Below are 56,161 nucleotides of genomic sequence, written 5' to 3'. Positions count from 1 at the left end.
GGAGATCGTGAAGACCTGGAGGTTGTGCTTGGCCAGGGTCTCCCGCTTGCGCTCGATGTACGAGTCGTCCGCGAGGGCCTTGTCGACCTCGAAGTGGTCGCCCCAGCAGGCCAGCTCCAGACCGTCGTAGCCCCACTCGGCGGCGAGCCGGCACACCTCGTCGAATGGAAGGTCGGCCCACTGGCCGGTGAACAGCGTGATCGGTCGCGCCATCAGTCCTTTTCCCCTGTCGTGGTGAGGGGGATTCCGTACCTGCGTGACCGGGGCGAGGGATGCCGGAGACGGCGGCCTGGAGGGGGTGCCGGTGGGCGTGGTCAGCCTGGGGCCGACGGGTTGCGCCTCCCGTCGACTCACCGGCCACCTCGCGGTCGCCGTCCTTCACTCTAGGCCCGTCACCCGCGCCACAAAAGGCCCTGTCGTTCGCCCGTGTTAAGAGGGGGCCCCTGTACCACGCCAGGCGTTAACAAGGGGCCCTTCCTTACATCGCTACGGGAGGGCACTTACCCCAACCCGGCGAGCTCCAGCAGCAGCCCCTTCACCTCGGTGGCGGCGATGCGCTCCCGGGCCAGGGCAGGGTCGGAGCAGAGCAGCACCGGGCCGTCGGCCGGGTCGGCCGGCAACCGCCCGTGCGAGCCGCGTACCGCCCGGGCCCCGGCGTCCAGCCCGACCACACTCATCAGGTACCGCAGGCCCAGCTTCTTGCGGGCCAACGCGGCGGCCGCCCGCCGCTTGGCCGCTGCGGGAGCGGCCGGGTCGAAGAACAGTTCCGCCGGGTCGTACCCGGGTTTGCGGTGGATCTCGACCAGCCGGGCGAAGTCCGGGGCAAGCTTGTCCTCCAGCCAGTAGTAGTAGGTGAACCAGGCGTCCGGCTCGGCCACCAGCACCAGCTCACCGGCGCGGGGATGGTCCAGCCCGTGCGCCGCCTTGCCCTCGGCGTCGAGCACCTCGGCCACCCCGGGCAGCCCGGCGCAGAGCTTCGCCACCGCCGCCAGGTCCGCCGGGTCGCGTACGTAGACGTGGGCCACCTGATGGTCGGCTACCGCGAAGGCCCGGGAGGTCCAGGGGTCCAGGTACTCCATGCCGGCCTGGGTGTGCACCCGCAGCAGCCCTTCGGCGCGCAGCAGCCGGTTGACGTCCACCGGGCGGGAGACCTCGGTGATGCCGTACTCGGAGAGCACCACCACGGTGGTGTCCCGGGCCTGGGCGGCGTCCAGCAGGGGGGCCAGCACCCCGTCCAGTTCGGTCGCCGCGGCGGCGGCCTGGGGCGCCGACGGGCCGAAGCGTTGCAGGTCGTAGTCCAGGTGCGGCACGTAGACCAGGGTCAGGTCGGGCGACTTTTCGGTGAGGATCTGCTCGGCGGCCCGGCAGATCCAACTGGACGAGGGCAGACCCGCCCCGGGCCCCCAGTAGGTGAACAGCGGGAAGGTGCCCAGCCGGGCGGTCAGCTCGTCGTGCAGCTGCGGCGGGTCGGTGTAGCAGTCCGGCTCCTTGCGACCGTCCGCGTAGTAGATCGGTCGCGGGGTGACCGTCCAGTCGACGTCCGCGCCCATCGCGTACCACCAGCAGACGTTGGCCACGGTGTAGTCGCCGCGTACCCGCCGGGCGGCCTGCCAGATCTTGTCCCCGCCGACCAGGGCGTTGTGCTGCCGCCAGAGCAGCACCTCACCGAGGTCGCGGAAGTACCAGCCGTTGCCGACGATGCCGTGTTCGGTGGGCAGGGCACCGGTGAGGAAGGTCGACTGCACCGAGCAGGTCACCGCCGGCAGCACCGTACCCAGCTCGGCGCGGAACCCGGTGTCGGCCACCGCGCGCAGCCGGGGCATGTGGGCCAGCAGACGCGGGGTCAGCCCCACCACGTCCAGCACCAGAAGTTTGCGACTCATGCCGATACCGTTTCGGTCGGGGTCAGCCCGAGGGCGACCAGTTCGTCGCGGGCGAAGGCCAGCTCGGCGGCGATCCCGGCGGCCAACTCCGCGTCGGTGTCCGGGCGCCGCGCGGCCGGCAGCACCCCCCAGGTGTACGTCTCGACGTCCAGGTGGTCGCAGCCGGCCTCGGCTGCGGTGAAGAGTGCGGCCAGCGCGGCGCGCAGCACCGGCAGGGTCGCGTTCAGCGGTGGTTCGGGTGGGGCGTGCAACGGTACGTGGTAGTGCACCCGCCACGGGCCGGGCAGCCCGGCGTCGAGGGCCAGGTCCAGGTCGTCGGCGGCCCACCGGGGGTCCGCCGGGTCGAGGGCTGCTGCGCAGCCGGCGGTACGGGTCTGGTGCAGGAACCGCGGCTCTACCCAGCGGCGCAGCGCCTCCGGGTCGGCGGCCGGGTCGATCGCCTCCAGGGCGGCCGACACCTGCACCTTCACCACCGGCACCCCGGCGGTGGCCAGCCGGTCCAGGGCGGCGGTCGGCTCCTCCCAGGCACAGGCTAGATGGGCCAGGTCCAGGCAGACCCCCAGTCGCTCGGGGTCCGTCCCGGACAACGCCGTCACCGCCTGGGCGCTGCTCTCGATCACGCAGCCGGGCTCCGGCTCGAACCCCACCCGGATGGTCCGGCCGGTGTCCCGTTCGACGGCGGCCAGCCCGGCGGCGAGCTGGTCCAGGCGCCGCCGGGCCTGCTCGGCCCGGTCACCGTCCCAGGGGGTACGCCAGGCCAACGGCAGGGTGGAGATCGAGCCTCGGTCGGCGTCCTCGGGCAGCAGGTCGGCCAGCACCCGGGCCAGGTTAAGGGTGTACTCCAGCCGCTGCCGGGTGGTCCAGTCCGGCTGGTAGACCGCCCCCTTGACCACGGGCGCCTGGAAGGCCGCGTACGGGAAACCGTTGAGGGTGACCACTTCCAGCCCGCGTACGGCCAACTCGGTGCGCAACCGCCGACGGGCCTGCGGGTCGGCGGCCAGTTCGGCGGCGACCGGGGCGGCCAGCCACAGGCCCAGGCCGAGCAGGTCGGTGCCGAGTGCCGTGCGGACCGGCACCGCGTAGCGGTCCAGTTGGGCGAGGATGCCGGCGAACTCCTCGGCGGGATGCACATTGGTGCAGTAGCCCAGGTGGACGGTGCGCCCGCCGGCATGTCGTAGTCGCATCAGCTGCCGCCGCGCATGATCGAGTTGCCGGCGAAGGTCTGCTCCGCGTCATCCTCGTCGCGCAGGTCCAGCCGACCCGACTGCCCGTAGAACTCGACCGGGTTACGCCAGAGCACCCGGTCCACGTCGTCGTCGGTGAACCCGGCGGCCAGCATCGCGTCCCCGGTGGCCCGGGTCAGCAGGGGATCCGAGCGGCCCCAGTCGGCAGCGGAGTTGACCAGCATCCGCTCGGTGCCGTACGCCTTGAGCAGTTCCACCATCCGGGGCGGGGACATCTTGGTGTCCGGATAGATGGAGAAACCCAGCCAGCAGCCGGTGTCCCGGACCTGCTTCACGGTCACCTCGTTGAGGTGGTCGACCACCACCCGACCCGGGTCGATGCCGGACTCGGCGACCACGGCCAGGGTGCGATCCACCCCCCGGGCCTTGTCCCGGTGCGGGGTGTGCACCAGGGCCGGCAGGTCATGCGCCACGGCCAGGGCCAGTTGGGCGGCGAAGGCCGCGTCCTCCTCCGGGGTCATCGAGTCGTACCCGATCTCACCGACCGCTACCACCCCGTCCTTCTCCAGGTAGCGGGGCAGCACGTCCAGCACCGGCCGGCAGCGCGGGTCGTTGGCCTCCTTGGGGTTGAGCGCGACCGTGGCGTGGTGACGTATCCCGAACTGTCCGGCCCGGAAGGGTTCCCAGCCGACCAGGGAGTCGAAGTAGTCCGTGAAGGACCCGACATTGGTGCGGGGCTGGCCCAGCCAGAAGGCCGGCTCCACCAGTGCCCGTACCCCGGCGGCAGCCATCCGCTCGTAGTCGTCCGTGGTGCGGGACGTCATGTGGATGTGCGGGTCGAAGATGCGCATCACGCCTCCCTGTGGTGCGGTCGACTGGCGGCGGTCAGCCGGTCCAGCAGCGCCGTGGCGTCCTCGGGCATGCTGCGCCCGGCGGCCTGCCGTTCGGCGGCGAGCCCGGCCAGCATCACCGCCAGTTCCCCGTCGGCGCGGGTGTCGAGGTCGGCCACCACGGCCAGGGGTACCCCGGTGAAGACGCACTTGAGCACCGCCTGCCGCCAGGTCGGCGGGTCCAGATGGGTCGCGTACGGGCCCAGGGCGGCGGCGATCAGCCGGGTGTCGTTGGTACGCAGGGCGTCGTGCAGCAGGGGGATCCCGGCCGTGCCGATCGGCAACAGTGGCAGTGCCTTGAGCACGGCCCGCTTCTCGGCGGCGTCCCCGGTGCGGTAGAGCGCCTCGGCGTGGGTGGCGTGCTCGGCCGGCAGGTGGGCCAGCAGCAGGGCCCGGGCGGCCTCGTCGGCGGTCCAGCCGGGCAGGTCGGGCAGCTCGGCCCGGCCGCACCGCCGACCGACCGCCGGGAAGAACCTCGTGATCGCCGAGGGCTGCGCCGCGACGCCGTGCAGGGCCGCCGTCAGCCAGTCCGGATCAGGTAGGCCCCGCAGGGCCGCCCGCAGGTCGTCCGATCTCATCGCCGTCCTCACCCCTTTCTCCGTGCCATCCGTCGTCAGGCCTGGCTCGTGTTCCGGCTGTGGTTGTCGCCTGTCGCTGCACCCTCGTCACCGCAGGTCCGTGTCATCCCCGCGCGCCGCGTAGGAAGGTCCTCCGGCGGGTCGGCCCGCTCCGCTGCGCCAGCCGTCGATGCGGCCGTGGCACGGCGGAGGTGGTCCAGGGATCGGGCGGCTACCGCCGGTGCGGCGTGGGAGTGGCGGGGCAGCTCGACCGCGACCAGGCCCCGGTAGTCGACCTCGCGCAGGGCGGCCAGCACCGGCGGGAAGTCGATCTCACCCTGGCCGAACTCCAGGTGCTCGTGCACCCCCCGGCGCATGTCGTCGATCTGCACGTTGACCAGGTGCGCGCCGACCTCGCGGACGCAGTCGGGCACGGGCAGCGACTCCAGGCAGCGACAGTGTCCGATGTCCAGGGTGATGCCCAGGCAGGCCGGTGCGCCCAGATCCGCGTACAGCCGACGCCAGTCGGCGATGTCCTCGACCAGCATGCCCGGCTCGGGCTCGAACCCCAGCGTCACCCCGGCCCGGTCGGCCGCCTCGACCACCCTGGTGCAGCCGGCCAGCAGCCGGTCCCAGGCCAGGGTCGGCGGGACTGCTTCGGGGCGTACCCCGGCCCAGAAGGAGACCGCCTCGGCTCCCAGGTCGGCGCCGATGGTCACCGCGCGGCGCAGGAACTCCACCCGCAGCGCGGCGTCGTCGTGCAGCAGGGTCGGGGCGTGCTTGTGCCACCGGTCCAGCAGGTAGCGCGCCCCGGTCTCGATCACCACGGCGAGGCCGAGTTCGGACAGTCGACGTCGGACGGCATCCACCCGCCGGGCCAGTTCCGGGGCGAAGGGGTCGAGGTGGTCGTGGTCCAGGGTCAGCGCCACCCCTACGTAACCCAGGTCGGCGATGACCGCCAGGGCGTCGTCGAGCCGGTGGTTGGCGAAGCCGTTCGTGCCGTACCCGAAGCGCAGGCCGTCGGAAGCGCCGGAGGCGGGTGCGGTCATGTCGGGGAGACCTTCCGGGCCAGCCGTCGGCCCAGCGGCGCCGCCGCCGCCACGGCCACCCCGAGCAGACCGGCTCCGGCCCGGGCGGTCAGGGCGCCCTGCAGGGCGGGCAGGCTGGTGATGCCGGCACCGACGGCCCGGCGCACCCGACCGGCGGTGGGTTCGGCGACCACCCGGGCCTGCGCGGCGCCGTAGCGGGCGGCGTACCACCCGGCGAGGACGGCCGGCAGCGCCGCAGCGACGGCCCCGACCGCACGGCGGCCGGCACCGAAGCGCTCGCCGCAGTGGCCGTGCGCCCGCGCAGCGGGGTCTGCGGAACGCGGGCCGGGCGGTACCGCAGCGCTCGCCGCGACCAGGGCGGTGCCGGCCAGGGTACGCAGCGGCAGCGCCCGGTCAGCACCGTCGACCTCGCGGCGGGACAGGGCGGTGACCGTCCAGGTGTGTGCGGCCACGGTCACCGCCGCCGGCAGGGCCCGGACCGGACGGCCACCGGCGGCACCCAGCAACACGTCCAGCCCTCGGCAGGCGGCCATCACGGCGGGACCGGCGGCGGTGTTCTTGGCGAGCAGGTCGTACCCCCAGATGGTGGCGGCCAGGGGTACGGCGACCGCGGCGGCGCGACGTCCCCCGGCGGCGGCGGCGAGCCCGACGCCCGCGGCGGTCAGACCGGCGGCCAGGCCGACCGCCAGGCCGGGACTGACCCGTCCGCTGGGGATGGGGCGCTCCGGGCGTTCGGTCGCGTCCAACCCCCGGTCGGCCCAGTCGTTGGCGGCCATGCCGGCCCAGTAGAGCAGCACCGAGGCGGTCGCCAGAGCGGGCGTACGCGGCCCCAGTGCACCGGCCGCGGCGGCACCGGCGACCACGTCCCCGGGCACCGAGAGGGCGGCCGGGGCCCGGACCAGTTCCAGCAGGTCAGCCACGCGGGTCATCGGGTGCCTCCGGAGTGCAGTCCTCGGGCGAACTCACACAGCCGGGTCCACTGGTCGGCCAGGGAGTGGGTGCCCTCGCCGAGGGGGTCCTTGAAGAAGAAGGCCAACTCGGTCAGGGGCCCGGTACGCCCGGCGGCGTGCGCGGCGGCGGTGAGCCGGGCCAGGTCGAGCACGAGGGGGGCGGCCAACGCCGAGTCACAGCCGTGCCAGGTGAACTCCAGCCGCATACCGGTGCCCAGGAACCCGGCGAAGGTGATCAGATCCCAGGCGGTCTTGAAGTCGCCCAACTCCTCGACGTAGTCGATGCGGGTCTCCCCCTGCGGCAGGTAGCCCAGGGTCTCGCCGAGCACCCGCTGCTTGCTGCGTACCTTGGCGGCGTTGGCGGCCGGGTCGGCCAGGGTGGCCCCGTCTCCCCCGCCCAGCAGGTTGACCCCGGACCAGGAGCGCACCTGCAGGTTGCGCATCGCGAACATCGGGGCCAGTACGGACTTGAGCAGGGTCTCCCCGGTCTTGCCGTCATGCCCGGCGTACGGCACCCGGTGCTGTTCGGCCAACGCGCCCAGCCCGGGCAGCCGCAACCCGGTCGACGGGGTGAAGTCGACATACGGGCAGCCGGCCCTCACGGCCGCGTACCCGTACAGCGAGCTGGGCGGCAGCACCTCCTCGGGGCCGGTCAGGGCGACCCCGAGGGCGGCCGGGTCGGCGTGGGCGGGGTGCGACTCGGGGGCCGGTTCGGTGGCGGCCACGTTGATCACCACTACCCGGGCCAGCCGGTGCCGGTCGCGGAACTCGGTGAGGTCGCGGACCATCGCGGCGGCCCGGTCGGCCTGGCTGCCCTCGGTGGGGGCGGGCCGCAACTCCTGCTCGACCGCGGCTAGTTCCTCCGGCAGGGCGGCGACCAGGCGGGCGGGCAGCACCCCGGCCGCGGCCAGGGTCTCGGCCCGCTTGGCCAGCGGGGTGGCGACCACGTCGTGTCCGCCGAAGACCAGGTCGGAGAAGGCCGGCAGGGCGGGGCCGCCCACCGCGGGCAGTTCGGTGACGCACCCGGTCGGGGCGGTCAGCCCGGCCCGCAGCGCGAGCGCCCCCACGATGCTGGTGGTCGCGACCGAGCCGCGCGCACCCACCAGCCAGACACCCGTACGCATGGTGCTCCTTCCCGGTCGTTGCACCGTGTGTTGCGCCCCGTCCGCCGTCCGCTCCGGTGCGTATCACCGGCCGGCGCCGACGTCGGCGGCGTCACCACCGGTCCGGCGACGCGGAGCGGTACGGACGGACGGGGCTGGCAGGCGGCGGCGGTCGGCGTCTCGCCGCTGCCTACCTGCATCCGGCCGGTACCCATGGCAAAGGCGACCAGCCGGACGACGAGGTGAGAAATCCTGGGTGGGAGCCCCGGGGGTTCCTGGGGCTCGTCGGGGATGGATGGTCGGGCGGCGGCCCTCCGGTGCGGCCGGGGAATCCCGGTCCGGCCGCTCCGGAGGAACCGCATTGCTCGTGCCACCGAGCCGGGTGGCCCGTCGGCACGATCTCCGGTACCCGACCCGTTCCGGCCGCGGGGCGCAACCGCGGACGGCCCTCGCCGGTCGGGTACCGAAGGTGGCTCTAGACGGTGGCCGTCGCCAACGTCGGCTCCACGGTGGTCCACGCCGAGCCTGCCTCGGCCGACCGGACCACCGCGTCCAGCACCAGTTGCACCTGCAACGCCTCGACGAAGGACGGACTGGGGTCGGCCCCGGTCGCCACCGCCTCGATGAAGTCGCGCATCTGGTGGGTGAAGGAGTGCTCGTACCCGATGATGTGCCCCGGCGGCCACCAGGCCGACAGGTACGGGTGCTCGCCCTCGGTCACCAGGATCCGGCTGAAGCCCTGCTCGGCGGCGGGTCGCGTCGCGTCGTAGTACTCCAGCTCGTTGAGTCGTTCCAGGTCGAAGGCGACCGTGCCGAGCGACCCGTTGATCTCCACCCGGAGCGCGTTCTTGCGTCCGGTGGCGAACCGGGTCGCCTCGTAGGTGGCCAGCGCCCCGCCGTCCAGGCGGGCTACGAAGATCGCCGCGTCGTCGACGGTGACCGGTCCGGTGGCGGCGCTGCCGCCGTCGGTCTGGGCCGCCAACCCGCTGGACTCGCTCGGCAGCGGCCGTTCCTTGACGAAGGTCTCCGTCACCGCGCTGACCCCGGCGATCTGCTGGCCGGTGACGTACTGGGTGAGGTCGATGATGTGTGCCCCGATGTCACCCAGCGCGCCGGAGCCGGACACCTCCTTACGCAGCCGCCAGACCAGCGGGAACTGCGGGTCCACGATCCAGTCCTGCAGGTAGCTGGCCCGCACGTGCCGGATCTCGCCGAGCCGCCCCTCGGCGACCAGCTGACGCATCAGCGCCACCGCGGGCACCCGCCGGTAGTTGAACCCGCACATCGAGCGTGCCCCGCCGGCCCGGGCGGTGGCCGCCGCAGCGGCCATCTCCTGGGCCTCGGCGACCGTGTTGGCCAGCGGCTTCTCGCACAGTACGTGCTTGCCGGCGGCCAGCGCGGCCAGGGCGATCTCGGCGTGGCTGTCACCCGGTGTGCAGATGTCCACCACGTCGATGTCCGGTCGGGCCACCAGCTCCCGCCAGTCCGTGGTGTGCTCCTCCCAGCCGAGCCGGTCGGCGGCCTCGGCCACCTTCCCGGCGTCCCGGCCGCAGATGAGCGCCATCCGGGCCCGCGCCGGCAGGTCGAACACCCGGTTCACGGTGCGCCACGCCTGTGAGTGGGCGGCGCCCATGAACGCGTAGCCGACCATGCCGACCCGCAGTTCTTTGTCGTTCGTGGACAAGGTTGGGTCTCCCCCCGGTCGTGTCAGAACCCGAGCTTGAGGTAGTTGCTCGCGTTCTCCTTGGTGATCGTTTCGGAGGCGAGGATGATCTCCTTGGGCACCTGGAGCTCCACCAGGTCGGACATGCCCCGGTCCTGGCCGATCAGGCGAGCCAGCGAGATGGCCGAGGAGGCCATCGACGGGCTGTAGGTCACCGTGGCCTTGAGCACGGTGTTGTCGGCCTGGATGTCCTCCATCGCCTTCTTCGAGCCGGCGCCGCCGACCATGAAGAACTCGGTGCGGTTGGCCTGGCTGATCGCCGCCAGGACACCGATGCCCTGGTCGTCGTCGTGGTTCCAGATCGCGTCGATCTTCGGCAGGGCCTGGAGCAGCTGGCTCGCCTCACGCTGCCCGGAGTCCACCGTGAACTCGGCCGCCCGGCGGTTGGCCACCTTGAAACCGTGCTGGGCCAGGGTGTCGTTGAAGCCCTGGGTGCGCTCCTGGGTCAGCTCCAGCGAGTCGATGCCGGCGATCTCGGCGATCACCGGGTTGCTGATGCCCTTGGCCTTGAGCTGCTCGACGATGAAGTTGGCGGCGGAGACGCCCATGCCGTAGTTGTCGCCCTTGATCTGCAACCGGTACGCCTTGGCGTCCGGGAAGGCCCGGTCCAGGTTGACCACCGGGATACCGGCCTGCATGGCGGCCAGGCCGAAGGAGTTCAGCTCCTTGCCGTCGTGCGGCAGCAACACGATCACGTCCGGCTTCTGCGAGATCAACGTGTCCAGCGCCGCCCGCTGGGCCGCTGCGTCCGCGCCCGCCTCGACCGTCTTGAACTCCACATCGGAGTACGCCGCCGCCTGCGACTTGGCGTTGTTGGTGATCGCCGCGATCCAGCCGTGGTCGGCGGCCGGGGCGGAGAAGCCGATGGTCACCTTCTTGCCGGGCTCGGCGTTGCCGCCGCCCTCGGCCGCCTTGGTCTGGGCCTCGGTCGGGGTGGCCTGCTCGTTGCTGGTGCAGCCGGCCAGCAGTACGCCGGCTCCGACGGCCGCCCCGCCGAATAGCAGCCGGCGGCGACTGTGCTGGGTCATCACGACCTCCTGGTTATCTGTGGTGGAGAGGGATTTGGGGTGTGCGGGGCCCGGCCACCGTCGATGCGCCGGCGGCCTGGGGGGTATGTGGTGATCAGCCGGTGGTCAGCCGGTTGTTGCGACGGAAGAACTGGGACAGGCTGCCGAACTGGATCTGCTGGATCAGGACGGCGGCCACGATGATGCCGCCCTTGACCATGTTCTGGGCCTCGGTGGAAAGCCCGTTGATGGCGAACAGGTTGGTGATGGTGGCGAAGATGATCACACCGAGCAGGGAACCGACGATGGTGCCCCGCCCGCCGCTGAGCAGCGTGCCACCGATGATCACGGCGGCGATCGCGTCCAGCTCGTAGAGGTTGGCCATCGCCGCCTGGGCCGAGGTGGCCTGGGCGGTGAGCATGATGGCGGCGATGCCGCAGCACAGTCCGGACAGCACGTACAGCAGCAGGGTGTGCCGCTTGACGTCGATGCCGGCCAGTCGGGCGGCCTCCGGGTTGCCGCCCACGGCGACCGTACGCCGACCGAAGGTGGTGCGGTTGAGCAGCACCCAGCCCGCGATGACCACCCCGGCCAGGATGTAGACCAGCAGCGGAATGCCGAGCAGGCTGTTGCTGGCGATGCCGTTGATGGTGCTGTTCTGCGAGATCTGGGTCTGCTTGTCGGAGATCTCGGCGGCCAGTCCCCGGGCCGCCACCAGCATGGCCAGGGTGGCGATGAAGGGCACCAGTCGCCCGTACGCGATGAGGACCCCGTTGACCAGGCCGACCCCCATCCCCACGACGACCGCAGTGAAGATCATGCCGCCGGCGCCGAAGTTCTGGGTGGCGACCGTGGTGCACCAGACCCCGGCCAGCGCGACGATCGCGCCGACGGAGAGGTCGATGCCGCCGCCGATGATGACGAAGGTCATCCCGACGGTGACCACCCCGACCACCGAGGCCAGCTTGAGGATGCTGAGCATGTTCGCCCAGACCCAGTCCGGGTTGGAGTACAGGTCGGAGCGGGTAGCCGCACCGATCACGAACAGGATCAGCAGCACCCCGATCAGGGCCAGGTTGCGCCGTGCCCCGTCCCCGCCGTCGCCGTGCCACCAGGAGATCCGGCCGGTCGATGCCCGATGGCCGGCCGCCTCCGTCTCGGCCCGGTCCACCGGCGGCGACTGCGCCGGCAACTTGGTCGTGGGCGGACTGTCACTCATGCCAGCGCTCCGCTTCGCTCCGCGCCGCCATGAGGCATGTGCACGCTGTATCGATGATTCGCTCGCTGACGCTCGCTCATGCCGCTGCGCCTTCCATCAGGGACCCCGACATCACGAGGTCGAGGACGGTGGATTCGTCGAGTTCGGCGGCGGGAGCGGTACGCACGACCCGCCCCTCCCGCATCACCAGCACCCGGTCGGCCAGGCCGAGCACCTCGGGTACCTCGCTGGAGACCAGCAGCACCCCGACGCCCTGCGCGGCGAGTTCCCGGATCACCTGGTACAGCTCGGCTCGGGCGCCCACGTCCACGCCCCGGGTGGGTTCGTCCAGCAGCAACAGCCGGGTGCCGCCGAGCAGCCAGCGCCCGACCACCACCTTCTGCTGGTTGCCACCGGACAGGGTCCGTACCGGCCTACCCACGTCCCGCGGCCGCATCTCCAGGCTCTCGGCGATCCGGTCGGCCTCAGCCCGCTCCTTGCCGACGTCGGTGAAGCCGAGCCGGGCGTAGCGGGCGAAGGTGGCCAGGGTGACGTTGCGGTAGATCGGTTCGCCGAGCAGCAGGGCCTGGCTCTTGCGCTCCTCCGGGGCCATGCCCAGACCGGCCCGTACGGCGGCACCGACACTGCCGGGCCGCAGGGTCTTGCCGGACATCCGGACGGTGCCCGACTCGGCGCGACGGGCCCCGTAGATGGTCTCCAGCACCTCGGAGCGACCGGAACCGACCAGCCCGGCGATGCCGACGATCTCGCCGGCCGCGACCGTCAGGGAGACGTCGGCGAACTCGCCGGAGCGGGTCAGCCCCTGCACCTCCAGCAGGGTCTGGCCGACCCTGGTGCCGGCGGCGCGCTCCGGGAAGACGTACTCGATGGTGCGGCCGGTCATCCGGGAGACCAGGTCACGGGTGGGGGTGTCGCGGGCGGGCAGGTTCGCCGCGGTGGTCCGGCCGTCCTTGAGGACGGTGACCCGGTCCCCGATCTCGCGGATCTCCTCCAGCCGGTGGGAGATGTAGATGACCGCGATGCCCTGGGCGGTCAACTCGCGGATGATCCGGAACAGGTTGTCCACCTCGTCGTGGGCGAGCACCGCGCTCGGCTCGTCCATGATGATCAGTCGGGCCTCGTGGGAGAGGGCGCGGGCCATGCTGACCACCTGCTTACCGGCCGCCGGCAGCGCCCGGACCATCCGCCCGGGCGGGATCTCGGCGTGCCCGAGCCGACCGAGGATCTGTCGGGTACGGCGGGCCATGTGACCCCGGCGGATGAAGCCGAAGCTGCGCGGCTCGTGGCCGAGGAAGGCGTTCTCGGCGACCGAGAGGTCCTCGACCAGGTCGAGTTCCTGGTAGATGGTCGCGATGCCGGCGCGCATGGCGGCCTGGGGGTTGGCGAAGCCGACCGGCCGGCCACGCCATTCGACCAGCCCCGAGTCGGGCCGGTGCACCCCGGCCAGCACCTTGATCAGGGTGGACTTGCCGGCACCGTTCTGCCCCAGCAGGCAGTGCACCTCGCCCGCGCGGACCTCCAACTGCACCCCGTCCAGGGCGCGTACCCCGGGGAAGGTCTTCACCACGTCGGACAGTCGCAGCACCACCTCACCGGCGACGGTGTCGGCGGGCGCCTCGACCAGGGGATGTCCGGTTTCACTCATGCCGGTGCTCCACTCCACGTTGACTGTCGGCGGTTCACGTCGCCTCCCCGAAGGCCAGGTCGCTGGCGAGTACGGCGGCACCGGCGACCCCGGCCCGCGGACCCAGTTCGGAGAGCACCACCGGGAGGTTGCCGGTGGCCAGCGGCAGCGAGCGGCGGTAGACCACGCTGCGGATCTCGGCGAGCAGCACATGCCCGAGGTGGGCCAGACCGCCACCGATCACGATCATCGAGGGGTTGGTGAAGCTGACCAGCCCGGCCAGCACCCCACCCACCCGCCGGCCGCCCTCGCGGATGAGCTGGATGCAGGTGACGTCCCCCTCGACCGCACCGGCGGCGACGTCCAGGGCGGTGACCGTGCCGTTGGCGCTGAGCCGTTCGGCCAGGGCGGGCGAGGCACCGGTACGCGCCGCGGCGGTGGCGTCCTTGGCCAACGCCGCCCCGCTGAACAGCGCCTCCAGGCAGCCGGCGTTGCCGCACGAGCAGATCGGCCCGTGCGGGTCCACCTGGATGTGGCCGATGTCCCCGGCGCAACCGTCCGTGCCCCGGTAGACCTCGCCGCTGAGGTAGATCCCGCAGCCGATGCCGGTGCCGATCTTGACGAACAGGAAGTCGTCGACGGAGTGGGCGACCCCGCCGTGCCGCTCCCCGATCGCCATGATGTTGACGTCGTTGTCGACCACGGCGGGGCAGCCGTGCTCGCGGGTGAGCAGCTCACGGACGGGGAAGCGGTCCCAGCCGGGCATGATCGGCGGGGACACCGGCACCCCGTCGCGGAAGCTGACCGGGCCGGGTACCCCGATGCCGACCGCGTCGAGCCGGTCATAGGCGCCGTCCACCCGGGCCTTGTGCAGCAGTTCGTTGACCCGCTGGAGGGTGACCTTGGGCCCGGTCCGGATGTCGGCCGCCTCCGCGTACGCGGCCACCGGTTCGAGGCGGCCGTTGACGACCTCGACGTCGATGGAGCTGGCCCCCAGGTCCACCGCGGCGAAACGCAGGTGGGGACTGAGTTCGACCAGGGTGGAGCGTCGTCCGCCTCGGGAGGCGGCCTTGCCGGCCTCCGCGACGAACCCCAGGGCGACCAGTCGTTCCAGCTCGGCGAGGAGCCGGGGGCGGGGCATCTGCAGCCGGTCGGCGAGCTCGGCGCGCGACAGCGCTCCCTCGTTACGGAGCAGCCGCAGCAGCCGTACGTGCAGGGGGTCGGCGGTATGCACGGCTCACCTCTCCACCGGACTAGTTCACGTCGATGAAATATCGATGCGTGGTGCCCGACACAGTAGGAGCCGTCGATGCGCGGTGTCCAGACCTTAGAGCGAATCTGGACCAACTTTTGTTGGATCTAGCAAAAGCTGGCGCCGCCGCCCGCCCATCCCCTTTCCGCAGGTCAGAACAACTTCGGAGGGTGATCCTTCGAGCGCAGTTTGCGATCATCACGCAGCTCGATGTACGGCTCCCGATCGACCGGCCGCAGACCCCCGGCGATCGCCCGACTCCGGGCCAACTCGGCGTCGAACTCCGCACCGAGCAGAATCGCCACGTTGCTCAACCACAACCAGACCAGGAAGATGATCACTCCGGCCAGGGCGCCGTAGGTCTTGTTGTACGAGCCGAAGTTCGCCACATAGACCGCGAAGGCCCCGGAGACCAGCAGCCAGAGCAGCACCGCCAGCACGCCACCCGGGCTGACCCACCGGAACCCGCCCTGCCGGGCGTTCGGCGTAGCCCAGTACAGAATGGCGAACATCAGGCTGACCAGCACCAACAGCACCGGCCACTTGACCAGATCCCAGACCGTCACGGCGGTACGCCCCACCCCGAGCGCCGACCCGACATGCTCGGCGATCCGGCCGGTGAAGACCACGATCACCGCGCTGGTCAGCAACAGCGCACCGATCACCGCGGTCACCGCCACCCGGATCGGCAGGGTCTTCCAGATCGGCCGCCCCTCCGGCACGTCGTAGATCGCGTTGGCGGCCCGCATGAAGGCGGCGACGTAGCCGGAGGCCGACCAGAAGGCCGCCAGCAGACCGACGATCGCCGCCAGCCCAGCCAGTCCGCCGCTGCCCTGCGCCTGGTCGATGGCCGCGTCGATGATCTGGCGGATGTTCTGCTCCGGCACCGCCTCGTCCACGGTGTCCCGCACCCCCTCGGTGGCCGAGGGGCCGAGCAGGCCGAGCAGGCCGAGCAACGAGACCAGCACCAACAGGCCGGGGAAGATCGACAACACCCCGTAGTAGGTGAGGGCCGCCGCCCAGTCGCCCAGCCGGTCGTCGCTGAACTCCCGCACCGTCCGGCGCAGCGCCGCCACCCACTCCCGCCACGACAGGTGCGTCGGCTTGCGCGGCTCCTCCCGCCCCACCCCAGCATCCCCGCCGTACGCCCGACTCCCGCCGTTGCCGTCGGACCGGGCGGCCTGGTCGCGCGGCCGGGTCTCGGTGTTGCCGTCGGACCGGGCGTCCTGGTCGTCGTCGGGCCGGGCAGGCTCGGGGTTGGCCGGCTGCGCGGAGCCGCGCCCGTCCCGGCTGGATGAATTCTCGGAGGCCATCGCCCCTCCCTCGACTCGGTCGCCGACGACGACATGCCCGGCCACCGCCCCCGCCTAACCTCCCATCGAAACCCCCAACCCCCCACCCACAATCCACATCGACCAGCGACAATCTCTAGCGATCTCCGTGAATCTTGGACAGTTGGCGCTCGGCGCTATCGAAAACTGTCCAAGATTCAGTCGTCGGGTCGCCATTCGGCGGCCAGCAGGGCACGGCGTACGGTGTCGGCGACCTGGTCCGGGTGGGCCCGGACCTGCCAGGCGGGAAAGCGAAGGATGCGGTCCCCGGTGGTCCAGATATCGTTCTGGCGCTGCATGTCCGCAGCCCAATGGCGGACGTCCAGATGATGTGCACCGTCGATTTCCACATGCACCCGCCACTGCCGCCAGTACGCATCCAACCAGCGGATCCGACCGGCCGCGTCGGTACGCCGCTGCTGTAGTTCGGGCTCAGGCAACCCGGCCCGGCGGCATAGTCGAATAAAATCGATCTCACTGAGAGCCTGGGCGCCACCGGCGACATCGTCGATGGTCTGCCGGATCAACAGCCGTCGGGGCGCCCGGGGCAACACATCGAGTACGGCCGCCAACTCCTCGGGCAGCACCCGCCGCTGCTGACAGCCGGCCGCGATGATCTCCTGCGCCTGCCGGGTGGAGGACGCCCAGCCAGCCGCATCGACCAACGCCCGGGCCGTGGTGGTCCGGGGCGGACGACCGACCTGAAGGTGCTCGGCGGGCAACACCGCCGTCCGATGTACCACCACGGCGGCCATGTCGATCGGCATCCGGCGCAGGGTCGTACGCGCCGCCCGACGGGCCGCCGGCACCAGCACATGCACGGGTTCCAGCCGCAGCCCACGTACCCCGGCTTCGATGGCCGCCGCGGCTCCCGCGAGGACCGCACCCCGCCCGGCCGCGAGGACGGCCACCCACAGTTGCTGGTCCCTGGTCAACCGCCCGTTACCGGCCAACAGCAGCCCTCGGCTGAGAGAACGCCACCGCCCGGAGCGCACCAGCCCTCGTACGGCACCCTCGGAGAGCACCGTGCGGGCCTGTGCGAAGGTGAGCACCCCGGCCTGCTCGAAAGCCAGCCACTCCAGCGCCCCAGCGCGCTCGTCGGGAACAATCATCCGCCCACAGTGGCCCCCGGCACCTCACCCAACCACCAGATCTTGGACACTTGCCGTTATTCCGTAACGACAACTGTCCAAGATTCACTAGCTCTAGCTCAATCGGGCAGCGCGGCGAGGCTACAAGGGCTCGGAGATTTGTGCGACGAACGTCTGCCAGGACTTCGGCGTGAAGGCCAGCACCGGCCCGGTCGGGTCCTTGGAGTCGCGTACGGCCACCACGCCGGGCAGGTTGTCAGCCACCTCCACGCAGGCGCCGCCGCCGCCGTTGCTGCGGGTGCTCTTGCGCCACCGGGCGCCGGTCAGATCCATGTCTCCGCCACTTCCGCTATCAGGTCGAGGGACTGCTGCTGCGATAGTGCCTCACCCCGGATCGCCTCCCAAATCTCGACCATCTGCCGCACGAACTCGGAACGGTCGAGGACTTGCGCATGACGCTGCCCCTCCAGGTAGACCACATCATCGCCTTGTGGGTAGGTAGCGATCACGAAGGGTCCGTCGAGCCCCGGGTAGGCTCCGGCCGACAGCGGCACCACCTGAATTCGGAGCCGAGGCATCGTCGATCCGAGCTTCACCATGTGCCGCAACTGCTCGCGCATCACCTCCGGCTCGCCGATCCGGCGACGCAGAACGTACTCGTCGATGACCGCCGTGAGCAGGGGCGGACGGTCTCGGGTAAGCACCGTCTGACGGTCCAGCCGGGTCGTCAACTGCTGCTCGATCTCATCCGACGCGAACAACCCGGCGCCGTCCAGGATGGCACGGGCATAGCCCTCGGTCTGCAACAAGCCGGGCACGTACAACGGCTCGAACCAGCGTAGGGCGGTGGCTTCGGCCTCGATGCCGGGCCAGTCGCGGAACCAGGGCACCACGGTTTCGCGGCTGATGCGGCGTTGGATGCGCTCGTACCGGCCGTCCGCGCCGAACACCGTGTCGCAGCGGCGGGCGAAGTCGAGGCTGGGCCGCCGCTCACCCGTCTCCACCTTGGCGACCAGGGCGGGCGAATAGCTCAGCGCCTCGGCAAGGGCGCTCTGCGACATGCCGGTGACCGTGCGAGCCAGCCGAAGTTCCTCCGCGAAGTGCTCCAACATGGACGAGCGTTCCACGGACAGCCTCCGTACACCTTCGTACCGCCTGGAAACCGGCTTGGACGCCCTGGTCGTCACCGTGCCGGGCCTCCCACGGTAGTCGCATCCTCACCAGACTGTCACGCAGCGGGACCGCTCACGGGATCGGACGGCGGGCGGAACCAGGCCGGGGCGCCGGTACACCGACCATCGGCCCGGCGCCCCTTTTCCACCTCGACGGAGGCTCCATGCGACTCAAGTTCTGGCAATGCCGACTCTCGACGGCGTCCACGCTTCCCCGACGCATCCGCAACAGCCGTCACCTACCGCCCGCGCCATGGTCCACACCGCCCCACCGGCCTCCGCTGGCCACGCCGGACACCCCCGCCAGCCAGCCACCGTCACCGGGCATGCCGTCCGAAACCGTCGAGCGACCGGCGTGGGCGACCGCGCCGACGGAGGTGTTCCCCCTCAACGGACCCGGACGGCCGGGGTGGCTCACCCGGGCGCAGGAGTGGCGGGCCAACGGAGGCCGCTACCTGCCATCACCGCGAAAGACCACGGAGAGTAAGGCTGATGCCCCGCTACCGGCCGCACATCGCGGCGCGGCCGTCCTGGCGATGTCGGGTGTGCGGTGCGGCGTGGCCGTGTTCCCCCGCTCGGTTGGCGTTGCTCGGCGAGTACCGGGAGAACCGCACCGGTCTGCTGATCTACCTGGGCACGATGATGTACGACGCGACCGACGACCTGCACGGCCAACTTCCGCCGCAGGTCCTGGCCGACCGCTTCCTCACCTGGGCCCGCCCCCGCTGACCCCGCCGCCCGACAAGCGGCCTGCTCAGAGGTCCTGAGGGGTGGTCGCGGCGCGGGCCGCGGCGACCAGTTGGTCGGTCTCCGCGATCACCGCCTCGTCGTCGTGGGGGGTGCCGGGGTCGTAGTGGACCATCCAGGTCAGACCATCCACCCCGGGCACCCGCCGACCGACGATCCGGCCGGCACCGCCGGGCAGGGCGTAGTGCTGGGTGTACGCCACCGACTTGGTGACCCGGGTGCGTACCTGGTGCGGCAGCTCGCCCGGGTCTAGCAGCAGGTAGCGTTCCGCCGGACGGTCGGCGATCACCAGGTAACCCTCCCGCTCGGCGACCTGCTCACCGCAGGTGACGGTGAGTTCCCGGCCCGACCAGGCCGCCTTGACGATGTCGTGCCAGCCGATCCGGTGCCCGCGTCCGGGCAGCCACAGCCCCAGGTTGCTGGCCACGACCACCCCGTCGCCTTCGCCGTTGCCGACGGAGGCCCAGGCCAGCACCCGCTCGTCACGCTCCAGGGGTGGCCGGGCGGTGGACGGCAACTTGGGCCGACGCCGGAACAGTCTGATCATCACAATCCTCCCGCCGCCTGCTCACGCAGGGCCCGGGCGTGCTGCTCCAGTGAGAGCAGCTCACCGAAGGTGGCGAAGTACTCGTCCTTGTTGCTGACCGGGTTGATCCGCTGGATCCGGGACTTCAACTCCCGGATCCGGGCGGTGACCGAGCCCCACTGCAGGCGGGCCATGGTGATCGAAACGTACCTCGGGTCGGGCTCGCCGTCGATCCGCAACGGCTCCACGGCCAGCTCACCGACCAGGGCCTGGGCCGCGAGGTCCTCGCAGGCGTCGCGGACCGCCTCCACCCACACCGCGCCGCCGGTCCCGGAGGCGGCACCACCGGCCTGGGCGATGGCCGTACGCACCGCCACGTGCACCGGGTGCCGGTAGTCGGTCGCCTCGATCGCGTCGAACATCGGCCCGGCCAGCACCGGCTCCTGGAGGGCCAGTTTGAGCGCCTCCCGCTCCACCATCGACTGCGGACTGTCCACGCTCGGCTCGCTGCGCGCCGGACGCGTCGGGCCGTCCACCGGTCGACCGGCAGCCGCGGCCATGACGGCCCGCTGCACCGGCTCGATCTCCATGCCGAGGTCACCGGCGAGCTTGCGGACGTACTCCGGGCGTTTTTCCTGGTCTTTGAGCTTGGCTACCAGCGGCGCGGCCCGGCGCATGGCTTCGACCCGACCGTCGACGGTGTCCAGGTCGTACCGGCTGATCACGTGGCGCAGCGCGAAGTCGACCAGCGGCTCGCGGCGCGCGACCAAGTCGCGTACGGCCAGGTCGCCCTTTGCCAGGCGTAGGTCGCAGGGGTCCATGTTGTCGGGGCTGACCGCGATGAAGGTACGCCCGACGAAGCGCTGGTCGTCCTCGAAGGCGCGCAGGGCGGCCTTCTGCCCGGCGGCGTCCCCGTCGAAGGTGAAGATGATCTCCCCGGCCACGGCGTCGGTGTCCAGCAGCAGCCGACGCAGTACGCCGATGTGGTCGCCGCCGAAGGCGGTGCCGCAGGTCGCCACCGCGGTCGGTACCCCGGCCAGGTGGCAGGCCATCACGTCGGTGTACCCCTCGACCACCACCACCCGACCCTGCTTGGCGATCTCCCGCTTGGCCTGGTCGATGCCGTAGAGCACCTGGGACTTCTTGTAGATCGGGGTCTCGGGGGTGTTGAGGTACTTCGGTCCGTCGTCATCGTCGAACAGCTTGCGGGCACCGAAGCCGATCACATCGCCGGTCAGGTCGCGGATCGGCCAGAGCAGCCGACGCCGGAACCGGTCGATCAGGCTGCCCGAGCGGGCCGGTCGGGACAGCCCGGCGGCTACCAGTTCGTCGTGGCTGAACCCCCGCTGGCGCAGGTGTCGGGTGAGGGGGTCCCAGCCCTCGGGGGCGAATCCGCAGCCGTACCGTTCGGCGGCGGCCCGGTCGAAGCCCCGCTGGGCGAGGAACTCCCGGGCGGTACGCGCACCGGCAGTGGTCAGCTGGGTGGTGTAGAACTCCACCGCGGCGGCGTGCGCGGCGACCAGCCGCTGCCGCTGTCCCTGCTGGGGTCGCTCCCGGCGGGGGGCGGACCGGTCGTCCTCCACGTACCGCAGTTGCAGCCCGACCCGGGCGGCGAGCCGCTCCACCGCCTCCACGAAGCTCAGATGCTCGGCGTCCATCAGGAACTTGATGGCGTCGCCACCGGCACCGCAGCCGAAGCAGTACCAGACGTTGCGTGCGGGCGAGACGTTGAACGACGGACTCTTCTCGTCGTGGAAGGGGCACAACCCCTTCAGGTTGCCCGCCCCCGCCGACTTCAGGGTCACCGTGTCGGAGATCACCTCAGCGATGGAGGCCCGCTCCCGAACCAGCGCGATGTCCTCATCCCGAATCCGCCCCGCCACACCCCCACCCCCTTCTGCCTATCTCCCCCCATCCTCCCCCGCCCACCCCACCCCCACCCACCACCCCCACCCACTCTCGCCCTCACCCACTCTCGCCCCGTCGATCATGAGGTTGACGGCGGACTTGATCTACAAAAGTGCCGCCAACCTCATGATCAACGGGTTGGGAGGGGGTGGGTGGGGGTGGGGGTGGGGTGTTCGTCTAGTTCTACTTGGCGGTTCCAGTCGGGTTTGGTGGCGCGCCAGCCTTCGTCGTCGAAGCCTTGGCGCCAGTAACCGGAGATGGAGAGGGCCTCGCGGGGGATGGCTCGGTCGACCCGCAGGTAGCGGCGGAGGTCGCGGACGAAGCCTGCCTCGCCGTGGACGAAGGCGTGCACCGTGCCGGGCGGGAACTCCAGTTCCCGGACGGCGGAGACCAGGGCCGCGCCGACCTTGCCTCCGTTGCGGTGCAGCCAGGTCAGGTGGACGTTGCCGGGGCTGGGCAGGGGCTGCTCGTCGGACGGGTTGTCCACCTCGACGAAGACGTGCGCGGGGGCGCCAACCGGCAGCCGGGTCAGGGAGGCGGCGATCGCCGGCAGGGCGCTCTCGTCGCCGACCATCAGGTGCCAGTCGGCCTCCGGGCTGGGGGCGTACGCCCCACCGGGGCCGGTGAACAGCACCTCGTCGCCGGGTCGCAGGGCGGCGGCCCAGGGCCCGGCCAGACCGGTCTCGCCGTGGTGCACCACGTCGACCGTCATCTGCCCGGTTTCGGCATCCCAGGCCCGCACGGTGTACGCCCGCAGCCGGGGCCAGTGCTCACGCGGCAGTTCACGCTTGATCGCGGCGAGTTCCATAGGGCGCGGATAGTCGACCCCCGGCACCGGGAAGACGATCTTGATGTAGTGGTCGGTGAACTCGCCCACCGGCAGGCCGATCAGCTCAGGTCCCCCGAACACCACTCGGACCACATGCGCGGTGGGTCGTTCGGTGCATACCACGCGGGCGGCGGTGACTGTCTTCGGGCGCTCGGTCATCTGGTTAGGCTAGCCTCACCCGCCAGAGCCCGACCGGCCGGCGTCAGCCCAGCAGGCGGGCGTGCCAGGCCGACGTCAGCTAGCCAGGCCGGCGCCAGGACCGCAAGCAGCAGGGTCAGGCGACCAGGCGGGTGTGCCAGGCCAGGGCGGCGGGGTCGGTCAGGGAGGCCACCTGGTCGACCACCACCCGCAGCCGGGCTACATCGTCCGGGGCGGCGCGCCACAGGGGGGCGAAGACCGGGTCCAGGGCCTCGGGTGCCCGGTCGGTCAGCATCCGGACCAGGTCGGTGAGGATCTCCCGTTGTCGCTGGTAGCGCCCCTGCGCCCCGGGACGACGCATCACGTAGCGCAGGGCCATGCCCTTGAGCAGGGCGCACTGGGCCCGCAGCGACCGGGGCACCACCAGGTCGGCCGCGTAGCGGCGGTGCGGCCCGGGGCCGAACCGGGCCGTGGTGGCTGCGACGGCGGTGGCCACGAATCGGCCGGTCAGCATGCTTGTCGTGGCCTTGAGGGCGGCCTGGGCCCGGTGGCTGCCGTCGTAGCCGGCCAGCGGGGCCAGCAGCGGATCGGCTAGCAACTCCGTCAGCACCTGGCCCAGGTAGTCCGGCGGCTCGGCGGAGTAGGTGGCGGCCACGTCGGCGCAGAGGGCGGCCCGCTCCTCGGGGTCGGCCAGCAGCAGATCCAGGGTGAGGTATCCACCGTGGATGCCGTCCTCCACGTCGTGCACCGAGTACGCGACATCGTCGGCCCAGTCCATCACCTGCGCCTCCAGGCAGCGCCGCTCCCCGGTCGGCGCCCCCTGCCGCAGCCAGTCGAAGACCGGCCGGTCGTCGGCGTACACCCCGAATTTGCGCTGGCCCGGCCGACGCGGCCAAGGGTACTTGCTGACCGCGTCCAGGCAGGCGCGGGTGAGGTTGAGCCCGACGGAGGTGCCGTCGGGGGCATACACCTTGGCTTCCAGGCGGGTCAGCACCCGCAGGGTCTGCGCGTTGCCCTCGAAGCCGCCGCAGGCGGCGGCGACCGCGTCCAGGGCGGTTTCGCCGTTGTGTCCGAACGGCGGGTGCCCCAGGTCGTGGGCCAGCCCGGCGGTGTCGACGATGTCCGGATCGCAGCCCAGTCGCGCCCCCATCTCCCGGGCGATCTGGGCCACCTCCAGCGAATGGGTCAGTCGGGTACGCAGGAAGTCGTCCGTGCCGGCCGTGTGCACCTGGGTCTTCGCGGCGAGCCGGCGGAAGGCCGCCGAGTGCAGCACCCGGGCCCGGTCCCGCTCGTACGGTGACCGGTCTCCCCCGGCGTCCTTGACCGGCTCGGACACCCGCCGCTGCGCGTCAGTCCCCACGTGGTGCGAGTACGCAGAACTCGTTGCCCTCCGGGTCGGCGAGCACCGTCCAGTCGCTGCCGTTCTGGCCCACGTCGACATGCCGGGCACCCATGTCGACGAGTCGTTCCACCTCGGCCTCCCGGTCGGCCGGTCGCAGGTCCAGGTGCAGCCGGTTCTTGTTCTCCTTGGCATCGGTCACCGGCACGAAGACGATGCCGGGCAACCGGTCGGCGGCCTGCCGGATCTCCACCTCGTCGGGCCGCTCGGTGACCACCTGGTAGCCGAGCACCTCGGCCCACCAGCGGGCCAACCGGGCCGGATCACGGGCATCGACGGTCAGACTGGTCCAGACACTGGTCATGCCGACACCTCCGACCGGTGACCGGCAAGCCCCGACAGCCCGGTACGCACACTCATCCGGCACCCCTTTGCGACGACGGTCCTCCGGCGAGCCTCAGGTTACGCCCGGCCGCGCCGGACGGCGCGACGACGAACTGCGGCCGAAGGGTTCACATCCTCCGATCAGACTAGAGTTCTCGTCCGATTGCCGACGGTCACGGGATCGCGTTAATCGACATCCACGGGTAGCGTCGCCATCGCGGAACGTCACCTGTTGAGCGGCGACACAACCGGTGGGAGAGAAACGCTCGTGAACGCGGAAACGATGATGGGCACCGAGTTGCAGGGGCTGCGCCGACGTAGGCCCGAAGTGACCGGCACGGTGCTCGCCGGCACGGACGGCCTGTTGATCTCCAGCGACCTGCCGCTGCAGGAGGCCACCTACCTGGCCGCCCTGGCGGCGGCGAGTTACGGCGTCGGCAACCGGATGGCGGCGACCGTCCGGCAGGGCCCCTTCCACGAGTCCGTGGTGCACACCGGGGCGGGTTGTGTGATCACCTATCCGGCCGGTGGGGACGCCCTGTTGACCCTGGTGGCCGCCCCCGGCGCCGACCTGGTCGCGCTGCGCGAGGAGGCGCTGGCGATGGTTGATCGGGCCGGGCCGACCCTGGCCGCCTGCCGCCGATCGACCCCCCTGACGCCGCTGCAGACCGATCCACACACCCCACTGGCCGTGCGTACCCCGATGTCCACCCTGCCAAGCCAGCGTCCCCGCCGGGACCCCCACATCACCTGGCGCCGCCCGCCGATCTGAGCCCGACCGGGTCGGCCGCCGAGCTGGGTCGGCGGACCAGCGCCCGCCGACCCGGGTCGTTCAGCGACTGTCCGAGCCCGCCGTGACCACGGCCGCCCGGCCCGCCTCCAGCCGGGCCACCGGCACCCGGAACGGCGAGCAGGAGACATAGTCCAGTCCGACGGCGTGGAAGAAGTGCACCGAGTCCGGGTCGCCCCCGTGCTCGCCGCACACCCCCAGCTTGAGTCCGGGGCGAGCCGCCCGGCCCTCCTCGGCCGCGATCCGCACCAGTCGACCGATGCCGTCGGCGTCGATCGACTCGAACGGCGAGATGCCGAAGATGCCCAGTTCCAGGTAACGCCAGAAGAAGGCACCCTCCACGTCGTCGCGGGAGAAGCCCCAGCCCATCTGGGTCAGGTCGTTGGTGCCGAAGGAGAAGAACTCGGCCGCCTCGGCGATCTGCCCGGCGGTCAGGGCCGCCCGGGGCACCTCGATCATCGTGCCGATCAGCACCTCGACGTCGCTGCCACCGGCCACCTCGGCGATGATCTTCTCGGCCTCGGCGCGTACGGTCTCCAGTTCCTGGACCGCGCCGACCAGCGGGACCATGATCTCCGGGCAGGCGCGTACCCCCTGGCGGGTGCACTCCACGGCGGCCTCGGTGATCGCCCGGACCTGCATCGCGAACAGGCCGGGGATGACCAGGCCCAGGCGGACCCCGCGCAGCCCCAGCATGGGGTTCTCCTCGTGCATCCGGCGCACCGCGGCCAGCAGGGCCTCCTCCTTGGCCACGTCCTCGCCGCGTTCCTGGGCCACCGCCACGTCGACCGCGAGCTGCTCCAGGGGCGGAAGGAACTCGTGCAGCGGGGGGTCGATCAGCCGGACGGTCACCGGCTGCCCGTCCATCGCCCGGAAGATCTCCACGAAGTCGGCCCGCTGCAGGGGCAGCAGGGCAGCGAGGGCGGCTTCCCGCTCCGGGGCCTCCCGGGCCAGGATCAACCGCTCGACCAGTTCCCGTCGGTCACCGAGGAACATGTGCTCGGTGCGGCACAGCCCGATGCCCTCGGCCCCGAACCGCCGCGCCCGCGCCGCGTCGGCACCGGTGTCGGCGTTGGTGCGTACCGCCAGCCGCCGCCGGGCGTCCGCGTGCGACATGATCCGGTGTACGGCCTGGACCAGCGCGTCGTCCGTGGCCTCCGGGTCGAGTTCACCCTCGAAGTACTGCACCACCTCCGAGGGGGTGGCGGGCACCTGACCCAGGTACACCTTGCCGGTGGTGCCGTCGATGGAGACCACCTCCCCCTCGGTGACCGTCCGCCCGGCCACCGTGATCCGCCGCTTCGGCACGTCGATATCGAGTGCGTCGGCGCCGGAGACGCAGGTCTTGCCCATCCCCCGGGCCACCACGGCGGCGTGGCTGGTCTTGCCGCCCCGGGAGGTGAGGATGCCCTTGGCGGCGATCATGCCGTTCAGGTCGTCCGGGTTGGTCTCCCGGCGGACCAGGATGACGTCCTCACCCTGACCGGTCAGCTCGACCGCGCGGGCCGAGGTGAAGACCACCTTGCCGACCGCCGCCCCCGGTGAGGCCCCGATGCCGGTGGCTACCGGCTCGAAGCCGTGGTCGAGCTGGAAACGCGGGAACATCAGCTGGGCCAGTTGGGCCCCGTTGACCCGGTGCAGCGCCTCGTCCAGGTCGATCAGGCCCTCGTCGACCAGTTGACCGGCGATGACGAAGGCGGCGGCGGCCGTACGCTTGCCGACCCGGGTCTGCAGCATCCACAGCTTGCCGCGTTCGATGGTGAACTCGATGTCGCAGAGGTCCTGGTAGTGCCGCTCCAGCCGGGCCATGTAGTCCAGCAGTTCGTCGTAGGCGGCCTTGTTGATCCGCGCCAACTCCTGCAGGGGCACGGTGTTGCGGATGCCGGCGACCACGTCCTCCCCCTGGGCGTTGGCCAGGTAGTCGCCGTAGATGCCCTGGGCCCCGCTGGCCGGGTCACGGGTGAAGGCCACCCCGGTGCCGGAGTCCGGACCCAGGTTGCCGAAGACCATCGCCACCACGTTGACCGCGGTGCCCAGGTCGGCCGGGATCCGTTCCTGCCGGCGGTAGATCACCGCCCGCTCGGCGTTCCACGAGTCGAAGACCGCCCGGATAGCCAGGTCGAGCTGCTCGCGAGGGTCCTGCGGGAACTCCCGCCCGGTGTGCTTACTGAAGATCTTCTTGTACGTGTCGACCAGGGCCCGCAGGTCCTCGGCGTCCAGGTCCAGGTCGTCCGTGCTGCCCTTGGCCCGCTTGGCCTCGTCGATGGCGTGCTCGAACTCCTCGCCGGGCACCTCGCAGACGGTCTTGCCGAACATCTGGATCAGTCGCCGGTAGGAGTCCCAGGCAAACCGCTGGTTGCCGTTGGCCTGGGCGGCCAACCCGACCACACTGCGGTCGTTGAGTCCCACGTTGAGGACGGTCTCCATCATGCCCGGCATGGAGAACTTCGCCCCGGACCGCACCGAGACCAGCAGCGGGTCCTCCGGGTCACCGAGGCGTCGGCCCATGCCCTGCTCCAGGGCGGCCAGGTGGGCGGCGATCTGGTCGGCCAGCCCGGCGGGCTGCTTCCCGCTGGCCAGGTACGCCTTGCACGCCTCGGTGGTGATCGTGAAGCCGGGCGGAACCGGCAGGCCGAGGTGGGTCATCTCGGCCAGGTTGGCACCCTTGCCACCGAGCAGGTCCTTGAGATCCCTGTTGCCCTCGGCGAAGTCGTAGACGTACTTGTGCTCGACCGTTTCCTGCACTGTCACCAGAGCCTCCCACGCGCCCGGACTGACACTTAACGAGGGTTCAGTTTTTTTTGTACCCCGAAAGCCCTCACTGGCAATCCGGGTGCTGTGCCGATCGGTGGGCGAAGGCTAAGCGAACAAGGCCCAGCCTGGGACCATTCGGTGACAATGGGCACAGCAATCACCACTTTCCGCGTTCGTCCGGGTTTCTGGGAACGCTTCCATAAACACGAACAAGCAATTGCTCGCCCCGCCGTACTGTTGAAAACACATACCGTCACCACACCTCGCACCATTGCCATACCCGCCGCGAATACACCCCCTCGGAGCCCTTCGTGTCCCCCCTGCCCGACACCACCCCGAAGCCCCTGGACCCGACCGGGTACGCCGGCCCGCGTACCGCCGGGGAGTTGGCGGGCGCGGCGGAGCGGGCGGCGGCCGCGCTGCTGGCCCCCGCGGCGCCGATCCGGCTCGGCCAGGTGGTGCCCGCTCCCGAGCGGGTAGAGCCCGACCCCGGCGCCGACTACCTGCTGCCCGCCGAGGCGGTGATCCGGGTCAGCGCCGACCCGGCCGCCCTGGCCGTCGGTGAGCAACTGGCCGCCCTGCTCCGCCCGGCCACCGGCTACCCCCTGCCGGTCACCGAGATCACCGGACAACCCCCGGCCGGCGGCATCGTCCTGCACCTCACCGACGAGGCCGACTTGGGCCCCGAGGGCTACCGGCTGGATGTCACCCCCGAGGGGGTACGCCTGCGCGCCGGCACCCCCGCCGGGCTGTATTACGGGGTGCAGACCCTGCGGCAACTGCTACCCGCCGCCGTGGAGAGCGCCACCCCGGTCAGCGAACGATGGGTACTGCCCGGCGGGTCGATCCTCGACCGGCCCCGGTACCCCCACCGGGGCGCCATGCTGGATGTGGCCCGGCACTTCTTCGGGGTCCCCGACGTGCTGCGGGTCATCGACCACCTGGCCCGGTACAAGCTCAACCGGTTGCACCTGCACCTCACCGACGACCAGGGTTGGCGGATAGCGATCGACTCCTGGCCCCGGCTGGCCGACCTCGGCGGGGCAACCCAGGTAGGCGGGGGCCCCGGCGGGTACTTCACCCAGGCCGACTACCGGCGCATCGTGGCGTACGCCGCCGCCCGGCACATCACCGTCATCCCCGAGATCGACCTGCCCGGCCACACCAACGCCGCCCTGGTCGCCTACCCGGAACTGGCCCCGGACCGGATCGCACCGCCGCCGTACACCGGCACGGAGGTCGGGTTCAGCTACCTCGACCCGACCAGCGAGCGGACGTACGCCTTCGTCGCCGAGGTCCTCGGCGAAGTCGCCGCCCTGACCCCCGGCCAGTGGCTGCACATCGGCGGCGACGAGGCCTTCAAGGTGCCGGCCGAGGTGTACGCCCGCTTCGTCGAGCGGGTCCAGCGGACCGTGGCCGGGCTGGGCCGGACGGTGATCGGCTGGCACCAGATCGCCCAGGCCGCCCACCTCGACGGGCGGATCCTGCAATGGTGGGGCACCCGCCCCGACGACCCGGTCACCGCCGAGGCGGTACGCCAGGGGGCCCGGGTGATCCTCTCCCCCGCCGACCGCACCTACCTGGACATGAAGTACGCCCCGGACACCCCGATCGGACACGACTGGGCCGCCCTGATCGACGCCCACCGGGCGCACGACTGGGACCCGGCCACCCACCTGACCGGGGTACCGCCCGAGGCCGTGCTGGGGGTGGAAGCTCCCCTGTGGACCGAGTCGGTGACCACCCGTATCGAGGTGGAGTTCATGCTCTTCCCCCGGCTACCCGCGATCGCCGAACTGGCCTGGTCGCCCCGATCCGCGCACGACTGGGCCGACTTCCGGCAGCGCCTGGCCGGGCAAGGTCCACGCTGGACGGCAGCCGGGATCGCGTACCACCCCTCACCCGAGGTGCCCTGGCCGACCCAGCCACCCGTCCCCACGCCCCGGTCCGCGCCGTCGGAACAAGGCGCGATGCGCTCCGCTCAGGGCTGAACGGTCATCGGTCAACACGGACATCGGCGGCGGACGACCGCAAGCAGGTGGCATGGCACACACCATGATCACCTGCTAGATCGCCCTTCGACGCGATGCCGTTCAACGGAGCCGTGCGGCATCTGGGCCCCTGTGGCCCTGTCGAGCTGACAGTGCAGGCGGATCGGCGGCGCACCCATCCCCAGACGACGAGGTCCTCCGTGGAGTACACCTCGCCGTGGACCACCGCAGCGAGCCGAGCAGTGCGACATCCTGCGCGAAGGCCCGCCCCAGGCGTCGGCAGCCGCCGTGACCTGCGTACCGCCACCATTACGCCGAAACGGCGGGGTCCGACCCGGGCGAGAGACCGCCATTCCGGCGCAATGGAGTCGATCATCGCCGGGCCAGACCAGCCATCCCGGTCACCCACGTCACAAGATCCACGGCGCCGCGATCACCGCATCGACGGTGATGCCTGCACCCCGCACGCGCCGCCAACCCGCACGAGCCGCCACCTCGCATCGCGGCAACGTCGCATGAGCGCACAGACGGATCAGCTCGACAGGGCGCACCCGGAAGCGTTCGCAGCCCCGGCCTGGATAAAGCACCCGATAGCCAGCCCCGGATCGCCACAATCGAGCGGTATTGGGCGACTTGTCCAACAATGAACTCTTTCGGGTGACCCGGGTCACCGCAGCGGCGGAATGATGCCCCCAGCCCCGTCGTTGTACCGGAGAGTAACCGCGACGCCTCCGCGTCAGCGCCCCCGGGATGCCGGGCCGGAATGACCGAGGCCCACCCGGCGTTACACATCTCCCGGACATCGTGAGCGGCCCAACGGGCCCCGGATGCCCGAGCAGGGCCAGAGCCCTGCACCACGATCTTCCCCCTTACTGCGCGGCCACCGCGACCCCTTCGCTCGCCGCGTACACCCCCGAACGAAAGGCGGAACCCATCATGGCTACCACCATCCTGCGGAAGACCGCTCTGACCATCGCCGCTGCCGCCGCCACCGCCGGTGGCATCGCCGCCCCCGCCATCGCCGCCCAGGCCACCCCCGGCGTCATCGCCGCGCACGACCACCAGACCGAACGACAGCTCGACGTGCGCTACGAGGCCCAGGACACCTTCTACTACTGCGGCCCCGCCGCCACCCGCAACGCCCTGTCCGTCCAGGGCAAGGACATCGACCAGCACGACATGGCCGAACGCATGGGCACCACCGAAGACGGCACCAACTCCATCAACGACATCACCCCCGTGCTGAACAAGGAAACCGGCAAGAACGTCTACAAGTCCGTCGAGATCCCGGACGCCAAGGCCGCCGACAAGCACGCCGACAAGCTGCGCGACGACATCAAGCGCACCGTCGACGACGGCCGCGCCGTAGTCGCCAACATCGCCGGCACCGCCACCGACACCACCGGCACCACCCACAGCTACGAAGGCGGCCACTACATCAGCGTCACCGGCTACCGCGACAACGGCGAGCAGGTCAAGATCGCCGACTCCGCCGACCCCAACAAGGCCGAATACTGGCTCACCACCGACAACCTCGCCGACTGGATCGCCACCCGCGGCTACAGCGCCACCAGCTGACGATCCACCATCACGAACGGCAAGCACATGGCAAGGGCCGACCCCACACGGGGTCGGCCCTTGCCGGCGTTCAGCTGCGGGCGTCAACTCCGGCAGGCAGTTTCGATGGCGAGGCTGTCTTCGTAAACGTGGTGCCGGACGATCCGGCCATCGGCCACCGTGAGGTGCAGGGCGAAACGAGCGGTGAACCGTCTGCCGGTACGGCGTACCGTCTGGGTGACCTGGCCGAACACCACGGCATCCGGCCCGTCGACGAGGATGCCGGTGACGGTCGCCTCGGCCTGGCCGGGCACGGTGGCCTCGGCCAGCGTGCGGTGATGGTCGGCGACGTCCGCACGGGTTGATCGCGGACGGATCCACGGCACGTCGGGGTGCTCGGTGGTCGGCCAGTTGACCTGCCAGTCGACTCGGTCGGCGTACAGCTCGGCGATCCGATCGGGTACCTCACCGGCGACGATGCGGGACAGCAGCGTGTCTACGGTCTGCCGGGTAGCGGACACTTCAAGACCTCCAAGGGCAGGGTCAGCGGCGGGTGCGTTCGCGCAGCACCGACGCCGTACGCTCGTCTGCGGGATAGAACGACTCGATGGACAGTTCGGCCAGAGTCACGTCCAGTGGCGTGCCGAACGTCGCAATGGTGCTGAGGAAGGCCAGTTCTCCACCGTCGTACCGCAGCCGCAGCGGCACCACGATGTCGCCCGGCCCGGGCAGTTCGACGTCCGGTTCCGGGCCTCCCCCCGGATAGCCACGCAACTCGCCGTCGAGTGCTACCAACTCGGCGTCGCCGGTCAGTTCGACCTGCCGAGCCAGCCGAGCCAGCAGATGCCCCCGCCACTGGCGAAGGTTCGCTATGTGCGGGGCGAGACCGTCCGGGTGCAGGCTCACCCGCAGCACGTTCACCGGAGGCGCCAGCAGGTCGGGCGCCACCAGATCGGTGAAGATGGTCAGGCTCTGGTTGGCGTCCACCATGTGCCAACTGCGGTCCACCACCACGGCCGGGTAGGGCTCGTGACCGCCCAACACCTGCCGGACGGCGGCGCGGGCCGGGGCCATCCGGGGGGCGGTCAGCGCGGTCTGCGGGTACGCCGGGGCGTAGCCCGCCGCCAACAGCAGCCGGTTGCGTTCGCGTAGCGGCAGGTCGAGGTGTTCGGCGAGGCGAAGCACCATCTCCCCGCTCGGCCGCGACCGGCCTGTTTCGACGAAGCTCAGATGGCGGGTGGAGATGTCGGCCCGCGCGGCCAACTCCAGCTGACTCAGCCGCCGCACCTCCCGCCACCGACGCAACTCCACGCCGACCGAAGGCGCCGAGCGCTGCTTCGCAACAACCGGAAGCGCCGTCTCGACGGCGGTCACGGCAGCTCCGGCGATACCAGGTCAATTCCGGAGGCCCGGAGGGTCGATCGACACGGTGGTGGTGCAGAGTTCATCGGGTTCCTCGTCCTCGGGCGTCGGTTCGGGCGTCGACGCCAGCGTGCCGTGTCACCCGCGCGGAGTCGATTACCTGCCAGGTAATGCCTCAGCCGCCGGAGTCGGCGAGTTCTGCGCCCTCGGGGACGGTGTCGTCGTCGCGGCTGGCCAGCCAGCCGTCGGGCAGGAAGACCTTGCCGGGTGAGTTGGTCCGCCCGCGCGGCTGGCCCAGGGTCTCCGTCGGGAAGGGCGCGGTCGGGTCCAGTTTGCCGAGCAGGTCGTCGAGCTGGGCCAGGCTGTCGATCATGGCCAGGGCGCGGCGCAGCTCGCTGCCGATCGGGAAACCCTTGAGGTACCAGGCGACATGTTTGCGGAAGTCGGTGCAGCCGTCCCGCTCGCCCCGGGCCGGGTTACGGGCCCCGGCGGTGAACTGGTCGACCAGCAGCTCGGCGTGCCGGCGCATGGTCAGCGCCACCTCGCCCAGGGTGGGCAGCCGCCGCTCGGTGCGTCCGTCGAAGGCCGCCTCCAGGTCGGCGAAGAGCCACGGCCGGCCCAGGCAGCCACGGCCGATCACCACCCCGTCGACCCCGGTGTGGGCCACCATCCGCAGCGCGTCGTCGGCCTCCCAGATGTCGCCGTTGCCGAGCACCGGCACGTCGAGGGCCTGCTTGAGGTTGGCGATGGCATCCCAGTCGGCGGTGCCCGAGTAGCGCTGTGCGGCCGTACGCCCATGCAGGGCGACCGCGGCGACTCCGGCGTCCTGGGCGGCCAGCCCCGCCTCGACGTACGTCAGGTGGTCGTCGTCTATGCCCTTGCGCATCTTGACCGTGACCGGCACCCCGGCGGGGGCGGCGGCGTCCACCGCGGCCTTGACCAGGCGGGCGAAGAGTCGGCGCCGCCAGGGCAGGGCCGCACCCCCACCGCGCCGGGTGACCTTCGGGACCGGGCAGCCGAAGTTGAGGTCGATGTGATCGGCGAGGTTCTTCTCGACCACGATCCGCACGGCGGCGGCGGTGGTCTCCGGGCTGGTGCCGTAGAGCTGCAGGCTGCGAGGGCTCTCGTCCGTCCCGAAGGCGATCATGCGCAGGGTCTTCGGGTTCCGCTCGACCAGGGCGACCGTGGTGATCATCTCGCAGACGTAGATGCCGCCGCCCTGCTCCCGGCAGAGCTGCCGGAACCCGACGTTGGTGATGCCCGCCATCGGGGCCAGCACCACCGGCGGCCACACCTGGTGCCGTCCGATGGTCAACGGCCCCAGCACAGCACCCCTAGGCATGGTCACCGCCCAAGTGTAAGGAAGGGCCCCTTCTTAACGCCTCGTGCATAGGAAGGGCCCCCTGTTAACGCGACGCATACCACACTCCGGTCGCAGGTGGGGCGTCGTCCACAGGGTGCGGGGTTGTCCACAGCTACCCGGCTCGGCTGAGACAAAGCCCGGTCGGGCTGGTGATGCTCCGGGCATGCGTACCCTCCACCCGAGTTCTCCGAGCTGACCGAGCGGCAACAGCAGATCGTCACTCGTACCCAGTTGCTAGCCTTCGGCTTCGACGACATGTACCTGTACCGGCAGACCCGGCGGGCCCTCTGGCAACGGGTGCTGCCCGCGACGTACGCCCTGGTCACCGGCACCCTGACGGACGAGCAGCGGCGCATCTCGGCGGCGCTGTACGCCGGCGCCCAGGCCCAGCTGACCGGCCTGGCCGCACTGACCTGGTACGGCTTCCGGCAGAGCCCGCGCAGCGACGACGTACACCTGATCGTGCCGCATCACGCCCGACGCGCCTCGGCAGGATACGCGGTGATCTCGCGGGCTCTCGCCCTGGACAGTCGGGCCCGGACCACCCCGCTGTACGCGGTGTGCTCACCAGCCCGCGCGGTGGTCGACGCGGCGCGTGACCTGCGGCAACTCCGTCCGGTGCGGGCCATCGTGGCCGAGGCCGTGCAGCGAGGGTACGCCGACCTCACGACCCTGGACGAGGAGATCACCCGGGCGCGGCGCAGCCGGACGGCGCTGGTCAGAAAGGCGTTCGCGGAAGTGACGGCGGGTATCCGATCCGCGCCCGAGGCGGAGTTGCTCCAGTGTCTGGCCGACAGCAGCGTGCTGAGCGAGATCCACTGGAATCCCCGGCTGCTCGACCTGAACGGCGCCTCGCTGCCGACACCGGACGGCTATCTGGCCGACGCGGCGGTGGCGCTGGAGGTCGACTCGCAGGAGTACCACTTCCGACCTGCTGACTGGACGCGCACACTCGACCGGCACAACGAGTTGAGTCGGCTCGGGGTCCTGGTGCTGCACTTCACGCCGGCGCAGATCCGCCGCGAGCCGCGCCGGGTGCGCCGCACGGTGGAGGACGCGTACGACTCCCGACGTGGTTTCGGTGCCACCGTCCGGGTACGCCTCGACCAGCCCACTCGGCCCGCGTCTTGTTAAGAAGGGGCCCCTCCTCTACGCCAGGCGTTAAGAAGGGGCCCTTCCTTACAGCTTCACATCGCTCAGCAGCCGGGGAGGTGGTCGATCAGGTAGCGCTCGACCTGGTCCAGGGCGATGCGCTCCTGGGCCATGGTGTCCCGGTTGCGGATGGTCACCGCGTTGTCGTCCAGGGTGTCGAAGTCGACAGTGACGCAGAAGGGGGTGCCGATCTCGTCCTGCCGGCGGTAGCGGCGGCCGATGGCCTGCGAGTCGTCGAACTCGACCACCCAACGCTTGCGCAGCTGCGCGGCGAGGTCCTTGGCCTTCGGCGACAGGGCCTCGTTGCGCGACAGCGGCAGCACGGCCACCTTGATCGGGGCCAGCCGCGGGTCGAAGCGCATCACGGTGCGCTCCTCCATCTTGCCCTTGGCGTTCGGCGCCTGGTCGACGTCGTACGCCTCCAGCAGGAAGGCCAGCACCGCCCGGGTCAGGCCGGCGGCCGGCTCGATCACGTACGGCACCCAGCGCTCGCTCTTGGTCTGGTCGAAGTACGACAGGTCGACCCCGGAGTGCTTGCTGTGCGTGGTGAGGTCGAAGTCGGTGCGGTTGGCGACCCCTTCCAGCTCGGCGAACTCGCTGCCGCCGAACTGGAACCGGTACTCGATGTCGACCGTGCGCTTCGAGTAGTGGGAGAGCTTCTCCTTGGGGTGCTCGTAGAAGCGCAGGTTCTCCTCGGAGAGCCCCAGGTCGATGTACCAGTTCCAGCGCTCCTGAAGCCAGTACTCGTGCCACTGCTCGTCGGTGCCGGGCTCGACGAAGAACTCCATCTCCATCTGCTCGAACTCGCGGGTCCGGAAGATGAAGTTGCCCGGGGTGATCTCGTTGCGGAACGACTTGCCGGTCTGGGCGATGCCGAAGGGCGGCTTCTTCCGGGCCGCGTTCGCCACGTTGTTGTAGTTGACGAAGATGCCCTGGGCGGTCTCCGGGCGCAGGTAGTGCAGCCCTTCGTCGCTCTCCACCGGGCCCAGGTAGGTCTTCATCAGCCCGTTGAACATCTTGGGCTCGGTGAAGGTGCCCTTGTTGCCGCAGTTCGGGCAGTTCAGCTCGGTGAGGGAGGCCAGCGGCTTGCCGTGCTTCTCCTGGTACGCCTCTTCCAGGTGATCGGCCCGGAACCGCTTGTGGCAGGACTGGCACTCGGTCAGCGGGTCGACGAAGGCGTCGAGGTGGCCGGAGGCCGCCCACACGTCCCGGGCCAGGATGACCGCGGAGTCCAGCCCGACGACGTCGTCACGCTGCTGGACCATGGTCTTCCACCACTGGCGGCGGACGTTCTCCTTGAGTTCCACGCCGAGCGGACCGTAGTCCCACGCCGATCGGGTGCCTCCGTAGATCTCGCTGGAGGGGAAGACGAAGCCTCGGCGCTTGGCGAGGCTGACGATGGCGTCGATACGGTCGGCTGGCATGTTTCCTCCTACGCCGACTGGCGGTCGGCGGGGACCGATGGGATGAAGGGCACAGTTCAGGACAACGGTACGACCGCCGCTGTCCCGAACTCAGCACATTACCTGCGCCGGGTCAGTTGACTCCGCAGACCTCCATGCCTCCGGTCTGCTGGTCCTGGGCCAGGATGACCTGCTGGCGCTCCTGGCCACCCCCGGCGAAGGTGACGTCCACCGGCACGGTCAGGGTGGTGGTGTCCACGCTGCCGACCTGATAGGAGACGATCTGGGGCTCGGCGGCGGCGCGGCGTTCGAACTCCTGCCGGGACTCGCGCCGCTTGACCGCGTCGCAGAGCTGGTCGTACGCCTGGCCGTACTCGCCGTCGGCCAGGGCCCGGTAGTAGTCGCCGGAGACCGTACGGCCCTGCTCCTCGACCGCCTGCACCCCGCTGATCAGCAGACCGACCGCGGCGGCACCGCCACCACCGCAGCAGAGCACCAGGGCCAACGCCCCGGCACCGAGGCCGAGCCAGAGTCGGGAGCGACCCCCCTCGGTCGGCGGAGCCGCGAACGGCGGGGCCACTCCGGGGCCGGTCGGCGGGGCCGGGGGCCCGGGGTCGGCCGCACCGGGCGGGGGGAAGCCACCGTGGCCGGGGGGCCAGGGATTCTGCTGGCCGGACGGACTCTGCTGGCCGGGCAGCGGGGGGTGGGGTGGTGGGGCCGCCGGTCCGGGAACGGTCATGGGAGCCAGCGTAGTGCCCGACAGCTCAGCGGTAAGGACCCGCGGCCCGATCGCTGGCGACCACCACGACCTCCCCGTCCGGGGCGGCGCTGGCCAACGTCTCGTAGGCGGACGGCTCGTCGATGCTCTCGGCGAGCAGCGGTATCGCGGTGACCTTGACCTCGAAGCCACCGAGCGCCCGCCGGTAGGTGCCGACCGACTCCCATTCGGTGAGCAGGCACCAGTGTCGCGGGTCGTCCAGGGCCCGGACCAGTTGCCCGCGCAGGTAGCCGGGGCGGGCGGCGAGCGCCGCGAGGGCGGCGTGGGCCCGTTCGGTGAATTCCTGGGCACCGTCGTCCTCGACCACGAACCGGTTGGTCACCAGCACCGGGCACTCCTCCTCGTAAAGTCTGTGGGATGCAGCGTACGCAGCGCCAGATCGCCGCCCGCCTGGCCCGGGCCAACCCGACGACGGTGTTCCTGGTCACCCTGCTCCTGGTGCTTGTCGCGTTCTTCACCCCGGGCCCGCTGGGCGGGCTGTTCACCCTGCTGCTGGCCGCTGCGGTGGCCGCCCTGCTGGTGACGACCTGGCCGGTGCAGACGCCAGCCACCCGGGTGATCCGACTGTTGATGTTGACCCTGTTGGTCACCGTCGGCCTGGTGAAACTACTCTGATCAACCTGCCCTGACATGCAACTATGCGTTTTTGACAATCATTGTCATTGTCGCGGACAGTCGTTGCATGACCTTCCGCACCGCCTCCCGGGCGCTGGCCGCGGCCACTGCCGCGCTCGCCCTGACCCTCGTCACCGGCTGCACCGGCGACGAGGCGGCCGGCAACGACCCGGAGCGGGTTGACGTGGTGGCCGGCTTCTACCCCTTGCAGTTCCTGGCCGAGCGGATCGGCGGGGACGCCGTGGCGGTGACCAACCTGGCCCGCCCGGGCGCCGAGCCCCACGACCTGGAGCTGAACCCGCGGCAGGTCGGCCAGATCATCGACGCGGAGCTGATCGTCTTCCTGCACGGCTTCCAGCCGGCCGTGGACGAGGCGATCGAGCAGCACGGCGGCGACCACGCCTTCGACGTGGCCGAGGTGGAGCCACTGCTGGACGCCACCGCCGGTGGCCACGACCACGACCATGGTGATGACCACGACCACTCCGATGAGAAGTCCGACGGGGCGAAGGACCCCCACGTCTGGCTCGACCCGACCCGGCTGGCCACCATCGGCGACAAGCTGGCCGAGCGGCTCGGCGCGGTCGACCCGGACCACGCCGACGAGTACACCCAGCGGGCGGGCGCCCTGCGCACCGAGTTGGAGAAGCTGGACACCGAGTTCACCGAGGGGCTGAAGACCTGCCAGCGCCGGGAGATCGTGGTCAGCCACACCGCGTTCGGGTACCTGGCCCAGCGCTACCAGTTGGAGCAGATCGGCATCACCGGCCTCTCCCCCGAGGACGAGCCCTCCCCGCAGCGGCTGGCCACGGTCACCGAGGAGGCACGCGAGCACGGCGCCACCACGATCTTCTTCGAGACCCTGGTGAGCCCCAAGGTCGCCGAGACCATCGCCCGGGAGGTGGGGGCGCAGACCGCCGTGCTGGACCCCCTGGAGGGTCTGTCCGCCGAGGGCGGCGGACAGGACTACCTTTCGGTGATGCGTACCAACCTGCAGACCCTACGGACGGCGTTGAGCTGCTCGTGACGACCGAAGTCATCACTCTGACGCGCGGGGTGGTCGGCTACGAGGGCCGCCCCGTGCTGCGGGACGTCTCGCTGAGCGTGGCCGCCGGTGAGGTGGTCGCGATCCTCGGCGCCAACGGCTCCGGCAAGTCCACCCTGATCCGCGCCGTGCTCGGGCTGGTCCCGCTCAGCTCCGGCTCGGTCACCCTTTTCGGGGAGCCGGCCCGCCGGTTCCGCCAGTGGCACCGCATCGGGTACGTCCCGCAGCGGCTCGGCGCGGGCAGTGGCGTACCGGCCACGGTGGGCGAGGTGGTCGCCTCCGGCCGGCTGGCCCGTCGGGGGGTGCTGCGCCCGCCGGGGCGCGCCGACCGGGAGGCCGTGGCCGAGGCGCTGCGGGCCGTCGGGCTCGCCGACCGGGCGAAGGACCCGGTGTCCACCCTCTCCGGCGGACAGCAGCAGCGCACCCTGATCGCCCGCGCCCTGGCCGGTCGGCCGGAACTGCTGGTGCTCGACGAGCCCACCGCCGGGGTGGACGCCGCCAGTCAGGAGGCGTTCGCCGAGGCGCTGCGCGCCTTCGTCGACGGCGGCGGCACCGTACTGCTGGTGGCCCACGAACTGGGGCCCCTCCAGCCCCTGATCAGCCGGGCGGTCGTCGTACACCAGGGTCTGATCGCGCACGACGGCGCGGTGCCGGAACCGGCCGGGCACCACGCGGCGCCCGACCACGACCACGTGCATCCGCACTGTCCCGAGGAACCCGCCGGGTTGTGGGGCACGAATTGAACCTCTTCCAGTACGAGTACATGCAGAACGCCCTGATCGGGGCGCTGGTGATCGGCGTGGCCGCGCCGGCGCTCGGCATCTACCTGGTGCAGCGGCGGCTGGCCCTGATCGGGGACGGCATCGGGCATGTGGCCCTGACCGGTGTCGGCGCCGGCCTGCTCTTCGGCACCTCCCCGGTGATCATGGCGGTGATCGCTGCCGTCATCGGTGCGGTGGCCATCGAGCTGATCCGGGAGCGGGGCCGTACCTCCGGGGACCTGGCCCTGGCCCTGCTCTTCTACGGCGGCATCGCCGGTGGCGTGGTCCTGGTGGGGCTGTCCGACAGCACCAGCGCGAACCTCAACGCGTACCTGTTCGGGGCCCTCACCACCACATCTCGCGGTGACCTGGCCACCATCGCGGCGCTCGGCCTGGCGGTGCTGATCACGATGATCGCCCTGCGTCCGGCGTTGTTCGCGGTCTGCCAGGACGAGGAGTACGCCCGGGTCTCCGGCCTGCCGGTGCGGGCCCTGAACCTGCTGCTGGCGGTCACCACCGCGATCACCGTGACGATCGCGATGCGGGCGGTCGGGGTCCTGCTGATCAGTGCGCTGATGGTGGTGCCGGTGGCCACCGCCCAGCAGTTCACCCGAGGTTTCCGCACCACCATGACGGCGGCGATGGCCCTCGGTCTGTTCGCCGCCGGAGCGGGCATTTGGCTGGCGGCGGTGGCCGACACCGCCCCGGGCGCCTCCGTGGTGGTGCTCGCGATCGTCTCCTTCGTGGTGGTCACCCTGCTCGCCGCCGCCTGGCGCCGGATCCGTCGGACCCGGCCCGCGCCGGAGCCCGCACCGGAGCCACACGAGGTGGTGCTCGACCGATCCTGACCAACCCGGGCTTCCTGACACTGGTTATCGTTGCGGGGTGAGCAGCGGATCCGGGTACGACGCGTACGAGGGCGCCAGTGAGCTGCTGCGTGCCCTCTCCGCGCCGATCCGGCTGGCCATCGTCAGCCAACTGGCCGGGGGCGAGCGCTGCGTGCACGAGTTGGTCGACACCCTGGGCGTCACCCAGCCACTGGTCTCCCAGCACCTGCGGGTGCTGCGCGGCGCCGGTGTGGTGCGCGGCTCCCGGCGCGGCCGGGAGATCGCGTACAGCCTGGTCGACGAGCATGTGGCACACATCGTGGCCGACGCGGTGAGCCATGCCGGGGAGGGATCATGAGCGACGGTGGTACGGCGGTCCGTAACACCCGGCAACGCTCGGCTGTCAGCGCCCTGCTGGGCGAGGTGGAAGGCTTCCACAGTGCCCAGGACCTGCACGCGATGCTGCGCGAGCGCGGCGAACGGGTCGGCCTGACCACGGTCTACCGGACCCTGCAGAGCCTGGCCGACGCAGGCGAGATCGACGTGATGCGCCCGCCGGGCGGCGAGCACCTCTACCGCAGGTGCAGCGAGGGACACCACCACCACCTGGTCTGCCGGGCTTGTGGTCGTACGGTCGAGGTCGCCGGCCCCACCGTGGAGACCTGGGCCGACAAGGTCGCCGCCCAGCACGGCTTCACCGACGTCAGCCACACCCTGGAGATCTTCGGCACCTGCCCCACCTGCACCCCCTGACCCTCCTCCCGGTGGGGTGAGCGTGGCAGGGTGGGCGGCGTGAAGATTTATGCCGATCGCTTTCCGGTGGCGCTGCGACAGTTGCTCACCGATCTGCTCGTCGTCGCCTGGGTGTACGTGACGATTCGTGGGGTTCTGTGGTTGCACGATCTGGTGCAGCGACTGGCCGTACCGGGACAGAAGCTGGAAGGGGCCGGCGGTGGGCTGGCCGACAACCTGGCCGAGGCCGGTGGGAAGGTCGGCCGGGTGCCGCTGGTGGGCGACGAGTTGACCGCGCCCTTCGAGCGGGCGGCCGAGGCGGCCCGCTCCCTCGCCGAGGCCGGGCAGGACCAGCAGGAACTCGTCGACCAACTGGCTCTGGCACTGTCCGTCGGGATGGCGATCGTACCGCTCGGGCTTGTGGTGTTCGGGTGGCTGCCGCTGCGGGTGCGCTGGATGCGTCGGGCCGGCTCGGCGGCGGCACTGGCCACCGCACCCGCCGGGCGGGACCTGCTCGCGCTGCGCGCCCTGTCCACCCAGCCGATCCGCCGACTCACCCGCATCGACCCCGACGTGGCGCAGGCGTGGCGGCACGGCGACGAGCAGACCATCACCGCCCTGGCCGCCCTGGAACTACGCCACCTCGGCCTGCGCACCCCCACCACCCCACCGACCTCCTCCCCCACCCGCCCGCGTTGATCAAGAGGTTTGCGGCGCGGATCCTGCCGCAAACCTCTTGATCAACAGGGGCGGGGTCAGTCGTTGGACAGGCCGCTGGGGTCTTCGTCGTCGTCGATGTCGTCGTCGCCCCAGTTGCGGCGGGAGAACGGCAGGATCAGCCAGAAGGTGAGGAACCAGAGGCCGGTGACCGCGCTGAGCAGGAAGGCGATCGGCCGGGCCAGCACGAAGTCCGTGATCAGCAGGACCGAGCTGACCATCGCGATCAGCATCAGGGCCAGGCCGCCGGAGGCCATCCGGTGGGCGAACCGGACCAGATCCGGCTTACGTCCCTGGCGGAACAGTGCCCGGTGGAACGCCACCGGCGAGATGATCATCGCGGTGGCGCCGGCCGCCGCGAGCAGGGCGACGATGTAGACGTCCCGCTGGAACGGGGTGGTGTCGTCGAAGCCGTTGCTGAACGGCAGGGTCAACAGGAAGGCGAAGAGGATCTGTACGCCGGTCTGTGCTACCCGCAACTCCTGCAACAGGTCGGCGAAGTTGCGCTGCCATCGCTGCTTCTCGGTTTCCTTGGACACCGCTGACCTCCGGGGGTACGGCACGCCGTCGGCGCGATTCGGCGACGGCGGCAACGCTGATTGCCCCACCGCCCTCGTTCCGAAACCGCCTCCGACAGCAACCGCCCGCCGTACTCAGGCGACGGAACGGACCCGGGTCACGATGGCCTCGGCCAGTCGGGTCGGTACCTGGTCCGGAATCCAGTGGCTGACCCCGGCCAGTTCCACGAACCGGTAGTCCCCACGTACGTGGCTAGCGCAGGCCTCGGCGGCGGTACGCCCGATCGCCACGTCCCGGTCGCTCCACACGAAGGTGGTCGGCACGGTCACCGGGCCGATCGCCGCCAGGTCCGCCTGGGACATCGCCCGGTACCAGTTCAGGGCGGCGGTCAGGGCGCCGGGTTCGCGCATCGGTTCGGCGTACGTGGACACCCGCGCCGGATCCCCGACCCCGCGCAGCATCCCGCGCAGCCCTCGGGCCTTCAGGGCCAGCAGGGTCTTCTCGGCCACCCCGGGCCGACGGAACAGCATCATGTACGCCGAGCGCGCCTTCTGCTGCGAGTCCTCGGCGAGGGCGTACGCCATGGCGGCCGGATGGGGCACGGAGACGGCGGTCAGGGTGCGGACCCGCTCCGGATGCCCGGCGGCCAGCGCCCAGGCGACCACGGCACCCCAGTCGTGCCCCACCACGTGGGCGGAGTCGACACCGAGGGCGTCCAGGATGGCGGCCGCGTCGGCTACCAACTCCGCCAGCCGGTACGCCTCCACGGAGGTCGGGCGGGCGCCCGGGGAGTAGCCGCGCTGGTTGACCGCGTAGGTGCGCAGACCGGCCACGTGCAGGGTCGTCGTCACGTCGTTCCACTCGCCCGCGTGCTGCGGGAAACCGTGCAGCAGCAGCACCGGTGCACCGTCCTGCGGGCCACCGGCGACGACGTCGAACCGCAGACCTCGGGCGTCGATGTGCATGAACGGCAGCCTACCGAGGTCGGCGCTCAGTCGTACTGCTGCTTGGGGGTGGGTATCCGCCGCCAGGACTCGACCTGGAGGTACGGGATCTCGGCGTCGTTGACCGGGTCACGACCGATCCGGTCGCTGTACCGGCCGACCACCTCCACCCAGGTGTCGTCCGGCAACCCGACCGGCACCTCGCCGGTGAGCCCGAGCTTGACCGGCCGCCCGTCGGCCGCGCAGCAGGACAGCACCATGCGGGCCAGAATCGGTCGGCCGTCCCCGCCGGTGGTGAGGAAGCCGGTCAACTGCACCCGCCGGTCGCCGATCGAGGCGCCCCGGTCGAACAGGGCCCGCGCCGCGTAGTCCAGGACGCTGACCGGTGCCGGGTCGGCGTCGGGCAGGGGCGGGTAGTCCGACTGTCGCGGGGCGTTCAGGGCGGTGCCGGACTGGCTGGCCGCGTACGAGCCCAGAGCTGGTGGGGCCACCAGCAGCAGGCCGAGCACCGGCAGGATGAGCAGCCAACCCACCCGGGGTTCGTGGTGGGGGTGCCCGTCATGCTCCACGGCGGGATCATCGGCGGCCGGGCGCAGCTCGTACCACAGGGTCATGATCGCGGCGACCACCAGCAGCAGGCCGGCGGCGATCAGGAAGGGTCGCAGCCCTTCCTTGACATAGCGCAGGTAGAGGTCGGTGAGGCTGGCCCGCAGCACCGCCCCGCCGAACAGCAGCAGGAGCACCCCCTGGGCCTGCCGGTTCACAGCAGCACCACCCCGACCCCGGCGGCGACCAGCAGGGCCACCGCGAAGGTGGCCGGGGCGAACCGGAAGGCGAATCGGCGCCCGAAGACACCGGCCTGCATCGAGATCAGCTTGAGGTCGACCATCGGCCCCACCACCAGGAAGACCAGTCGGGAGGTCAGGGAGAACTGGGACAGCGAGGCCGCCACGAAGGCGTCCGCCTCGGAGCAGAGCGACAACAGTACGGCGAGAATCGCCAGCACCAGGACGGACAGCCAGGGGTTGTCGGCGAGGGTCTGCAACCATCGTTCCGGCACCAGGACGTTGATGCTGGCGGCGGCCATCGCACCGAGCACCAGGAAGCCACCGGCCTGGGTGACGTCGTGCCGGACGGCGGCCCAGAAGGCCCGACCCCGGCGGGGGTCCTCCAGCTCCGGTCGGCGCGGCATCCTGATCCACTCGGTGCGACCCAGTCGCAGCCACAGCCAGCCCATCACCATGGCCACCACGAGGCTGGCCAGGCCTCGGGCGAGGACCATCTCGAGGTTGTTCGGGAAGGCGACCGCGGTGGCGGTCAGCACGATCGGGTTGACCGCCGGTGCGGCCAGCAGGAAGGCCAGGGCGGCGGCCGGGGTGACCCCCCGGCGGATCAGGGAACCGGCGATCGGTACGGAGCCGCACTCGCAGCCGGGCAGCACCACCCCGGCCGCGCTGGCCGCCGGTACCGCCAGGGCCGGGTGTCGGGGCAGCGCCCGGGCCCAGAACGACCGGGGTACGAAGACCGCGATCACGGCCGAGAGCAGCACTCCGAAGACCAGAAAGGGCACCGCCTGCACCATGATCGAGACGAACACGGTGGTCCAGGTCTGCAGGCGCGGATCGTCCAACGCCCCGGCCAGCGGATCACGGAAGATGACCAGCAGGATCAGCAGCCCGGCCAGCACCTCCACGGAGCCGACCCGGTCACCGACCCATCGCCGCAGCACCCCACTGCCCGGCTGAGGCACGGGGTCGGTGGCGGTGCCGGTCGGACCGTTCTGCGGTTCGTCGACCGGTACGGCTTGATTCGTGTCTGTGCTCACCCTGCCGTCTCTTCACCCCGATGGTTCGGCGGGCTGAGAGTACCGGCCGGGGACGGTGAGGTCGATGGATGTCGGCCAAACGGGGGGATCCGCCGGGTGGGCGTACCCCCTTGGCGACCTCGACCGGGCCGCACCCGGCCCGACCTGCTAGATCACGTTGCCTGTTGATCTTTAAAGGTGTTAGCGTCGGCGAGACAACTTCACCTCCGACAGGGGAGCGCACAGCGCTGAGAGTGCGGGTTCGCCCGCAGACCCTCCGTACCTGATCTGGGTAATGCCAGCGCAGGGAGTTCGGTCCACCTCCTGCCCGCCACGGCCCGGTGCCGTCGGGCGCGGCGTGCGTCTTACCTGGTTCGACACTGGACTGGGAGCAATCATGAGCCAACCGACCACCAACCGGTGGCGCACCATCGACATCGTCGTGGCCGCAGTGATCGCGGTCGCCTTCGGCGTGATCTTCTGGGCCTGGGGCGCGGTCTGGCGGGTCGCGGACCCCGCCTTCGCCTTCTTCCCGGCCAGCCAGGCCATCATGTACGGGGTCTGGCTGGTCCCGGCGGTGCTCGGCGGGCTGGTGATCCGTAAGCCGGGTGCCGCGCTGTTCTGCGAGGCGGTCGCGGCTACGGTCTCCGCACTGCTGGGCTCGGAGTGGGGCGGTGTCACCATCGTCCAGGGTCTGATCCAGGGTCTCGGTGCGGAACTGGCCTTCGCCGCCTTCCGGTACCGCTCCTTCCGGCTGCCGACCGCACTGCTGGCCGGCGCGCTGACCGGTCTGGGTGCCGCCCTGTTCGACTTCTTCGTCTGGAACACCGCGTACGAGCTGGGCAGCTACCGGATCCCGTACGCGCTGCTCACCGTGGTCAGCGCCACCGTGGTAGCCGGCGCCGGCGGCTACGCCCTCACCAAGGCGCTCGCCGGCACCGGCGTCCTGGACCGCTTCCCCGCCGGCCGCAACCGCCCCCTCGTCTAACACCACCCTTCACTCCTGTTGATCAAGAGGTTTGCGTCTGGCGAGCCGCGATTCCAGACGCAAACTTCTTGATCACCGCAACGATCGGGGGTGGGGGTTGGGAAGCAGTGAGGGGAGGAGAGGAGTGGTGGGGGTGGGTGGGGTTTGGGTGCGGGGGTTTGGGTGGCGGCATGCGGGGCGGCGGGCCTGGGCCCTGCGGGGGGTGGACCTGCGGGTGCGGCGGGGCGAGCGGGTGTTGCTGCTCGGGCCCTCCGGGGCGGGCAAGAGCACTCTGCTGGCGGCGCTGGCGGGGCTGCTGCCGGAGGACTCCGGTGAGCAGGAGGGCACCATCGAGATCGACGGTCGCCCCCCGACCGAGACCCGGGAACGGGTCGGCATCGTCTTCCAGGATCCGCAGTCCCAACTCGTCATGGCCCGCAGCGGCGACGATGTGGCGTTCGGGCTGGAGAACCGGGGGGTACCGGCGGCCCAGATCTGGCCCCGGGTGGACGAGGCGCTGCACCGGGTCGGGTTCCCGTACCACCGGGACCGCCCCACCGCGGCACTCTCCGGCGGCGAACAGCAGCGGCTGGCCCTGGCCGGGGCCCTAGCACTCCGCCCCGACCTGCTGCTGCTCGACGAGCCCACCGCCAACCTCGACCCGGCCGGGGCGGACCTGGTCCGCACCGCGATCGCCCGCGCGGTCGGCGGCGACACCACCCTGATCCTGGTCGAGCACCGGATCTCCGACGCCCTGCCCCTGGTGGACCGGGTGGTGGTACTCGAACCCGGCGGCGGGGTGCGGGCCGACGGCCCACCGGATCAGGTCTTCGCCGCCCACGGGGACGCCCTGGCCGCCGAGGGGGTCTGGGTGCCGGGCCGCCAGCTTCCCCCGCGCCAGGCCACCACCCCGGCCGGCGAGGTGTTACTCACCGCCGACGGGCTCGGCCAGCCGCCCCGGCTGGCCTCCACCGATCTGACCGTACGCGCAGGTGAGGCGCTGGCCGTGCTCGGTCCCAACGGTGCCGGCAAGTCCACCCTGGCGTTGCTGCTCGGCGGACTGGGCAAGCCGGGTACCGGACGGCTGTCGGCCAGCGCGGAGCTGGCCGGGGCGGACGCCCACCGGCCACCGCACCGCTGGCGCGCACCGGCACTGGCCCGCCGGATCGGCTCGGTGTTCCAGGATCCGGAGCACCAGTTCGTCACCAGTACGGTCTTCGACGAACTGGCCCTGGGCCCCCGGCGTACCGGTGCCGGCGAGGCGACGATCCGCGACCGGGTGGACGAGTTGCTGCACCGGCTGCGGTTGGACAAGCTGGCCGGGGCCAACCCGTACACCCTCTCCGGTGGCGAGGCGCGGCGGCTGAGTGTGGCGACCGCGCTGGCCACCGCGCCCCGGCTGTTGATCTGCGACGAGCCCACCTTCGGGCAGGACCGGCGGACCTGGCGGGAGTTGGTGGACCTCTTCGCACAGCTGCGCGACGGCGGCCACGGCCTGGTGACGGTCACCCACGACGCCGACTTCGTCGCCGCACTGGCCGACCGCACCCTGACGCTGCAGCCGACTGGCGAGACCCGGCGGGCGGCGGAGGATCGATGATCGACCTTGAACCGGTCGCCCGGCCGGACGCCCCGCTGGCCCGCCGCAATCCGGTGGCCAAGCTGGCCGCGGCGCTGCTGTTCGCGTTCCCGCTGCTGGCGACGCTGGATCCGGTGACACCGGCGATCGCCCTGGCGGTGGAATTGGCGGTACTGCCGTTGTTCGGGGTGCGTTACCGGGTGCTGTTCCGCCGGGCCTGGCCGTTGTTGATCGCCGCTGGTGGGGTACTGGTGGCGCTGGTGCTGTTCGCCGCTGACCGGTCGGGCCGGGTACTGCTCGACGCCGGACCGGTCATGGTCACCTCCTCGGTGCTGTTCACCGCCCTCGGCCTGGTGCTGCGCCTGTTCGCGGTAGCCCTGCCCGGAGTGATCGTCTTCGCCACCACCGATCCGACCGAACTGGCTGACGCACTGGTGCAGAACGCGAAGGCCCCGGCCCGGTTCGCCATCGGCGCGCTGGCCGCCTTCCGGCTGTTGCCGCTGCTCGGCCAGGAGTGGCAGATGATCGTCATGGCCCGCCGGGCCCGGGGCGTGGAGGCCGGACGCAACCCGGTGGCCAAGCTGCGGCTGTTCATGTCGACCGCGTTCACCCTGCTGGTCGGGGCGATCCGCCGGGGCACCCGGCTGGCGGTCGCCATGGACGCCCGGGGTTTCGACTCCACCGCCCCGCGCACCTTCGCCCGCCGCCAATCCTTCGGCACCGCCGACTGGCTGCTGCTCGTCTGCGCCCCCGCCCTGGCCGCCGCCGCCCTCACCATCAGCATCACCCTAGGCACCTTCACCCCCCTGACCCCCTGACCCCCCTCCTCCCACACCCCGCCCCGCCCTCGCCCCGCCGATCATGCAGTTTTTGTCCCCGCATAAGGGATATTCTTCGCGCAATGGCGACCGAAACTGCATGATCGACGAGGCAGGGGGCGGGTGAGGCGAGCCTGGTGGGGTGCGGGGTGCGACCACATGGTGACCAGGGGTGGGGGTTGACGCGGGTGGCCATCGAAGCGCGCTACGGTCGCAGCACTACTGACAGACGCGGAAGGTGGCGACGAGGATGGCGGATCGGGCTACGGCGCAGATCGGTGTGACCGGGCTGGCGGTGATGGGTCGAAATCTGGCCCGCAACCTGGCCCGCAACGGGTTCACCGTGGCGTTGCACAACCGCTCGCCGGAGCGGACCCGGTCGCTGGTGGCCGAGCACGGCGACGAGGGCACCTTCGTCCCGACGGAGTCCCTTGCGGACTTCGTCGCCGCGCTGGAACGCCCCCGCGCCGTGATCATCATGGTCAAGGCGGGCGGCCCCACCGACGCGGTGATCGACGAACTGGTGCCGCTGCTCGAAGCGGGCGACATCATCATCGACTGCGGCAACGCGCACTTCGCGGACACCCGTCGGCGGGAGGAGGCGCTGCGGGCCAAGGGCCTGCACTTCGTCGGCACCGGGGTCTCCGGTGGTGAGGAGGGCGCCCTGTGGGGGCCCAGCATCATGCCGGGTGGCTCCGCCGAGTCGTACCGGAAGCTGGGGCCGATCTTCGAGAAGATCGCCGCGCAGGTCGAGGGTGAGCCCTGCTGCCAGCATGTCGGGCCGGACGGCGCCGGGCACTTCGTGAAGATGGTCCACAACGGCATCGAGTACGCCGACATGCAGCTCATCGCCGAGGCGTACGACCTGTTGCGGGCCGGCCTGGGTGCGACGCCCTCGGAGCTCGCGGAGATCTTCCGGGAGTGGAACTCCGGCGAGCTGGAGTCCTTCCTCATCGAGATCACCGCCGAGGTGCTGGCGCACACCGACGCCGCCACCGGCGAGGCCTTCGTGGACGTCGTGCAGGACCGGGCCGAGCAGAAGGGCACCGGCCGGTGGACCGTCCAGATCGCCCTGGACCTAGGCATCCCGATCACCGGCATCGCCGAGGCGACCTTCGCCCGGTCGCTGTCCGGGCACGTCGATCAGCGCGAGGCCGCCCTCCGGGCCTTCCCCGGCGGCGGGGAGAAGCTCCAGGTCACCGACCGCGAGGCGTTCATCGAGGACGTACGCCGGGCCCTGCTGGCCTCGAAGATCGTCGCGTACGCCCAGGGCTTCGATCAGATCCGCGCCGGCAGCGCCGAGTACGACTGGAACATCGACCTCGGCGGCACCGCCCGCATCTGGCGGGGTGGCTGCATCATCCGGGCCCGCTTCCTGGACCGGATCAAGCAGGCGTACGACGAGCAGCCGGAGCTGCCCACCCTGCTGGTGGCGCCGTGGTTCGCCGACACCGTGCGTGACGGGGTACCGAGTTGGCGGCGGGTGGTGGCCGAGGCGGCCCAGGCCGGGGTCCCGACCCCCGCCTTCGCCTCCTCCCTGGCCTACTTCGACGCGCTGCGCGCCGAGCGGCTACCGGCCGCCCTGATCCAGGGCCTGCGGGACAACTTCGGGGCGCACACCTACCGCCGGGTGGACCGCGAGGGGTCCTTCCACACCCTGTGGGCCACCCCGGACCGCGCCGAGGTCGAAGCCTGAGGCCACCCGAGTGAACACCGACGCGCCCTGTCCCGAATGAGCGGGGCAGGGCGCGTCGGGTTACCGGATCAGAAGAAGCGGCGACGCCGGGCCTTCTGGGGGCGCAGCAGGTCGGCTCCCCGGGTGAGCATTCGGCTGGCCCCGGAAGGACCGCGTCGCGACTCCAGAGAGTGGCTGAGTCGGCGAGCACCTGCGGCCGCCAACGGAACCGCCACGGCCATCACCGCCCACTGGGCTACACGCTTGCGCATCATGTGGGTTCACCTCCGTCAGTGGCTGCTGTCAGGGGTGGTACCCAGACCCGGCGGACACTATGCGTTCAGGTGGTCGGCGCCACCGGGTTGGGTAGCGCCCCGCCGAAGCGACGGTCCCGCTGGGCGTACAGCTCGCAGGCGTACCACAGGTGGCGGCGGTCGAAGTCCGGCCAGAGGGTGTCCAGGAAGACCAGTTCGGCGTACGCGCTCTGCCAGAGCAGGAAGTTCGAGGTGCGCTGCTCCCCGGAGGGCCGCAGGAACAGGTCCACCTCGGGCACCTCGGGGTGGTAGAGGTACCGCCCGATGGTCTTCTCGGTGACCTTCGCCGGGTCCAGTCGGCCGGCGGCCACATCCCGGGCGATCGCGGCGGCGGCGTCGGCGATCTCGGCCTGCCCGCCGTAGTTGACACAGAACTGGAGGGTCAGGGTGGAGTTGCCCCGGGACATCTCCTCCGCGGTCTGCAACTCGGTGATCACGCTCTTCCACAGCCGCCCGGCCCGACCGGACCAGACCACCCGTACCCCGAGGTCGACCAGCTGGTCCCGACGACGCCGGATGACGTCCCGGTTGAAGCCCATCAGGAAGCGGACCTCGTCCGGCGAGCGCCGCCAGTTCTCCGTGGAGAAGGCGTACGCGGACAGGTAGGGGATGCCCATCTCGATGGCCCCCTCGACGGTGTCGAAGAGGGAGAACTCCCCGGCCTCGTGTCCCTTGGTGCGGGGCAGCCCGCGCTCCTTGGCCCACCGGCCGTTGCCGTCCATCACCACGGCGACATGCTGGGGCACCGCCGCCGGCGGCAGCGCCGGCGGCCGGGCACCCGAGGGGTGCGGGGTCGGCGGCACCGGCTCACGTCGGCCGGCCCTGGTGGATCGGATCACTCGGCTCTCTCTCCTATCACGTAGCGGTCGTCGGGCCACCCCGGTCGACCAGCGGCAGGGAGCGTAGCGTGCGCTCCAGGTGCCATTGCAGGTGCGCCGCGACCAGTCCGCTGCACTCCCGGCGGGTCCCGGTGTCGGTGGCGTCGGCGATCCGCCAGTCGCCGCGGACCAGCGCGGACATCAGGTCGATGGTGGCCGGGGCGGGGTGGGCGGCCCCCGGCGGCCGGCAGTCCGGGCAGACCGCACCCCCGGCGGGTACGGAGAAGGCCCGGTGGCGGCCCGGGGTGCCGCAGACCGCGCAGTCGGTCAACGCGGGTGCCCACCCGGCCAGGGCCATGCCCCGCAGCAGGTACGCGTCGAGGACCAGGGTGATGGCGTGCTCCCCCTGGGCCAGGGCCCGCAGGGCGCCCAGGGTGAGTTGGAACAGCCGCAGCGAGGGTTCCCGTTCCACCGGGGTCAGCCGTTCGGCGGTCTCGGCGATCGCGCTGGCCGCGGTGTAGCGGGGGTAGTCGCCGAGGAACCGCTTGCCGTACAGGTCGATCCCCTCGACCTGGCTGACGGTGTGCAGCGAGCTGCCCACCTCCCCCTTGGGGTCACCGGCGAGTTGCAGGTCGACATGGCCGAAGGGCTCCAGCCGGGCCCCGAACTTGGAGGTGGTCCGGCGTACTCCCCGGGCCACCGCCCGCAGCCGGCCGTGCCGACGGGTGAGCAGGGTGACGATCCGGTCGGACTCGCCGAGCTTCTGTACGCGCAACACCACCGCGTCGTCGCGGTAGAGCTGTCGGCGGTATCCGGCCATCGCGTCATTCTCCCTCCCGGCCGGAGCCCCACCGTCACCCCGGGTCGGATTTCAGGGTGCCTCCGGGTATCGGGGCAGGCTGACCCGGAAGTGTCCGCCCTGGCACCGGCGTTAGCGTGCTCGTCATGCCTTCGCACCAGCGCACCAGCATCGCCTCGCTCGCTCGTACCCCCCGGTGGGCCACCGTCCGCCGATCCGGTACGGCGCTGGCGGCGGCGCTCACCCTGATCGTGTCGGCCGGGTGCGGCAGCGTCTCCTTCCGTCGGCTCGACTTCGACACCACCGAGCAGGTCCGGATCACCGCCATCCGGCTGCTGCCGGGCGCCGGCGACGTGGTGATCCGCGCCGACGGCGATCCGGACCAGGTCCGGATCAAGCGGGTGGTGCGCTACCAGGGCAACCAGCCGGCGACCACGTACGAGATCAAGGGCGGTGAACTGGTGCTGGACACCTCGTGCGGGCGTCGGTGCAGCGTCTCCTACGAGGTCATCGTCGGTAAGGGGGTCCAGGTCGAGGGTGAGACCGGTTCCGGCAACATCGACCTGAGTTCGGTGGGCCGGGTGGAGGTGAAGGTGGGCTCCGGCAACGTCCGGGTGGCCGGCGCCGCCGGCGCGGTGCGGGTGGAGACCGGCTCCGGCGAGATCCAGGTGTACGACGTGTCGGCTCCGGTGGTGTTGCGGGCCGGCTCGGGGAACATCGACGCCACCGGGCTGCGCGGCGAGGCGCAGGCCCAGGCCTCCTCGGGCAATGTGACGATCGAGTTGGCGCAGCCCGCCTCGGCCCGCGCCCACACCTCCAGCGGCAATGTCGAGCTACGGGTACCGGCCGGTGCCTACCAGGTACGGACCGAGGCGGGTTCGGGTGAGGTGGAGGTCGGCATCCCCAACGATCCCGCCGCCCCGCTGCTGCTCGATGTGCGCACCGGCAGCGGGAACATCACCATCATGCCCCGGTGAACTCCCCGCCCCGGCCACGCTGACCCGACACCAGGTCCTCGCGGGGCTCGGTCGCCGGGTCCCGTTGCCCCGGTAGGGCCATCGCACCCGGCTCGACCGGTCGATCCGAGGCGGCGGCGCGGCGGGACTCCGTGTGCCGGTTGGCGGCCGGCACCTCCGGGGGACGCCCACCGGGGAGCAGCTCCGGTGGACGTTGCGCCGCCACGTCCTCGACCCAACCGAAGAGTGCGGTCACCACACCCACCAGCAGGAAGACCAGCACCACCCGGATCGCCAGGCCCAGCAGGTCCTGGTGGGACCAGCCGACCACGTCCACCAGCGGAGTGAGTGCCACCACGAACGCCATGTGCCACAGGTAGACCGTCAACGCCCGGCGGTTCAGCACGGTAACCGCGCGCCCGAACACCGCGTTGCGGTCGACCCATTCCGCGCTCGACGGCGCCCGTCCCAGCACCACCAGGATGAAGGCGGCCGACCAGAGGGCGTTGCCTAGGGGGTTGTCGTTCAGGTCGTACCCACGTGGCCCGGGATGGCTGAGGATCCAGGCGCCGCCGAACGCGGCCAGGGCCAGCACGGTCGGCACCAGCACCCGGTTGGTCAGGCGGCGCAGCATCCCCGCCTGGTGGGCGAAGCCCAGCAGCCAGGCCCCGAAGTAGAGCCCGAACTCCCGCAGCACCCCGGGCGGGTTCGGGTAGACCCCGAACTCGATCGCCAGCAGCAGGCAGTACGGGGCCAGCAGGGTGGGCAGCGGATAGCGCCGGAACAGCCACAAGGCGATCGGTGAGGCGAGCACGAACCACAGGTAGTCCCGCAGGTACCACATCGGACTCAGCGCCAGGGCACCCCAGTAGTTCGCCGGCGGGTCGGCGATCGGGAAGAGCCAGAGCAGCACCTTCGGGGTCAGCGGCAACCCGGTGAGCAGCATCGCCGGTACGAAGATCGCGGCTACCACCCACAGCGAGGGCAGCAGCCGGCGCAACCGGCGGCCGACCGCGGTGGGCCCGAACCGGTGCAGCGAGGCCGCCATCAGCGACCCGGCCAGGGCGAACATCACCGACATCGCCGGAAACAGCAGGGTCAGCGACGCCCAACCGGTGACGTGGTAGACGACGACTCGCACGATGGCCAGAAAGCGCAGCAGGTCCAGGTATCGGTTTCGCATCAGCCTGCATCTATATCCGGGGGCATAGGCACGTTCCTCTACCCTCCGGGTCGGGGTGGGAAAACCCCAGAGACCCGGTGGGATAGTGAAACTTCCCATATGCCTGACCGGTACCGATCAGAGCGATGCGGCGCCAGAAGTCCGGATTAGTAGCCCCTCCACAACGGAGTCACCGGCCGACCCCACCTAGAAGCCGAGCTTGCGCAGCTGCTTGGGGTCGCGTTGCCAGTCCTTGGCCACCCGGACATGCAGATCCAGGTAGACCCGGGTGCCCAGCAACTCCTCGATCTGGCGCCGGGCCGCCGTGCCCACCGCCTTGAGCCGGCTGCCACGGTGCCCGATCACGATCGCCTTCTGGCTGGACCGCTCCACATACAGATCGGCGTAGATCTTCGTCAGCCGCCCCTCGGGGATCATCTCCTCGACCACCACGGCGATGGAGTGCGGCAACTCGTCCCGGACCCCCTCCAGGGCGGCCTCCCGGATCAGCTCCCCGACCAGCACCTGCTCCGGTTCCTCGGTGAGCATGTCATCGGGATACAGCTGCGGAGACTCCGGCAGATACCGCGTCATCACCTCGACCAGGGTGTCCACCTGGTGCCCGGCTACCGCACTGACCGGCACCACCTCGGCGAACTCGCCCAGCTCGCTGACGGCCAGCAACTGCTCGGCCAGGCGCTTCTTGTCGACCAGGTCGGTCTTGGTGACCACGGCCAGCACGGTCGCCTTCAACTCGGCCAGCTCCCCGGTGATGAACCGGTCACCCCGGCCGATCGGCTCGTCGGCCGGAATGCACAGGCCGATCACGTCGACCTCGCTCCAGGTCTGCCGCACCAGGTCGTTGAGCCGCTCGCCGAGCAGGGTACGCGGCCGGTGCAGACCCGGAGTGTCCACGAGCACCAGCTGGGAGTCCGGCCGGTGCAGCACCGCCCGGATGACATGCCGGGTGGTCTGCGGCTTGTTGGAGGTGATGGCGATCTTCTGCCCGACGATCGCGTTGGTCAGGGTCGACTTGCCCGCATTGGGGCGACCGACGAAACAGGCGAAGCCCGCCCGGTAGGCCGGTGTGACGGCGTCGGCGCTCACTCGGTCACCGTGCCGAGCACCGTGCCGTCCGGGGCGGCCACATGCACCGGCGCGTCCGCGGCCAGGTCACGCACGGCCGCGTACCCGGCACCGTCGAGAGTGGAGGCCTCCGTGACCACCACGGCCGCCTCCAACCGGGTGGCACCGGCCGCAGCCGCCGAGGCGACCGCCAACTGGAGGGCGGTGATCGTCAACGAGGGCAAGGACACGCTGGCCGCCGCGTACGTCCGACCGTCCTGGTCGCGTACCGCGGCACCTTCGACCGCGCCCACCCGACCCCGCGCCCCCCGGGCCAGGATGACCAGCTTGCCGTCCTCGGCGCTGAGTTCGGAGCCGGCGGGTACGGCAGCCGGTACGGCGGGTGACTCAGGCATCTGCGGGTTGCCTCTCCTCTGATCGATCCGTGTCGTCCCGGGAGGAGGTCGGTCCCTCCGGGTTGTCCTGGGTGTCCGTGGGATCGACCCGTCGCACCAGCACGGTGTCGATCCGGTTCCGTCGGCCGGTGGTGCCCTCGGCCAGCAGCCGCAGCCCGGCCACCTCGACCTGGGCCCCGGGGATCGGCACCCGGCCCAGACACTGGGCCAGCAGACCCCCGACGGTCTCCACCTCGTCGTGCGGCAGTTCGGTGTCGAACAGCTCGCCGAGATCCTCCACCGGCAGCCGGGCGGTGACCCGCACCGCCCCGTCGGGCAACTGCTCGATCGGCGGACGCTCGACGTCGTACTCGTCGGTGATCTCCCCGACGATCTCCTCCAGGATGTCCTCGATGGTGACCAGTCCACCGGTGCCGCCGTACTCGTCCACCACGATCACCAGGTGGTTGCGGGCGGCCTGCATCTCCGACAGCAGATCGTCGACCGGCTTGGAGTCCGGCACGAAGGTGGCCGGTCGCATCAGCTCCGCCACCGGCAGTCGGCGGTCCTCCGCCGCACCACCCTGGGTGTGC

Annotated in this window: 57 protein-coding genes and 1 riboswitch (2 of these 58 only partly in view); of the genes, 17 read left to right on the top strand and 40 right to left on the bottom strand. The window is 71.1% G+C overall.

Translation table 11 applies throughout. The features are described from left to right. The 17 genes from ABZ795_RS21915 to ABZ795_RS21835 form a co-directional block, all read right to left on the bottom strand. Nucleotides 1–213 carry the beginning of a sugar phosphate isomerase/epimerase family protein gene (locus tag ABZ795_RS21915; protein ID WP_357531657.1) on the bottom strand. 795 nt of this gene lie to the left of the window's left edge, so only the first 213 of its 1,008 coding nucleotides appear in the window; the start codon lies at nt 211–213; its stop codon lies beyond the left edge, outside the window. Between the two features lie 287 nt (nt 214–500). Then, nucleotides 501–1,883: an alkaline phosphatase family protein gene (locus tag ABZ795_RS21910; protein ID WP_327024575.1), complete on the bottom strand. Its 1,383-nt coding sequence runs from the start codon at nt 1,881–1,883 to the stop codon at nt 501–503. Continuing rightward, nucleotides 1,880–3,067 carry a metabolite traffic protein EboE gene (gene eboE / locus ABZ795_RS21905; protein ID WP_357531656.1) on the bottom strand — a complete coding sequence of 396 codons (1,188 nt, stop codon included), beginning with the start codon at nt 3,065–3,067 and terminating at the stop codon, nt 1,880–1,882. The genes ABZ795_RS21910 and eboE overlap by 4 nt, the downstream gene beginning before the upstream one ends. Further along, on the bottom strand, nt 3,067–3,918 hold the full coding sequence (locus tag ABZ795_RS21900) for a TatD family hydrolase (RefSeq protein WP_327024573.1): 852 nt from the start codon (nt 3,916–3,918) through the stop codon (nt 3,067–3,069). Before ABZ795_RS21900 ends, eboE begins: the two co-directional genes overlap by 1 nt. Beyond that, the gene (locus ABZ795_RS21895) at nt 3,918–4,535 is read right to left on the bottom strand and encodes an EboA domain-containing protein (RefSeq protein ID WP_357531655.1); all 618 of its coding nucleotides are present in this window, start codon (nt 4,533–4,535) and stop codon (nt 3,918–3,920) included. Before ABZ795_RS21895 ends, ABZ795_RS21900 begins: the two co-directional genes overlap by 1 nt. A gap of 35 nt (nt 4,536–4,570) precedes the next feature. Further along, a complete protein-coding gene (locus ABZ795_RS21890; RefSeq protein ID WP_357531654.1) occupies nt 4,571–5,563 on the bottom strand; it encodes a sugar phosphate isomerase/epimerase family protein in 993 nt (330 codons plus the stop codon). Then, entirely contained in the window at nt 5,560–6,492 is a 933-nt protein-coding gene (locus ABZ795_RS21885; RefSeq protein WP_357531653.1) for an SCO3242 family prenyltransferase, read from the bottom strand. Before ABZ795_RS21885 ends, ABZ795_RS21890 begins: the two co-directional genes overlap by 4 nt. Continuing rightward, nucleotides 6,489–7,637 carry an inositol-3-phosphate synthase gene (locus ABZ795_RS21880; RefSeq protein WP_357531652.1) on the bottom strand — a complete coding sequence of 383 codons (1,149 nt, stop codon included), beginning with the start codon at nt 7,635–7,637 and terminating at the stop codon, nt 6,489–6,491. The genes ABZ795_RS21885 and ABZ795_RS21880 overlap by 4 nt, the downstream gene beginning before the upstream one ends. Before the next feature lie 454 nt (nt 7,638–8,091). Next, the gene (locus ABZ795_RS21875) at nt 8,092–9,300 is read right to left on the bottom strand and encodes a Gfo/Idh/MocA family oxidoreductase (RefSeq protein ID WP_327024568.1); all 1,209 of its coding nucleotides are present in this window, start codon (nt 9,298–9,300) and stop codon (nt 8,092–8,094) included. Nucleotides 9,301–9,323: 23 nt separating this feature from the next. Then, nucleotides 9,324–10,367 (bottom strand): substrate-binding domain-containing protein, encoded by a 1,044-nt coding sequence (locus ABZ795_RS21870; protein WP_327024567.1) that lies wholly within the window; start codon nt 10,365–10,367, stop codon nt 9,324–9,326. A gap of 94 nt (nt 10,368–10,461) precedes the next feature. After that, on the bottom strand, nt 10,462–11,565 hold the full coding sequence (locus ABZ795_RS21865) for an ABC transporter permease (RefSeq protein WP_357531651.1): 1,104 nt from the start codon (nt 11,563–11,565) through the stop codon (nt 10,462–10,464). 76 nt (nt 11,566–11,641) lie between these two features. Further along, the gene (locus ABZ795_RS21860) at nt 11,642–13,210 is read right to left on the bottom strand and encodes a sugar ABC transporter ATP-binding protein (RefSeq protein WP_327024565.1); all 1,569 of its coding nucleotides are present in this window, start codon (nt 13,208–13,210) and stop codon (nt 11,642–11,644) included. A 34-nt stretch (nt 13,211–13,244) separates the two neighbouring features. Then, complete coding sequence (locus ABZ795_RS21855; protein ID WP_327024564.1) at nt 13,245–14,423, bottom strand: ROK family transcriptional regulator; 1,179 nt, start codon at nt 14,421–14,423, stop codon at nt 13,245–13,247. Nucleotides 14,424–14,593: 170 nt separating this feature from the next. After that, entirely contained in the window at nt 14,594–15,754 is a 1,161-nt protein-coding gene (locus tag ABZ795_RS21850; RefSeq protein ID WP_357531650.1) for a YihY/virulence factor BrkB family protein, read from the bottom strand. Between the two features lie 176 nt (nt 15,755–15,930). Then, nucleotides 15,931–16,884: a DUF559 domain-containing protein gene (locus ABZ795_RS21845; protein ID WP_357531649.1), complete on the bottom strand. Its 954-nt coding sequence runs from the start codon at nt 16,882–16,884 to the stop codon at nt 15,931–15,933. Between the two features lie 120 nt (nt 16,885–17,004). Continuing rightward, nucleotides 17,005–17,196, bottom strand: a complete 192-nt coding sequence (locus ABZ795_RS21840) for a DUF397 domain-containing protein (protein ID WP_357531648.1) — start codon at nt 17,194–17,196, stop codon at nt 17,005–17,007. Next, nucleotides 17,187–17,975, bottom strand: a complete 789-nt coding sequence (locus tag ABZ795_RS21835) for a helix-turn-helix transcriptional regulator (protein ID WP_357531674.1) — start codon at nt 17,973–17,975, stop codon at nt 17,187–17,189. The genes ABZ795_RS21840 and ABZ795_RS21835 overlap by 10 nt, the downstream gene beginning before the upstream one ends. A gap of 552 nt (nt 17,976–18,527) precedes the next feature. Between ABZ795_RS21835 and ABZ795_RS21830 the strand changes: the two genes are divergently transcribed. Further along, complete coding sequence (locus ABZ795_RS21830) at nt 18,528–18,764, top strand: flavin reductase (protein ID WP_357531647.1); 237 nt, start codon at nt 18,528–18,530, stop codon at nt 18,762–18,764. Between the two features lie 25 nt (nt 18,765–18,789). Here the strand turns inward: ABZ795_RS21830 and ABZ795_RS21825 are convergent, their stop codons facing one another. The 5 genes from ABZ795_RS21825 to ABZ795_RS21805 all read right to left on the bottom strand — a co-directional run bounded on the left by ABZ795_RS21825 (nt 18,790) and on the right by ABZ795_RS21805 (nt 23,886). Further along, nucleotides 18,790–19,326, bottom strand: coding sequence for a hypothetical protein (locus tag ABZ795_RS21825; RefSeq protein ID WP_357531673.1), 537 nt, complete (start codon nt 19,324–19,326; stop codon nt 18,790–18,792). 2 nt (nt 19,327–19,328) lie between these two features. Continuing rightward, a complete protein-coding gene (gene dnaG / locus ABZ795_RS21820; protein WP_357531646.1) occupies nt 19,329–21,191 on the bottom strand; it encodes a DNA primase in 1,863 nt (620 codons plus the stop codon). 155 nt (nt 21,192–21,346) lie between these two features. Continuing rightward, the gene (locus tag ABZ795_RS21815; RefSeq protein WP_357531645.1) at nt 21,347–22,204 is read right to left on the bottom strand and encodes a siderophore-interacting protein; all 858 of its coding nucleotides are present in this window, start codon (nt 22,202–22,204) and stop codon (nt 21,347–21,349) included. A gap of 115 nt (nt 22,205–22,319) precedes the next feature. Continuing rightward, nucleotides 22,320–23,543, bottom strand: coding sequence for a deoxyguanosinetriphosphate triphosphohydrolase (locus ABZ795_RS21810; protein ID WP_357531644.1), 1,224 nt, complete (start codon nt 23,541–23,543; stop codon nt 22,320–22,322). Then, on the bottom strand, nt 23,533–23,886 hold the full coding sequence (locus tag ABZ795_RS21805; RefSeq protein ID WP_357531643.1) for a VOC family protein: 354 nt from the start codon (nt 23,884–23,886) through the stop codon (nt 23,533–23,535). The genes ABZ795_RS21810 and ABZ795_RS21805 overlap by 11 nt, the downstream gene beginning before the upstream one ends. A 288-nt stretch (nt 23,887–24,174) precedes the next feature. On the opposite strand from ABZ795_RS21805, the gene ABZ795_RS21800 reads away from it, so the two are divergent. Further along, the gene (locus ABZ795_RS21800; RefSeq protein WP_327024555.1) at nt 24,175–24,678 is read left to right on the top strand and encodes a roadblock/LC7 domain-containing protein; all 504 of its coding nucleotides are present in this window, start codon (nt 24,175–24,177) and stop codon (nt 24,676–24,678) included. A gap of 60 nt (nt 24,679–24,738) precedes the next feature. Here the strand turns inward: ABZ795_RS21800 and ppdK are convergent, their stop codons facing one another. After that, nucleotides 24,739–27,447 carry a pyruvate, phosphate dikinase gene (gene ppdK / locus ABZ795_RS21795; protein ID WP_357531642.1) on the bottom strand — a complete coding sequence of 903 codons (2,709 nt, stop codon included), beginning with the start codon at nt 27,445–27,447 and terminating at the stop codon, nt 24,739–24,741. 323 nt (nt 27,448–27,770) lie between these two features. Here ppdK and ABZ795_RS21790 point away from each other — a divergent pair, with 323 nt between their 5' ends. Next, nucleotides 27,771–29,441, top strand: coding sequence for a beta-N-acetylhexosaminidase (locus ABZ795_RS21790; protein WP_357531672.1), 1,671 nt, complete (start codon nt 27,771–27,773; stop codon nt 29,439–29,441). 936 nt (nt 29,442–30,377) lie between these two features. Further along, complete coding sequence (locus tag ABZ795_RS21785; RefSeq protein WP_327024553.1) at nt 30,378–31,019, top strand: C39 family peptidase; 642 nt, start codon at nt 30,378–30,380, stop codon at nt 31,017–31,019. Nucleotides 31,020–31,102: 83 nt separating this feature from the next. Here ABZ795_RS21785 and ABZ795_RS21780 read toward each other — a convergent pair whose 3' ends face one another. The 3 genes from ABZ795_RS21780 to dusB form a co-directional block, all read right to left on the bottom strand. Further along, the gene (locus ABZ795_RS21780) at nt 31,103–31,519 is read right to left on the bottom strand and encodes a nuclear transport factor 2 family protein (protein ID WP_357531641.1); all 417 of its coding nucleotides are present in this window, start codon (nt 31,517–31,519) and stop codon (nt 31,103–31,105) included. Between the two features lie 22 nt (nt 31,520–31,541). Continuing rightward, the gene (locus tag ABZ795_RS21775) at nt 31,542–32,372 is read right to left on the bottom strand and encodes a helix-turn-helix transcriptional regulator (RefSeq protein ID WP_357531640.1); all 831 of its coding nucleotides are present in this window, start codon (nt 32,370–32,372) and stop codon (nt 31,542–31,544) included. Between the two features lie 163 nt (nt 32,373–32,535). After that, on the bottom strand, nt 32,536–33,702 hold the full coding sequence (gene dusB, locus ABZ795_RS21770) for a tRNA dihydrouridine synthase DusB (protein WP_357531671.1): 1,167 nt from the start codon (nt 33,700–33,702) through the stop codon (nt 32,536–32,538). A 276-nt stretch (nt 33,703–33,978) separates the two neighbouring features. Between dusB and ABZ795_RS21765 the strand changes: the two genes are divergently transcribed. After that, nucleotides 33,979–34,857, top strand: coding sequence for a hypothetical protein (locus ABZ795_RS21765; RefSeq protein WP_357531639.1), 879 nt, complete (start codon nt 33,979–33,981; stop codon nt 34,855–34,857). A gap of 62 nt (nt 34,858–34,919) precedes the next feature. Here ABZ795_RS21765 and ABZ795_RS21760 read toward each other — a convergent pair whose 3' ends face one another. The 3 genes from ABZ795_RS21760 to ABZ795_RS21750 all read right to left on the bottom strand — a co-directional run bounded on the left by ABZ795_RS21760 (nt 34,920) and on the right by ABZ795_RS21750 (nt 37,384). After that, entirely contained in the window at nt 34,920–36,299 is a 1,380-nt protein-coding gene (locus ABZ795_RS21760) for a glycine--tRNA ligase (protein ID WP_327024546.1), read from the bottom strand. A 112-nt stretch (nt 36,300–36,411) separates the two neighbouring features. Then, the gene (locus ABZ795_RS21755) at nt 36,412–36,858 is read right to left on the bottom strand and encodes a hypothetical protein (RefSeq protein WP_327027011.1); all 447 of its coding nucleotides are present in this window, start codon (nt 36,856–36,858) and stop codon (nt 36,412–36,414) included. 184 nt (nt 36,859–37,042) lie between these two features. Beyond that, on the bottom strand, nt 37,043–37,384 hold the full coding sequence (locus tag ABZ795_RS21750; protein ID WP_327024545.1) for an antibiotic biosynthesis monooxygenase: 342 nt from the start codon (nt 37,382–37,384) through the stop codon (nt 37,043–37,045). Between the two features lie 29 nt (nt 37,385–37,413). Here ABZ795_RS21750 and ABZ795_RS21745 point away from each other — a divergent pair, with 29 nt between their 5' ends. The 7 genes from ABZ795_RS21745 (at nt 37,414) to ABZ795_RS21715 (ending at nt 41,735) form a co-directional block, all read left to right on the top strand. Further along, nucleotides 37,414–37,671: a hypothetical protein gene (locus tag ABZ795_RS21745; RefSeq protein ID WP_327024544.1), complete on the top strand. Its 258-nt coding sequence runs from the start codon at nt 37,414–37,416 to the stop codon at nt 37,669–37,671. Between the two features lie 67 nt (nt 37,672–37,738). Beyond that, a complete protein-coding gene (locus ABZ795_RS21740) occupies nt 37,739–38,698 on the top strand; it encodes a metal ABC transporter substrate-binding protein (protein ID WP_357531638.1) in 960 nt (319 codons plus the stop codon). After that, nucleotides 38,695–39,459 (top strand): ABC transporter ATP-binding protein, encoded by a 765-nt coding sequence (locus ABZ795_RS21735; RefSeq protein WP_357531637.1) that lies wholly within the window; start codon nt 38,695–38,697, stop codon nt 39,457–39,459. The genes ABZ795_RS21740 and ABZ795_RS21735 overlap by 4 nt, the downstream gene beginning before the upstream one ends. Next, the gene (locus ABZ795_RS21730) at nt 39,456–40,325 is read left to right on the top strand and encodes a metal ABC transporter permease (RefSeq protein ID WP_357531670.1); all 870 of its coding nucleotides are present in this window, start codon (nt 39,456–39,458) and stop codon (nt 40,323–40,325) included. The genes ABZ795_RS21735 and ABZ795_RS21730 overlap by 4 nt, the downstream gene beginning before the upstream one ends. A gap of 37 nt (nt 40,326–40,362) precedes the next feature. Continuing rightward, the gene (locus tag ABZ795_RS21725; protein WP_327024541.1) at nt 40,363–40,662 is read left to right on the top strand and encodes a metalloregulator ArsR/SmtB family transcription factor; all 300 of its coding nucleotides are present in this window, start codon (nt 40,363–40,365) and stop codon (nt 40,660–40,662) included. After that, nucleotides 40,659–41,057: a transcriptional repressor gene (locus tag ABZ795_RS21720; RefSeq protein ID WP_357531636.1), complete on the top strand. Its 399-nt coding sequence runs from the start codon at nt 40,659–40,661 to the stop codon at nt 41,055–41,057. Before ABZ795_RS21725 ends, ABZ795_RS21720 begins: the two co-directional genes overlap by 4 nt. Before the next feature lie 39 nt (nt 41,058–41,096). Next, entirely contained in the window at nt 41,097–41,735 is a 639-nt protein-coding gene (locus tag ABZ795_RS21715) for a hypothetical protein (protein ID WP_327024539.1), read from the top strand. A 56-nt stretch (nt 41,736–41,791) separates the two neighbouring features. Here the strand turns inward: ABZ795_RS21715 and ABZ795_RS21710 are convergent, their stop codons facing one another. The 4 genes from ABZ795_RS21710 to ABZ795_RS21695 form a co-directional block, all read right to left on the bottom strand. Continuing rightward, nucleotides 41,792–42,292 (bottom strand): DUF6328 family protein, encoded by a 501-nt coding sequence (locus tag ABZ795_RS21710; RefSeq protein ID WP_327024538.1) that lies wholly within the window; start codon nt 42,290–42,292, stop codon nt 41,792–41,794. A 114-nt stretch (nt 42,293–42,406) separates the two neighbouring features. Next, nucleotides 42,407–43,237, bottom strand: coding sequence for an alpha/beta hydrolase (locus ABZ795_RS21705; protein WP_357531635.1), 831 nt, complete (start codon nt 43,235–43,237; stop codon nt 42,407–42,409). A 26-nt stretch (nt 43,238–43,263) separates the two neighbouring features. Then, entirely contained in the window at nt 43,264–43,980 is a 717-nt protein-coding gene (locus ABZ795_RS21700) for a TIGR03943 family protein (protein WP_357531634.1), read from the bottom strand. Next, complete coding sequence (locus ABZ795_RS21695) at nt 43,977–44,966, bottom strand: permease (RefSeq protein WP_357531669.1); 990 nt, start codon at nt 44,964–44,966, stop codon at nt 43,977–43,979. The genes ABZ795_RS21700 and ABZ795_RS21695 overlap by 4 nt, the downstream gene beginning before the upstream one ends. A 276-nt stretch (nt 44,967–45,242) precedes the next feature. After that, a riboswitch (TPP riboswitch) is annotated at nt 45,243–45,348 on the top strand. 69 nt (nt 45,349–45,417) lie between these two features. Between ABZ795_RS21695 and ABZ795_RS21690 the strand changes: the two genes are divergently transcribed. From ABZ795_RS21690 to gndA, 4 genes are all read left to right on the top strand, one after another. Beyond that, nucleotides 45,418–46,008, top strand: a complete 591-nt coding sequence (locus ABZ795_RS21690) for an ECF transporter S component (RefSeq protein ID WP_327024535.1) — start codon at nt 45,418–45,420, stop codon at nt 46,006–46,008. A 133-nt stretch (nt 46,009–46,141) separates the two neighbouring features. Then, a complete protein-coding gene (locus ABZ795_RS21685) occupies nt 46,142–47,587 on the top strand; it encodes an ABC transporter ATP-binding protein (RefSeq protein WP_327024534.1) in 1,446 nt (481 codons plus the stop codon). Beyond that, on the top strand, nt 47,584–48,384 hold the full coding sequence (locus tag ABZ795_RS21680) for an energy-coupling factor transporter transmembrane component T (RefSeq protein WP_357531633.1): 801 nt from the start codon (nt 47,584–47,586) through the stop codon (nt 48,382–48,384). Before ABZ795_RS21685 ends, ABZ795_RS21680 begins: the two co-directional genes overlap by 4 nt. A gap of 250 nt (nt 48,385–48,634) precedes the next feature. Next, entirely contained in the window at nt 48,635–50,080 is a 1,446-nt protein-coding gene (gene gndA, locus ABZ795_RS21675; protein WP_357531632.1) for an NADP-dependent phosphogluconate dehydrogenase, read from the top strand. A 68-nt stretch (nt 50,081–50,148) separates the two neighbouring features. Here the strand turns inward: gndA and ABZ795_RS21670 are convergent, their stop codons facing one another. The 3 genes from ABZ795_RS21670 to recO form a co-directional block, all read right to left on the bottom strand. Further along, nucleotides 50,149–50,334 (bottom strand): hypothetical protein, encoded by a 186-nt coding sequence (locus tag ABZ795_RS21670; RefSeq protein ID WP_327024531.1) that lies wholly within the window; start codon nt 50,332–50,334, stop codon nt 50,149–50,151. 65 nt (nt 50,335–50,399) lie between these two features. After that, on the bottom strand, nt 50,400–51,176 hold the full coding sequence (locus tag ABZ795_RS21665; protein WP_327027006.1) for an isoprenyl transferase: 777 nt from the start codon (nt 51,174–51,176) through the stop codon (nt 50,400–50,402). A gap of 52 nt (nt 51,177–51,228) precedes the next feature. Then, nucleotides 51,229–52,011, bottom strand: a complete 783-nt coding sequence (gene recO, locus ABZ795_RS21660) for a DNA repair protein RecO (RefSeq protein WP_357531631.1) — start codon at nt 52,009–52,011, stop codon at nt 51,229–51,231. A gap of 125 nt (nt 52,012–52,136) precedes the next feature. On the opposite strand from recO, the gene ABZ795_RS21655 reads away from it, so the two are divergent. Further along, nucleotides 52,137–52,967, top strand: a complete 831-nt coding sequence (locus ABZ795_RS21655; protein WP_357531630.1) for a DUF4097 family beta strand repeat-containing protein — start codon at nt 52,137–52,139, stop codon at nt 52,965–52,967. Here ABZ795_RS21655 and ABZ795_RS21650 read toward each other — a convergent pair. The 4 genes from ABZ795_RS21650 to ABZ795_RS21635 form a co-directional block, all read right to left on the bottom strand. Continuing rightward, nucleotides 52,954–54,129: an acyltransferase gene (locus tag ABZ795_RS21650; RefSeq protein WP_357531629.1), complete on the bottom strand. Its 1,176-nt coding sequence runs from the start codon at nt 54,127–54,129 to the stop codon at nt 52,954–52,956. The genes ABZ795_RS21655 and ABZ795_RS21650 overlap by 14 nt on opposite strands. A 186-nt stretch (nt 54,130–54,315) precedes the next feature. Continuing rightward, complete coding sequence (gene era / locus ABZ795_RS21645) at nt 54,316–55,215, bottom strand: GTPase Era (protein WP_357531628.1); 900 nt, start codon at nt 55,213–55,215, stop codon at nt 54,316–54,318. Then, nucleotides 55,212–55,589 (bottom strand): cytidine deaminase, encoded by a 378-nt coding sequence (locus tag ABZ795_RS21640; RefSeq protein ID WP_327024526.1) that lies wholly within the window; start codon nt 55,587–55,589, stop codon nt 55,212–55,214. The genes era and ABZ795_RS21640 overlap by 4 nt, the downstream gene beginning before the upstream one ends. Next, a protein-coding gene (locus ABZ795_RS21635; protein ID WP_327027005.1) for a hemolysin family protein crosses the window boundary here: on the bottom strand, nt 55,582–56,161 show its end. 824 nt of this gene lie beyond the right edge of the window; only the last 580 of its 1,404 coding nucleotides appear in the window; its start codon lies off the right edge, out of view; its stop codon occupies nt 55,582–55,584. Before ABZ795_RS21635 ends, ABZ795_RS21640 begins: the two co-directional genes overlap by 8 nt.

The sequence above is a fragment of the Micromonospora sp. NPDC047134 genome (genome assembly GCF_040643455.1).
GTDB lineage: Bacteria > Actinomycetota > Actinomycetes > Mycobacteriales > Micromonosporaceae > Micromonospora.
Note: the sequence above shows the minus strand (reverse complement) of the source record. Positions and strands in the feature narration are given on the sequence as shown.

Coding starts and splice junctions, on each gene's coding strand:
- ABZ795_RS21740 (WP_357531638.1), top strand. CDS start 37,739: ATGACCTTCCGCACCGCCTCCCGGGCGCTGGCCGCGGCCACTGCCGCG.
- gndA (WP_357531632.1), top strand. CDS start 48,635: ATGGCGGATCGGGCTACGGCGCAGATCGGTGTGACCGGGCTGGCGGTG.
- ABZ795_RS21830 (WP_357531647.1), top strand. CDS start 18,528: ATGCCCCGCTACCGGCCGCACATCGCGGCGCGGCCGTCCTGGCGATGT.
- ABZ795_RS21870 (WP_327024567.1), bottom strand. CDS start 10,367: ATGACCCAGCACAGTCGCCGCCGGCTGCTATTCGGCGGGGCGGCCGTC.
- ABZ795_RS21655 (WP_357531630.1), top strand. CDS start 52,137: ATGCCTTCGCACCAGCGCACCAGCATCGCCTCGCTCGCTCGTACCCCC.
- ABZ795_RS21760 (WP_327024546.1), bottom strand. CDS start 36,299: ATGCCAGCCGACCGTATCGACGCCATCGTCAGCCTCGCCAAGCGCCGA.
- ABZ795_RS21745 (WP_327024544.1), top strand. CDS start 37,414: ATGCAGCGTACGCAGCGCCAGATCGCCGCCCGCCTGGCCCGGGCCAAC.
- ABZ795_RS21860 (WP_327024565.1), bottom strand. CDS start 13,210: ATGAGTGAAACCGGACATCCCCTGGTCGAGGCGCCCGCCGACACCGTC.
- ABZ795_RS21815 (WP_357531645.1), bottom strand. CDS start 22,204: ATGACCGAGCGCCCGAAGACAGTCACCGCCGCCCGCGTGGTATGCACC.
- ABZ795_RS21895 (WP_357531655.1), bottom strand. CDS start 4,535: ATGAGATCGGACGACCTGCGGGCGGCCCTGCGGGGCCTACCTGATCCG.
- ABZ795_RS21850 (WP_357531650.1), bottom strand. CDS start 15,754: ATGGCCTCCGAGAATTCATCCAGCCGGGACGGGCGCGGCTCCGCGCAG.
- ABZ795_RS21640 (WP_327024526.1), bottom strand. CDS start 55,589: ATGCCTGAGTCACCCGCCGTACCGGCTGCCGTACCCGCCGGCTCCGAA.
- ABZ795_RS21805 (WP_357531643.1), bottom strand. CDS start 23,886: ATGACCAGTGTCTGGACCAGTCTGACCGTCGATGCCCGTGATCCGGCC.
- ABZ795_RS21840 (WP_357531648.1), bottom strand. CDS start 17,196: ATGGATCTGACCGGCGCCCGGTGGCGCAAGAGCACCCGCAGCAACGGC.
- ABZ795_RS21885 (WP_357531653.1), bottom strand. CDS start 6,492: ATGACCCGCGTGGCTGACCTGCTGGAACTGGTCCGGGCCCCGGCCGCC.
- ABZ795_RS21720 (WP_357531636.1), top strand. CDS start 40,659: ATGAGCGACGGTGGTACGGCGGTCCGTAACACCCGGCAACGCTCGGCT.
- eboE (WP_357531656.1), bottom strand. CDS start 3,067: ATGCGACTACGACATGCCGGCGGGCGCACCGTCCACCTGGGCTACTGC.
- ABZ795_RS21835 (WP_357531674.1), bottom strand. CDS start 17,975: ATGTTGGAGCACTTCGCGGAGGAACTTCGGCTGGCTCGCACGGTCACC.
- ABZ795_RS21910 (WP_327024575.1), bottom strand. CDS start 1,883: ATGAGTCGCAAACTTCTGGTGCTGGACGTGGTGGGGCTGACCCCGCGT.
- dusB (WP_357531671.1), bottom strand. CDS start 33,702: ATGCCTAGGGGTGCTGTGCTGGGGCCGTTGACCATCGGACGGCACCAG.
- ABZ795_RS21890 (WP_357531654.1), bottom strand. CDS start 5,563: ATGACCGCACCCGCCTCCGGCGCTTCCGACGGCCTGCGCTTCGGGTAC.
- ABZ795_RS21845 (WP_357531649.1), bottom strand. CDS start 16,884: ATGATTGTTCCCGACGAGCGCGCTGGGGCGCTGGAGTGGCTGGCTTTC.
- ABZ795_RS21765 (WP_357531639.1), top strand. CDS start 33,979: ATGTACCTGTACCGGCAGACCCGGCGGGCCCTCTGGCAACGGGTGCTG.
- ABZ795_RS21690 (WP_327024535.1), top strand. CDS start 45,418: ATGAGCCAACCGACCACCAACCGGTGGCGCACCATCGACATCGTCGTG.
- recO (WP_357531631.1), bottom strand. CDS start 52,011: ATGGCCGGATACCGCCGACAGCTCTACCGCGACGACGCGGTGGTGTTG.
- ABZ795_RS21785 (WP_327024553.1), top strand. CDS start 30,378: ATGGCTACCACCATCCTGCGGAAGACCGCTCTGACCATCGCCGCTGCC.
- ABZ795_RS21680 (WP_357531633.1), top strand. CDS start 47,584: ATGATCGACCTTGAACCGGTCGCCCGGCCGGACGCCCCGCTGGCCCGC.
- ABZ795_RS21670 (WP_327024531.1), bottom strand. CDS start 50,334: ATGATGCGCAAGCGTGTAGCCCAGTGGGCGGTGATGGCCGTGGCGGTT.
- ABZ795_RS21880 (WP_357531652.1), bottom strand. CDS start 7,637: ATGCGTACGGGTGTCTGGCTGGTGGGTGCGCGCGGCTCGGTCGCGACC.
- ABZ795_RS21900 (WP_327024573.1), bottom strand. CDS start 3,918: ATGCGCATCTTCGACCCGCACATCCACATGACGTCCCGCACCACGGAC.
- ABZ795_RS21705 (WP_357531635.1), bottom strand. CDS start 43,237: ATGCACATCGACGCCCGAGGTCTGCGGTTCGACGTCGTCGCCGGTGGC.
- ABZ795_RS21865 (WP_357531651.1), bottom strand. CDS start 11,565: ATGAGTGACAGTCCGCCCACGACCAAGTTGCCGGCGCAGTCGCCGCCG.
- ABZ795_RS21650 (WP_357531629.1), bottom strand. CDS start 54,129: ATGCGAAACCGATACCTGGACCTGCTGCGCTTTCTGGCCATCGTGCGA.